General features: G+C 65.6%; 53 protein-coding genes (2 of these 53 running past the window's edge). 21 read left to right on the top strand and 32 right to left on the bottom strand.

The window, feature by feature from the left end:
- The 4 genes from BC1002_RS07890 to BC1002_RS07905 form a co-directional block, all read right to left on the bottom strand.
- Nucleotides 1-783 carry the 5' portion of an amine dehydrogenase large subunit gene (locus BC1002_RS07890; RefSeq protein WP_013089530.1) on the bottom strand. Its footprint begins 366 nt before the window's first position, so only the first 783 of its 1,149 coding nucleotides appear in the window; its start codon is at nt 781-783; its stop codon lies off the left edge, out of view.
- 214 nt (nt 784-997) lie between these two features.
- On the bottom strand, nt 998-1,420 hold the full coding sequence (locus BC1002_RS07895) for a hypothetical protein (protein WP_013089531.1): 423 nt from the start codon (nt 1,418-1,420) through the stop codon (nt 998-1,000).
- A gap of 74 nt (nt 1,421-1,494) precedes the next feature.
- Complete coding sequence (locus BC1002_RS07900; RefSeq protein WP_013089532.1) at nt 1,495-2,370, bottom strand: helix-turn-helix domain-containing protein; 876 nt, start codon at nt 2,368-2,370, stop codon at nt 1,495-1,497.
- A 37-nt stretch (nt 2,371-2,407) separates the two neighbouring features.
- Nucleotides 2,408-2,965 carry a carboxymuconolactone decarboxylase family protein gene (locus BC1002_RS07905; protein ID WP_013089533.1) on the bottom strand — a complete coding sequence of 186 codons (558 nt, stop codon included), beginning with the start codon at nt 2,963-2,965 and terminating at the stop codon, nt 2,408-2,410.
- A gap of 206 nt (nt 2,966-3,171) precedes the next feature.
- Here BC1002_RS07905 and BC1002_RS07910 point away from each other — a divergent pair, with 206 nt between their 5' ends.
- Nucleotides 3,172-4,188 carry an alcohol dehydrogenase gene (locus BC1002_RS07910; protein ID WP_013089534.1) on the top strand — a complete coding sequence of 339 codons (1,017 nt, stop codon included), beginning with the start codon at nt 3,172-3,174 and terminating at the stop codon, nt 4,186-4,188.
- 134 nt (nt 4,189-4,322) lie between these two features.
- Here BC1002_RS07910 and katG read toward each other — a convergent pair whose 3' ends face one another.
- On the bottom strand, nt 4,323-6,581 hold the full coding sequence (gene katG, locus BC1002_RS07915; RefSeq protein WP_013089535.1) for a catalase/peroxidase HPI: 2,259 nt from the start codon (nt 6,579-6,581) through the stop codon (nt 4,323-4,325).
- Between the two features lie 559 nt (nt 6,582-7,140).
- Here katG and BC1002_RS07920 point away from each other — a divergent pair.
- The 5 genes from BC1002_RS07920 to BC1002_RS07940 all read left to right on the top strand — a co-directional run bounded on the left by BC1002_RS07920 (nt 7,141) and on the right by BC1002_RS07940 (nt 14,974).
- A complete protein-coding gene (locus tag BC1002_RS07920; protein ID WP_013089536.1) occupies nt 7,141-8,385 on the top strand; it encodes a tyrosine-type recombinase/integrase in 1,245 nt (414 codons plus the stop codon).
- Between the two features lie 175 nt (nt 8,386-8,560).
- Complete coding sequence (locus tag BC1002_RS07925) at nt 8,561-9,208, top strand: hypothetical protein (protein ID WP_013089537.1); 648 nt, start codon at nt 8,561-8,563, stop codon at nt 9,206-9,208.
- A 440-nt stretch (nt 9,209-9,648) separates the two neighbouring features.
- On the top strand, nt 9,649-10,242 hold the full coding sequence (locus BC1002_RS07930) for a DUF2760 domain-containing protein (protein ID WP_013089538.1): 594 nt from the start codon (nt 9,649-9,651) through the stop codon (nt 10,240-10,242).
- Nucleotides 10,239-12,098 carry an Hsp70 family protein gene (locus BC1002_RS07935; RefSeq protein WP_013089539.1) on the top strand — a complete coding sequence of 620 codons (1,860 nt, stop codon included), beginning with the start codon at nt 10,239-10,241 and terminating at the stop codon, nt 12,096-12,098. Before BC1002_RS07930 ends, BC1002_RS07935 begins: the two co-directional genes overlap by 4 nt.
- 5 nt (nt 12,099-12,103) lie before the next feature.
- On the top strand, nt 12,104-14,974 hold the full coding sequence (locus tag BC1002_RS07940) for an Hsp70 family protein (RefSeq protein WP_013089540.1): 2,871 nt from the start codon (nt 12,104-12,106) through the stop codon (nt 14,972-14,974).
- On the opposite strand, the gene BC1002_RS07945 is transcribed toward BC1002_RS07940, so the two are convergent.
- A complete protein-coding gene (locus tag BC1002_RS07945) occupies nt 14,971-15,255 on the bottom strand; it encodes a hypothetical protein (protein ID WP_013089541.1) in 285 nt (94 codons plus the stop codon). The two genes, BC1002_RS07940 and BC1002_RS07945, sit on opposite strands and share 4 nt — an antisense overlap.
- Nucleotides 15,256-15,393: 138 nt before the next feature.
- Entirely contained in the window at nt 15,394-16,236 is an 843-nt protein-coding gene (locus tag BC1002_RS07950) for a DMT family transporter (RefSeq protein ID WP_013089542.1), read from the bottom strand.
- A gap of 119 nt (nt 16,237-16,355) precedes the next feature.
- Here BC1002_RS07950 and gcvA point away from each other — a divergent pair, with 119 nt between their 5' ends.
- Nucleotides 16,356-17,246, top strand: coding sequence for a transcriptional regulator GcvA (gcvA, locus tag BC1002_RS07955; protein WP_013089543.1), 891 nt, complete (start codon nt 16,356-16,358; stop codon nt 17,244-17,246).
- Between the two features lie 104 nt (nt 17,247-17,350).
- Here gcvA and BC1002_RS07960 read toward each other — a convergent pair whose 3' ends face one another.
- The 6 genes from BC1002_RS07960 to argG form a co-directional block, all read right to left on the bottom strand.
- On the bottom strand, nt 17,351-19,480 hold the full coding sequence (locus tag BC1002_RS07960; RefSeq protein ID WP_013089544.1) for a D-(-)-3-hydroxybutyrate oligomer hydrolase: 2,130 nt from the start codon (nt 19,478-19,480) through the stop codon (nt 17,351-17,353).
- Nucleotides 19,481-19,681: 201 nt separating this feature from the next.
- Nucleotides 19,682-19,987 (bottom strand): BBE domain-containing protein, encoded by a 306-nt coding sequence (locus BC1002_RS07965; RefSeq protein ID WP_238537883.1) that lies wholly within the window; start codon nt 19,985-19,987, stop codon nt 19,682-19,684.
- A gap of 322 nt (nt 19,988-20,309) precedes the next feature.
- Nucleotides 20,310-20,804: a RidA family protein gene (locus BC1002_RS07970; RefSeq protein WP_013089545.1), complete on the bottom strand. Its 495-nt coding sequence runs from the start codon at nt 20,802-20,804 to the stop codon at nt 20,310-20,312.
- Nucleotides 20,805-20,908: 104 nt separating this feature from the next.
- Complete coding sequence (locus BC1002_RS07975) at nt 20,909-22,450, bottom strand: MltF family protein (protein WP_013089546.1); 1,542 nt, start codon at nt 22,448-22,450, stop codon at nt 20,909-20,911.
- 158 nt (nt 22,451-22,608) lie between these two features.
- On the bottom strand, nt 22,609-23,640 hold the full coding sequence (locus BC1002_RS07980) for a diguanylate cyclase (RefSeq protein ID WP_013089547.1): 1,032 nt from the start codon (nt 23,638-23,640) through the stop codon (nt 22,609-22,611).
- A 182-nt stretch (nt 23,641-23,822) separates the two neighbouring features.
- Nucleotides 23,823-25,154 carry an argininosuccinate synthase gene (gene argG / locus BC1002_RS07985; RefSeq protein ID WP_013089548.1) on the bottom strand — a complete coding sequence of 444 codons (1,332 nt, stop codon included), beginning with the start codon at nt 25,152-25,154 and terminating at the stop codon, nt 23,823-23,825.
- Nucleotides 25,155-25,473: 319 nt separating this feature from the next.
- Between argG and BC1002_RS07990 the strand changes: the two genes are divergently transcribed.
- Complete coding sequence (locus tag BC1002_RS07990) at nt 25,474-26,691, top strand: amidohydrolase family protein (RefSeq protein ID WP_013089549.1); 1,218 nt, start codon at nt 25,474-25,476, stop codon at nt 26,689-26,691.
- Nucleotides 26,692-26,753: 62 nt separating this feature from the next.
- Nucleotides 26,754-27,683, top strand: coding sequence for a LysR family transcriptional regulator (locus BC1002_RS07995; RefSeq protein ID WP_013089550.1), 930 nt, complete (start codon nt 26,754-26,756; stop codon nt 27,681-27,683).
- 18 nt (nt 27,684-27,701) lie between these two features.
- Here the strand turns inward: BC1002_RS07995 and phnX are convergent, their stop codons facing one another.
- Both phnX and BC1002_RS08005 read right to left on the bottom strand, forming a co-directional pair.
- Nucleotides 27,702-28,505, bottom strand: coding sequence for a phosphonoacetaldehyde hydrolase (gene phnX, locus BC1002_RS08000; RefSeq protein WP_013089551.1), 804 nt, complete (start codon nt 28,503-28,505; stop codon nt 27,702-27,704).
- A gap of 48 nt (nt 28,506-28,553) precedes the next feature.
- Nucleotides 28,554-29,807 (bottom strand): 2-aminoethylphosphonate--pyruvate transaminase, encoded by a 1,254-nt coding sequence (locus BC1002_RS08005; RefSeq protein ID WP_013089552.1) that lies wholly within the window; start codon nt 29,805-29,807, stop codon nt 28,554-28,556.
- A gap of 116 nt (nt 29,808-29,923) precedes the next feature.
- Here BC1002_RS08005 and BC1002_RS08010 point away from each other — a divergent pair, with 116 nt between their 5' ends.
- Entirely contained in the window at nt 29,924-30,823 is a 900-nt protein-coding gene (locus tag BC1002_RS08010) for a LysR substrate-binding domain-containing protein (RefSeq protein WP_013089553.1), read from the top strand.
- A 114-nt stretch (nt 30,824-30,937) separates the two neighbouring features.
- Here the strand turns inward: BC1002_RS08010 and BC1002_RS08015 are convergent, their stop codons facing one another.
- A complete protein-coding gene (locus BC1002_RS08015; RefSeq protein WP_013089554.1) occupies nt 30,938-31,684 on the bottom strand; it encodes a glucose 1-dehydrogenase in 747 nt (248 codons plus the stop codon).
- 590 nt (nt 31,685-32,274) lie between these two features.
- On the opposite strand from BC1002_RS08015, the gene BC1002_RS08020 reads away from it, so the two are divergent.
- Entirely contained in the window at nt 32,275-32,493 is a 219-nt protein-coding gene (locus BC1002_RS08020; RefSeq protein ID WP_238537884.1) for a LysR substrate-binding domain-containing protein, read from the top strand.
- Nucleotides 32,494-32,623: 130 nt separating this feature from the next.
- A complete protein-coding gene (locus BC1002_RS08025) occupies nt 32,624-33,511 on the top strand; it encodes a LysR family transcriptional regulator (RefSeq protein ID WP_013089555.1) in 888 nt (295 codons plus the stop codon).
- 35 nt (nt 33,512-33,546) lie between these two features.
- Here the strand turns inward: BC1002_RS08025 and BC1002_RS08030 are convergent, their stop codons facing one another.
- The 3 genes from BC1002_RS08030 to BC1002_RS08040 form a co-directional block, all read right to left on the bottom strand.
- Nucleotides 33,547-33,918 (bottom strand): copper resistance CopC family protein, encoded by a 372-nt coding sequence (locus tag BC1002_RS08030; RefSeq protein ID WP_013089556.1) that lies wholly within the window; start codon nt 33,916-33,918, stop codon nt 33,547-33,549.
- A gap of 19 nt (nt 33,919-33,937) precedes the next feature.
- Nucleotides 33,938-34,870, bottom strand: a complete 933-nt coding sequence (locus BC1002_RS08035) for a hypothetical protein (protein WP_013089557.1) — start codon at nt 34,868-34,870, stop codon at nt 33,938-33,940.
- Between the two features lie 108 nt (nt 34,871-34,978).
- Complete coding sequence (locus BC1002_RS08040; protein WP_013089558.1) at nt 34,979-35,446, bottom strand: DUF2946 domain-containing protein; 468 nt, start codon at nt 35,444-35,446, stop codon at nt 34,979-34,981.
- 207 nt (nt 35,447-35,653) lie between these two features.
- Between BC1002_RS08040 and BC1002_RS08045 the strand changes: the two genes are divergently transcribed.
- Nucleotides 35,654-37,003 carry a TAXI family TRAP transporter solute-binding subunit gene (locus tag BC1002_RS08045; protein WP_013089559.1) on the top strand — a complete coding sequence of 450 codons (1,350 nt, stop codon included), beginning with the start codon at nt 35,654-35,656 and terminating at the stop codon, nt 37,001-37,003.
- Nucleotides 37,004-37,030: 27 nt separating this feature from the next.
- On the opposite strand, the gene BC1002_RS08050 is transcribed toward BC1002_RS08045, so the two are convergent.
- The 6 genes from BC1002_RS08050 to BC1002_RS08075 form a co-directional block, all read right to left on the bottom strand.
- A complete protein-coding gene (locus BC1002_RS08050; protein ID WP_013089560.1) occupies nt 37,031-37,930 on the bottom strand; it encodes a ProQ/FinO family protein in 900 nt (299 codons plus the stop codon).
- Between the two features lie 91 nt (nt 37,931-38,021).
- Entirely contained in the window at nt 38,022-39,383 is a 1,362-nt protein-coding gene (locus BC1002_RS08055; protein ID WP_013089561.1) for an ATP-binding protein, read from the bottom strand.
- Nucleotides 39,380-40,042, bottom strand: a complete 663-nt coding sequence (locus BC1002_RS08060) for a response regulator (protein ID WP_013089562.1) — start codon at nt 40,040-40,042, stop codon at nt 39,380-39,382. The genes BC1002_RS08055 and BC1002_RS08060 overlap by 4 nt, the downstream gene beginning before the upstream one ends.
- 126 nt (nt 40,043-40,168) lie before the next feature.
- Nucleotides 40,169-41,002: a hopanoid biosynthesis-associated protein HpnK gene (gene hpnK, locus BC1002_RS08065; protein ID WP_013089563.1), complete on the bottom strand. Its 834-nt coding sequence runs from the start codon at nt 41,000-41,002 to the stop codon at nt 40,169-40,171.
- Complete coding sequence (hpnI, locus tag BC1002_RS08070; RefSeq protein WP_013089564.1) at nt 40,999-42,264, bottom strand: bacteriohopanetetrol glucosamine biosynthesis glycosyltransferase HpnI; 1,266 nt, start codon at nt 42,262-42,264, stop codon at nt 40,999-41,001. The genes hpnK and hpnI (BC1002_RS08070) overlap by 4 nt, the downstream gene beginning before the upstream one ends.
- 19 nt (nt 42,265-42,283) lie before the next feature.
- On the bottom strand, nt 42,284-42,634 hold the full coding sequence (locus BC1002_RS08075; protein ID WP_013089565.1) for a hypothetical protein: 351 nt from the start codon (nt 42,632-42,634) through the stop codon (nt 42,284-42,286).
- A 384-nt stretch (nt 42,635-43,018) separates the two neighbouring features.
- Here BC1002_RS08075 and BC1002_RS08080 point away from each other — a divergent pair, with 384 nt between their 5' ends.
- Nucleotides 43,019-43,678, top strand: a complete 660-nt coding sequence (locus tag BC1002_RS08080) for a response regulator (protein WP_013089566.1) — start codon at nt 43,019-43,021, stop codon at nt 43,676-43,678.
- Nucleotides 43,675-45,081 (top strand): ATP-binding protein, encoded by a 1,407-nt coding sequence (locus BC1002_RS08085; protein ID WP_013089567.1) that lies wholly within the window; start codon nt 43,675-43,677, stop codon nt 45,079-45,081. The genes BC1002_RS08080 and BC1002_RS08085 overlap by 4 nt, the downstream gene beginning before the upstream one ends.
- Nucleotides 45,082-45,137: 56 nt before the next feature.
- Here BC1002_RS08085 and BC1002_RS08090 read toward each other — a convergent pair whose 3' ends face one another.
- From BC1002_RS08090 to BC1002_RS08115, 6 genes are all read right to left on the bottom strand, one after another.
- Nucleotides 45,138-46,199, bottom strand: a complete 1,062-nt coding sequence (locus tag BC1002_RS08090) for a lysylphosphatidylglycerol synthase domain-containing protein (protein WP_013089568.1) — start codon at nt 46,197-46,199, stop codon at nt 45,138-45,140.
- Nucleotides 46,196-46,381, bottom strand: a complete 186-nt coding sequence (locus BC1002_RS08095) for a hypothetical protein (protein ID WP_013089569.1) — start codon at nt 46,379-46,381, stop codon at nt 46,196-46,198. The genes BC1002_RS08090 and BC1002_RS08095 overlap by 4 nt, the downstream gene beginning before the upstream one ends.
- Nucleotides 46,378-47,538 (bottom strand): bacteriohopanetetrol glucosamine biosynthesis glycosyltransferase HpnI, encoded by a 1,161-nt coding sequence (gene hpnI, locus BC1002_RS08100; protein WP_013089570.1) that lies wholly within the window; start codon nt 47,536-47,538, stop codon nt 46,378-46,380. Before hpnI (BC1002_RS08100) ends, BC1002_RS08095 begins: the two co-directional genes overlap by 4 nt.
- The gene (gene hpnJ, locus BC1002_RS08105) at nt 47,535-48,956 is read right to left on the bottom strand and encodes a hopanoid biosynthesis associated radical SAM protein HpnJ (protein WP_013089571.1); all 1,422 of its coding nucleotides are present in this window, start codon (nt 48,954-48,956) and stop codon (nt 47,535-47,537) included. The genes hpnI (BC1002_RS08100) and hpnJ overlap by 4 nt, the downstream gene beginning before the upstream one ends.
- Before the next feature lie 380 nt (nt 48,957-49,336).
- Nucleotides 49,337-49,747, bottom strand: coding sequence for a hypothetical protein (locus tag BC1002_RS08110; RefSeq protein WP_013089572.1), 411 nt, complete (start codon nt 49,745-49,747; stop codon nt 49,337-49,339).
- 36 nt (nt 49,748-49,783) lie between these two features.
- On the bottom strand, nt 49,784-49,987 hold the full coding sequence (locus tag BC1002_RS08115) for a cold-shock protein (RefSeq protein WP_008922053.1): 204 nt from the start codon (nt 49,985-49,987) through the stop codon (nt 49,784-49,786).
- Nucleotides 49,988-50,257: 270 nt separating this feature from the next.
- On the opposite strand from BC1002_RS08115, the gene BC1002_RS08120 reads away from it, so the two are divergent.
- Together BC1002_RS08120 and BC1002_RS08125 are read left to right on the top strand one after the other, a co-directional pair.
- Nucleotides 50,258-51,703, top strand: coding sequence for an NAD-dependent succinate-semialdehyde dehydrogenase (locus tag BC1002_RS08120; RefSeq protein WP_013089573.1), 1,446 nt, complete (start codon nt 50,258-50,260; stop codon nt 51,701-51,703).
- 122 nt (nt 51,704-51,825) lie between these two features.
- A complete protein-coding gene (locus BC1002_RS08125; RefSeq protein ID WP_013089574.1) occupies nt 51,826-52,446 on the top strand; it encodes a GNAT family N-acetyltransferase in 621 nt (206 codons plus the stop codon).
- Nucleotides 52,447-52,477: 31 nt separating this feature from the next.
- Here the strand turns inward: BC1002_RS08125 and kdgT are convergent, their stop codons facing one another.
- The gene (gene kdgT, locus BC1002_RS08130) at nt 52,478-53,500 is read right to left on the bottom strand and encodes a 2-keto-3-deoxygluconate transporter (protein WP_013089575.1); all 1,023 of its coding nucleotides are present in this window, start codon (nt 53,498-53,500) and stop codon (nt 52,478-52,480) included.
- A 289-nt stretch (nt 53,501-53,789) separates the two neighbouring features.
- Here kdgT and kduI point away from each other — a divergent pair, with 289 nt between their 5' ends.
- The 4 genes from kduI to BC1002_RS08155 form a co-directional block, all read left to right on the top strand.
- A complete protein-coding gene (kduI, locus tag BC1002_RS08135) occupies nt 53,790-54,626 on the top strand; it encodes a 5-dehydro-4-deoxy-D-glucuronate isomerase (RefSeq protein ID WP_013089576.1) in 837 nt (278 codons plus the stop codon).
- A gap of 6 nt (nt 54,627-54,632) precedes the next feature.
- Nucleotides 54,633-55,403 carry a 2-dehydro-3-deoxy-D-gluconate 5-dehydrogenase KduD gene (gene kduD / locus BC1002_RS08140; protein WP_013089577.1) on the top strand — a complete coding sequence of 257 codons (771 nt, stop codon included), beginning with the start codon at nt 54,633-54,635 and terminating at the stop codon, nt 55,401-55,403.
- Nucleotides 55,404-55,434: 31 nt separating this feature from the next.
- Complete coding sequence (gene kdgR / locus BC1002_RS08145) at nt 55,435-56,325, top strand: DNA-binding transcriptional regulator KdgR (protein WP_041734629.1); 891 nt, start codon at nt 55,435-55,437, stop codon at nt 56,323-56,325.
- 719 nt (nt 56,326-57,044) lie between these two features.
- Nucleotides 57,045-57,125: the start of a hypothetical protein gene (locus BC1002_RS08155; RefSeq protein WP_013089580.1), read on the top strand. It continues 291 nt past the right edge of the window; the window shows 81 of its 372 coding nt (coding positions 1-81); it begins with the start codon at nt 57,045-57,047; the stop codon falls past the right edge of the window.

The raw sequence follows: 57,125 nt of genomic DNA on the forward strand, positions 1-57,125 counted from the left end.
CCACGACGCGCCGAACACCGGCGCGGCGCCACTGAAGTCGGCGCTGCGCACATTGCCGTTGAAGGTCGCGAACCAGTACGTATTACCGCTGCGCGACGCGTTGACGAAGGCCGGGTCTTTGGCGACATCGATGAACGCGTCGGATAACTTACGGCCTTTCTCCTTGCCGTTCGCGCCGAGCACGACGGTCAACGCCTTGCCGCTTTCGCACAGCGACGTGAAGCGGTCGTTACCCGACGGATAGGCGAGCACGCAGCCGTCCGTATCGATCTCGGTCGTGACCTGATGCGTGGCCGTGTTGACTACGGTGACGGAGGTCGCGGGCGTGATGTTCGACACGTAGAGCCACTTGCCGTCTTTGGACATCGAAGTGTTGTACGGCGACGGCACGCTTTGCGCGTGCTTCGGCGGGATCACGACTTCACCGGTGATCTGAAGCGTGGTGTTGTCGGTCGTTTCGACGACGTCGGTCCGCGTGCCGTGCGAGCCGCGCGCAAAGTAAGTCGTCGCGACGTAGCTCGTCTTGTGATCGGGGCTGATCGCGAGACCCGGCGCGAAGCCGGCGTCGATCTGGCCGAGCAGGCGGTTGTTGTCGGCGTCGATCACGTACGTGCGCGCGTCCGTCATCGAGCTGAAGTTCACGTCCATCACGTACAGCTGATGCGGGCTGTACGCCGGCATCTTCGCGATCGTCAGGTCTTCCGCTTTTTCAGTTGCGAGAACCTGGGTCGCCATCGCGATGCTGCTCAACATCAGCAGCCCCCATCTCCGTTTTCTTTGCATCTCTTCTCCGCAAGTGCATTCGTTATGGCATTGCGGAAAATTAACTGTAGATAATTGTGGAAACAGCTCCCAAATCGGCAAACGATAAGTAGATTTATTACGCCTTCATTACGAACCCGAATACGGGCTTACAAGGGCGCACAAGGCATTATTCCGTAGCGACCAATAGCGGGGATGACCCGTATGCGCGAGGCGTGATTCAGTGAACAGCGCTTCAGGCGCTCGGCCCGATTTCTTCGCACCCGATCTGTTCGAGACCAGGCACGCAGTCTTCGAAATGAGCGCGTGAGGCGAACAGACGGGTGGGCAGCAACACCGCTTCGGCGGCGTTGATCACCAGCAGCGCGACGTTGATACAGCGGTCCGTATGACGAATCACCGCGAAGTGATGACCAGAAAGCTCACCGTTGAAACGCGGGTCGGCGCTCGTGATGTCCTCGTCGTCGTGCAAGCCTTCGAGTTGCGCGCCCGGCACCACGCACCAGGATTCCGGTGCACGCGCGAGCACCTCGGTCACGTCGCCGAACTCGGAGATGACGGCCGCGTGCGAATTGGGCGCGCGGCGAAACCACAGTGGCTCGTCGGCTGCTTCGACGCGAAGCGCCGCGACCGGAAACAGTAAAAGCCCGTTGTCCATGGAGAGTGAGTGGCGTCGGATTGCTCAACCTGATCGGCTCGGATGATCGCCCAAAAACGGAACGCACTGCTATGTCACGGCGTACGGTTTGCCGATATTGGAGGTTGCGGCAACGCATGCGCCGCAAGCAACTGCTGATGACGTGCGTCGGTTTCGTCGTCGGCGGGGAACATGCATTCGATGCGCAGCTCCTGCGCGGCCACGTTTTGCGGTGTGCCGACGGTCGTGACCATCGAGAAATAACGCAGCACCACGCCTTCGCTGATGAAGCCCAGCGGAATCATCGGCAGCGTCGCGGGGGACGTGGAAGAGCCATGACGGGTCTTCCAGTCGCGTGGCACATCGGGATACGCAAGCAGTTCATCGAGTAGATGCTGCGTGTGGGCGCCGATCACATGACCCACCGATTCGCGATACACCCGTTGCAGCAGGCTTCGCGCGACCTCCTCCCAATCGGCGACGAACGGCCGCATGCCGAGCGGATCGAAGATCAGATGCAGCATGTTGCGCGGACCTTCGCGCGCGGCCATGTCGATGAAGCAGTTGAAAAAGCGCGGCGCCGCGTCGTTGCTCATCAGCACATTCCAGTCGCGGTCCATCACGAGCGCCGGAAACGGTTCATGCTGACGCACGACCCGTTCGAGCGCGCGAACCACGCCGTGCATTTCCTGCGCATTCCACGGTGCTTCCGAATAGACCGGTGCGTAACCGGCGGCGAGCAGCAGCGCGTTGCGCTCGCGCAGCGGCACGTCGAGTGTTTGCGCAAGCGTCAGCAGCGTGTCGCGGCCCGGCACGCTGCGCCCGCTTTCGATGAAGCTGATCTGCCGCTGCGAGAAGCCGGCCTCGAGCGACAGATCGAGCTGACTCACGCCACGAACGTCACGCCAATAGCGCAACAGACTACCGAGATCGCCCGGCTGCACTTTCGGATCGTGACTCGTGACGTTCATCGCATTGCCCTCCTTTTAATGGCTGAAACGAAACACTTCAGCGCGCCGGCGCGTGCCACACGAACTCCGCGAACTGCGGTTCGAGCGGCGGCTCGGTCACGCTGCCGGTGTAGTTCGTGATCGTCGATGCGGCGACCACCGCAACCACCTCGAGAATCTGCTCCGCGCTGAAGCCTGCCGCGAGGAAGCGTTGGCGGTCCTCATCATCGAGGCGGCCGCGCTTTTCGATCAGCGTGCGCGCGAGCGTCGACAGCGCCGCGAGCCTCGCGTCGTCGGGCACACCGCGCTGGCGGATCGCGTCGACATCGGCGCGACGCAAGCCCTCATGCAAGCCGAGCGCGGTATGAAACGCTACCGCCCATTCGCTCGCATTCGTCACGGCGTTGGTGAGCAGCAAAGTCTGGATTTCCGGCTCCGTCAGACTGCTCGCATGCACGCGCTCGAACAGGCCGATGAAGCCGTTGATCAGCACCGGTGAAGCCGCCATCCTGGCCGCGATGTTCGGAATCACGCCGAACGTCTGCTGCAATTTCTGCAGCACGGGTTTCGATTGCTCGGGAGCGGACTCGATCGTGTGAACGGGATAGCTGGACATGGTATCTCCTGGACGTGTGCGCCATCGGATTGACGGCGCGGTAGTCGAAGATTAGTGGCGGCCACGTGGCGCGCCAATTACATCGGATGTCATCGTCACCAGCTAATTGGACGGCGGCTTCTTTCTGGCGAGCCGCCTGGGCGCGGACTATGATGTTTGAGTTCGTTCCCCTCTTGTCCCGTTCACCACTGGAAAGGAAGAACATCATGCCCACGATGAAAGCAGTCGAAGTGAAGCAGGCCGGCGGCCCGCTCGAACTGGTCGAACGTGAAGTGCCCGAGGCGGGCGCCGGTCACGTGCGGATCAGGATTCAGGCTTGCGGCATCTGTCATAGCGATGTGATGACCAAGGACGGGCTGTGGCCGGGCCTCACCTATCCGCGCGTGCCGGGTCACGAGATCGCAGGCGTGATCGATTCGGTCGGTGCGGGTGTCGAGGGCTGGCAGGCCGGGCAGCGTGTCGGGGTCGGCTGGCACGGCGGGCATTGCGGCAAATGCGAACACTGCCGCCAGGGCGACTTCGTGCTGTGCAAGTTCGCGCTGATCCCCGGCATCAGCTACGACGGCGGCTACGCCGAATACATGGTGGCTCCGGTCGAAGCGCTGGCGCGCATTCCCGACGATCTGTCCGATGTCGATGCCGCGCCGCTGCTGTGCGCGGGCATCACGACCTTCAACGCGATTCGCAATAGCGGCGCGCGCGCCGGTGACGTGGTCGCGATTCTGGGCATCGGCGGCCTCGGGCATCTCGGCGTGCAGTTCGCGCGCAAGATGGGCTTTCGCACGGTGGCGATCGCGCGCGGTCAGGACAAGGCGCCGCTCGCGCAGCAGCTGGGCGCGCATCACTACATCGACAGCAAGACGGAAAACGTCGCCGAGAAGCTGCAGGCACTGGGCGGCGCGAAGCTGATACTTGCCACGGTGACGAGCGGCAAGGCGATGACCGCCACGCTCGGCGGTCTCGGCCTGAACGGCAAGCTCGTGATGGTCGGCGTTTCCGAAGAGCCGATCGAAGTGCCGATCGTGCAGTTCATCATGGGACGCAACTCGGTGCAAGGCTGGCCCTCCGGCACCTCGGCCGATTCGCAGGACACGCTCGCGTTCAGCGCGCTCACCGGCGTCAAGCCGATGATCGAGGAGTATCCGCTCGCCGAGGCGGCGCAGGCCTATGACCGGATGATCAGCGGTCACGCGCGTTTCAGGGTGGTATTGAAGATGGTCTGAGTGGATGTCTCGGACGCAGACGAAGAAAAAACGCGATTGCCGGCATCCCGGCAATCGCGCTCGATGACTACTCAAAGCTCCCTTCAAACACTGCGACGACGTGGCAAGGAACCACGCGCGCCGCAGTAGCTGGATCAAGCCAGATCGAAACGATCCAGATTCATCACCTTGACCCACGCGGCAATGAAGTCGCGCACGAACTTGTCCTTACCGTCCTCGCTCGCGTAGACCTCGCTCAGGGCGCGCAGCACCGAGTTCGAGCCGAACACCAGATCGACACGGGTACCCGTCCACTTGACCTCGCCGGTCTTCGCGTCGGCGCCTTCGAACGTTTCCGCGGCCTCCGACACCGGCGTCCATTCCGTACCCATATCGAGCAGGTTACGGAAGAAGTCGTTGGTCAGCGTTTCCGGTTTGTCCGTCAGCACGCCTTCCTTGCCACCGCCCACCTTCAGCACGCGCAGGCCGCCGATCAGCGCCGTCATCTCGGGCGCCGTCAACGTCAGCAGTTGCGCCTTGTCGATCAGCAGCTTCTCCGCCTCCACCGGGAACTTGCCGCCCAGATAGTTGCGGAAGCCGTCGTGGACCGGCTCGAGCGCGCCGACCGATTGAACGTCGGTCTGATCCTGCGACGCATCCATGCGACCCGGCGAGAACGGCACCGTCACCTGCTGCCCGGCGTTCTTCGCAGCCTGCTCGATGCCGGCACTCCCCGCCAGCACGATCAGGTCGGCGAGCGAAATCTTCTTGCCGCCGGACTGCGCACCGTTGAACTCGCTCTGGATGCCTTCGAGCACCTTCAGCACCTTCGCGAGCTCGGCAGGCTGGTTGACTGCCCAGTCCTTCTGCGGCGCGAGCCGGATGCGCGCGCCGTTGGCGCCGCCGCGCTTGTCCGAGCCGCGGAACGTCGAGGCCGAGGCCCACGCGGTCGTGACCAACTGCGACACCGATAGTCCGGACGCGAGGATCTTCTGCTTCAGCGCCGCGACGTCCTTGTCATCGACGAGCGGGTGATCGACGGCCGGAATCGGGTCCTGCCACAGCAGTTCTTCCGCCGGCACTTCCGGGCCCAGATAGCGGGCGCGCGGACCCATGTCGCGGTGCGTGAGCTTGAACCACGCGCGCGCGAACGCGTCGGCGAACTCGTCCGGATTGTCCATGAAGCGCCGCGAGATCTTTTCGTAGATCGGGTCGAGGCGGAGCGACAGGTCGGTCGTCAGCATCGTCGGCAGCAGTTTTTTCGACGGGTCGTGCGCGTGCGGGATCGTGGGCTCTGCGCCCTTCGCCACCCACTGATTCGCGCCCGCCGGGCTCTTGGTCAGCTCCCATTCGTGGCCGAACAGGTTGTGGAAGAAGCCCATGCCCCACTGCGTCGGCGTGGAAGACCACGTGACCTCGATCCCGCTCGTGATCGTGTCGGCGCCCTTGCCGGTGCCGAAGCTGTTGCGCCAGCCGAGCCCCATCGCCTCGAGACCGGCACCTTCCGGTTCCGGACCGACGTTCTCGGCCGGCCCTGCGCCGTGCGTCTTGCCGAATGTGTGGCCACCGGCGATCAGCGCGACGGTTTCCTCGTCGTTCATCGCCATGCGGGCGAACGTTTCGCGGATGTCGACCGCGGCCGCGAGCGGATCGGGATTGCCGTCCGGGCCTTCCGGGTTCACGTAGATCAGGCCCATCTGTACCGCGCCGAGCGGGTTTTCGAGGTTGCGTCCGGGCGGATCGGTGCGGCTCTTTTCGGTGCCGTGCAGTTCTTCATCGGCGACCAGCACACCTTCGTCGTCTTCCCTGCCGGCCGCGCCCTTGCCGTAGCGCACATCGCCGCCGAGCCAGGTCTTTTCATTGCCCCAATAAACGTCCTGATCCGGTTCCCACGTGTCCTCGCGCCCGCCGCCGAAACCGAATGTCTTGAAGCCCATCGTTTCGAGCGCGACGTTGCCGGTCAGGATCAGCAGATCGGCCCACGAAATTTTCTGGCCGTATTTCTGCTTGATCGGCCATAGCAGCCGGCGCGCCTTGTCGAGGCTCACGTTGTCCGGCCAGCTGTTGATCGGCGCGAAACGCTGCTGGCCGCGCCCTGCGCCGCCGCGGCCGTCGCCGATGCGATAGGTGCCGGCGCTGTGCCATGCCATACGGATAAACAGCGGTCCGTAGTGGCCAAAGTCAGCGGGCCACCACGGCTGCGAATCGGTCATCAGCGCGGCGAGGTCTTTCTTGATCGCGTCGTAGTCGAGGCTTTTGAATGCCTCGGCATAGTTGAAGTCCTTGTCTAGCGGATTGGAGCGGTTCGAATGCTGGTTCAGCAGGTCGACGCGCAATTGCTTCGGCCACCAGTCTCGAATGGTGGTCCCGCCGCCGGCGGTGTGGATGAACGGGCACTTTGCTTCGTTTGACATGCGTTCTCTCCTTTGGAGGATGTCTCCGTTGTCGATCGGAGTCGGTGCGAAGCACTTTCTCCAATCCCATGCAAGGTACTTGTTATGCGTTTGTCATCCTGTCAGGCTTCCGTGGCAAATCGACGATCGAGAAACCCGACAGTCAGCCGAACGATTCGGCAGTGCACTCATGAAATCCAGGGTTGAAGGAAACGTGGCCGGAGTCCCTGACGGATAACCCCGGGGGATGACTCCGGCCGACGCGCCACTCCTATTCGAATATAGGCGAGGGCAAACTTCAATAGAATTCGAATCCGGCAATGCCGGTAATAGATGGCGACTATAGCGGGCAACAATCGCACGGCGCGCTCCATTACTGTATGCCGATCGATCATCACTGCGTCGAAGCTTGAGCGCGCCCCCGCTGTTTTACGCCAGGCGCGCCCGACTGTGTGATAGGGTTTCGCGTTTCGTCCGCAACAAAATGGGCACTGTTTTCTTTTCGGGCAAGCGCTTCGCACATCGCCTGAGCGGAGCAGAATGACGCCAACCGGCGTGCGCCCGAGGAGTGTCCCGAACCGTGTCCAAAGCCGTGCCCAAAGCTGCCCCGAACGCTGAACTTGCCACCGTCCAGCCCGTCGAATCGCTCGTCGTGCCGGAACTGCTCGATGGCCGCGACGGCACCAATCGCGGCGCGGCGGAAAACTCCCAGCTATCAGCCCGCAACGACCTCGACGCGGTGCGCGCGTGGCTCTCCAATTACGCGGACACCAAGACCACCTTCGACAACTACCGCAAGGAAGCCGAGCGGCTGCTGCTGTGGGCCGTCGTGCAACTCGGCAAGCCGCTTTCGTCGCTGACGCATGAAGATCTGCTGCTGTTCAAGGCGTTCATCGCCGATCCGCAACCGGCCGCGCGTTGGGTGTCGGCGAACGGCGGCAAGTACGCGCGCGGCGACGCGCGCTGGCGCCCGTTCAACGGGCCGCTGTCGCCGGCCAGCCAGCGCCAGGCGCTGATCATCCTGAACGCGATGTTCACGTGGCTCGTCAACGCCGGCTATCTGCGCGGCAATCCGATGGCGCTGTTGCGACAGCGCGCGAAGCGCTCGGCGCCGCGCGTCACGCGCTATCTTTCGACGTCGCTGTGGGACGAAGTGAAGCTGTTCGTCGAGCAGCTGCCGCAAGATACCGATGCGCAGCGCGCGTACTACGCGCGCTGCCGCTGGCTGACCACGCTGTTCTATCTGCAAGGCATGCGCATTTCCGAGGTCGCCGGCGGGCAGATGGGCCAGTTCTTCAGAAGGCTCGGCGCCGACGGTCAGGACCAGTGGTGGCTCGAAACGCTCGGCAAGGGCGACAAGGAGCGGATCGTGCCGGTGTCGGCCGAACTGGTTCAAGAGCTGCGCAGCTACCGGACGCTGAATGGCCTCGCCGCGCTGCCGACCCGCGCCGAGGAAACGCCGCTCGTGCTGCCGTTCAAGGGTCGCAAACGCTGCCTGTCGCGCTCGGCGATTCACGACGCGATCAAGGGCATCTTCGCGGGCGCGGCGATGTGGTTGCGCGCGCGCGGCCCCGAATTCGCCGATCGTGCCGACGAACTCGAGCGCGCGTCGGCGCACTGGCTGCGGCACACGGCGGGTTCGCATCAGGCGGACGGCGGCGTCGATCTGCGCACGATTCGCGACAATCTCGGCCACGTGTCGCTGAATACGACCAGCCTTTATCTGCACACCGAGGACGACGCGCGGCATACGGAGACCGTCAATCGGCACCGGATGAACTGGCAGGACGCGAAGTCTGAAGAAGGCAATCCGGACGGCAATTAAGCGCGGATCGGAGCCCCGGCTGCGCACGCGCAATGGCGCATGCTTTTTTGCCAGGCGGTTTTCGCCTACGCATTGACCAACTAATTTTCCCGATCGGCGATTCATATCTCAAGAATGCAAAATGCCCGGCCGTTAAAAGGGCGTCGCTCGACAAATAAACAAGACAAACCGGGGAATGAAGTTGAAAGACATCACAAAGGCGCTGTTGGCGTCGGCTGCGTGCGCGACCTTTCTCGCGGGCTGCATGACCAGCGGGCAAGGCCAGCTCGTTAGCGCACCGAACCGCCCGACCGAAGTGACGGTGACCGCGTATCAGCCGTTGCCGACCGATGTGTACGTCGCCAATGTGGTCGATCGCGACGTGGTGTTCGTCGGCGGCGATACGTATATCTGGGTCGTCGGGCGGGATGGTGTCCGGCAACGCCAGTTCTATGCGCATGGCGATCGTCGCGCGGAGGTGTTCCATCGCCGTGAGGAGCTGCATCGCGTGATGGCGAGCCATGACGGTCATCTGCCGGGGCATCCGGGTGACGCGCGTCCGCCGCTCTCACGCCCTTCCGGCCCCGCGCCGGCGATGGCCGTGCACGGACAGCCGCCGCGAGCCCACCAGCACGCCACCGGGCCGCTCAGGCCCGCGCGCTTGACAGCCGCGCACCGACCGCCGCGCCACGCCGAAATACACGCCGCCGGGCCGCACAGGCCTGCGCGCGCGTTGGCCGCGCACAGACAACCGCAACGAGCCGACATGAAAGTCGCCGGGCCGGTCAGGCCCGCGCCGGCACCATCGGGCAAGCGGATGCCGAAAGAGCCGAGAAAGTCGTAACGTCGCCGCCATGCGCGTGATCGCGTAAGCGGCGAGACAGTGCGCGCAGAGGCTGGCAGGCTTGCCGGCCTCCGCTCGTTGCCGCCGCCGGCAAGCCAACCCCCGCTCCCAAAGCACCTCCCGACACCGCCCCTTCCCCCCAACTCCCCGCCAATCCCACCCCATTGCCCGCTAGAATTGCCGGCTTTGCCCGCGTCGGGCGCGCCGCAAGGCAAAATACGGGTTTTGCGCGCGCCGCACGCGCGGCCGACCCGGTCGCGAAGCGTCCCGGACCGTCTTTCGGCCCGGCGGTTGCATGATCATCGCCCACGGCTCGCGCCCCCGGCCGCGCGCCGACCCGCAACATCACAGCCCCGCCCGGCCCGTCAGCTTCGCTGCCCGGCGCACGCGGCGCGGCGAGGACCGCTCGTCCCCAACAGAGCAGATCAGGAGCCTTTTTTATGAGCGATTCGAACCCATCCTTCCTCGGCCGGATTTCGCTGGCCGTGGGCACGTTTTTCAGCATTCTCGGCAATGGCGAGTTCGCCGCCGACGTGCTGCGCCTGCGTAACGGCGAAAAGGTCGGCGCGGCCCCAGCGCCCGCCCCCGCCGCCGCGGCAACCCCGGCACCCGCCCCGCAACCGAAGCCGCAACCCGCGCCGGTGCTGAAGGAGGCCACCCCCGACGCCGCGCTGCAACTGCTCGGCCTGCTGCAACGCGACGCGCGCTTCATCGATTTCGTCGAGGAAGACATCAAGGCCTATAGCGACGCCGACATCGGCGCGGCCGCGCGCCTCGTGCACGAAGGCTGCCGCGCGACGCTGCGCGAGCACTTCACGATCCGCCCGGTGCGCGACGAAGCCGAAGGCAGCCGCGTGACGCTGCCCGCGGGCTTCGACGCGAGTTCGGTGCGCCTGACCGGCAACGTGGTCGGCAGCGCGCCGTTCAACGGCAGCATCAGCCATCGCGGTTGGCGCGTCGACGAGGTGCGTCTGCCGAAGCTCGCGGACGGCCATAACGCAAAGGTCATCGCACCGGCGGAGGTGGAGCTATGAGCGACGCCCGCTATTCCATCGGCATCGACCTCGGCACCACGCACTGCGCGCTGTCCTACGTGGACACGCACGCGAGCGACGGCGAGAAAACCACCCAGGAGGTGCTGTCGATCGCGCAGCTGACGGGCCCCGGCGCCATCGACAGCCTGCCGCTGCTGCCCTCGTTCCTGTACCTGCCGCATCCCGACGAGCTGGCCTCCGGCGACCTGTACCTGCCGTGGACCGGCCAGCGCGAATTCGCGGTCGGCGAATTCGCGCGCAATCGCGGCGCCGGCACGCCGATCCGGCTCGTGTCGAGCGCGAAAAGCTGGCTGTGCCATCCGGGCGTCGACCGCCGCGCGGGCATCCTGCCGAACGACGCGCCGCCCGAAGTGTCCCGCGTGTCGCCGCTCGAAAGCTCGGTGCGCTATCTGACGCACCTGCGCGAGGCGTGGGACCACGCGCATCCGGACGCGCCGTTCGTCGAGCAGGACGTCACGGTGACGATTCCCGCGTCGTTCGACCCGGCCGCGCGCGAACTGACCGCCGAAGCGGCCGAGGCCGCCGGCTTCACGCGCATGACGCTGCTCGAAGAGCCGCAGGCGGCGCTCTATAGCTGGATCCAGAAGAGCGGCGGCCAATGGCGCAAGCAGGTCAAGGTCGGCGACATCATCCTCGTCGTCGACGTCGGCGGCGGCACCACCGACCTGTCGCTGATCGCGGTGATCGAACGCGACGGCAATCTCGAATTGCATCGCGTCGCGGTCGGCGATCACATCCTGCTCGGCGGCGACAACATGGACCTCGCGCTCGCGCACGTGGTCGCGCGCAAGCTCGCCGCGCAGGGTACCCAGGCCGACGCATGGCAGCTGCGCGCGCTGACCTACGCTTGCCGCGCGGCGAAAGAAACACTGCTCAGCGACCCCGCCACCGACACCGTGCCGCTCGTCGTGCCGAGCCGCGGCTCGAAGCTGATCGGCGGCTCGATCCGCACCGAGCTGACGCGCGCCGAACTGACTCAGACGATCCTCGACGGCTTCTTCCCGCAGGTCGACAGCGCCGCGCGTCCGGTGAGCCGCGCGCGGGTCGGTCTGACGCAGCTCGGCCTGCCGTATGCGCAGGACGCGGGCATCACGCGGCATCTGGCGGCGTTCCTCGGCCGTCAGGTCGGCGCGCTCGCCGAACTGCAAGGGCTCGACGAAGCCGCAGCGAACGCGGCCGCGCAAAACGCGAGCTTCCTGCATCCGACCGCGGTGCTGTTCAACGGCGGCGTGTTCAAGTCGCCGCTGCTGGTCGAGCGCATCATGAGCACGCTGAACGGCTGGCTCGCGGCCGAAGGCGCGGCGAGCGCGCGTCTGCTCGAAGGCGCGGACCTCGATCTGGCGGTCGCGCGCGGCGCGGCCTACTACGGCTACGTGCGACGCGGCCGCGGCGTGCGGATTCGCGGCGGCACCGCGCGCGCGTACTACATCGCGATCGAATCGGCGATGCCGGCCGTGCCCGGCCTCGAGCCACCGGTGCAGGCGCTGTGCGTCGCGCCGTTCGGCATGGAAGAAGGCACCGACGCCGAGCTGCCCGCGCAGGAGTTCGGGCTGGTAGTCGGCGAGCCGGTGCATTTCCGCTTCTTCGGCTCGTCGGTGCGTCGTCAGGATCAGGTCGGCACGCTGCTCGAATACTGGGGCCCCGAGGAGTTGCAGGAGCTCGAGGAAATTCAGGCGACGCTGCCGGCGGCCGGCCGCACCGCCGGTGAAGTCGTGCCGGTGAAGCTGCACGCGCGCGTGACCGAAGCGGGCACGCTCGAACTCGAGGCGATCCCGCGCGGCTCCGACGAGCGCTGGAAAGTCGAATTCGACGTGCGCGGCAACCCGAATGCGTGATTGACATGAAGCGGTACAGCGTCGGCATCGATCTCGGCACCAGCAACACGGTGCTCGCGTACGCGGAAGCAGGATCGCAGCAGATCCGCGTGTTCGAGATCGAGCAGCTGGTGAGCCCCGGCGAGGTCGCCGCGCGACCGCTGTTGCCGTCGGTGCGCTATCAGGCGGCAGACGGCGAGCTGAGCGCGGCCGATCTGCAGTTGCCGTGGTCCTCCGGTGCTCGGGCAGCGTCGGGCCAGGGCAAGGACGCGGGGCAGCCGATCGTGGTCGGCCGGCTGGCGCGGCTGCTCGGTGCGCAGGTGCCGGGGCGACTGGTCGCGAGCGCGAAAAGCTGGTTGTCGCATGCGTCGGTCGATCGCGTCGCGCCCATCCTGCCGTGGGGCGCGCCCGACGACGTCCGCAAGATTTCGCCGCTCGACGCGAGCGCGAGCTATCTCGCGCACGTGCGCGCCGCGTGGAACCAGCACTTTCCGAAGGCACCGCTCGAACAGCAGGACGTCGTGCTGACGGTGCCCGCATCGTTCGACGAAGACGCACGCGCGTTGACCGTCGAAGCGGCGCGGCTCGCGGGGCTGCCATCGCTGCGGCTGCTCGAGGAGCCGCAGGCCGCGTTCTATGACTGGCTGTTCCGGCATCGCGACACGCTCGCCGACGAGTTGGCGAACACCCGGCTCGTGCTGATTTGCGACGTCGGCGGCGGCACCACCGATCTGACGCTGATCGAAGTGGGCCTGACCGACGACGGCGAGCCGCGCCTGACGCGCGTCGGTGTCGGCAATCACCTGATGCTCGGCGGCGACAACATGGACCTCGCGCTCGCGCATCTGGTCGAGGCGCGGCTGTTGGGTGGTGCCGGTAGCGGTGCGCAGGCGCCGCAGCGGCTGTCGGCGGCGAGCCTGTCGCAGTTGGTCGAGCGCTGCCGCGTCGCGAAGGAGCAGTTGCTTGGCGCGCAAGCGCCCGAGTCGGCGCCGGTTACGTTGCTCGGCGCGGGCTCGAAGCTGATCGGCGGCGCGCGCACCACGCAGATCACGCGCGACGAGGTCGAGAAGATCATCGTCGATGGATTCTTTCCGCGGGTGGCCTCCGATCAGCGACCGGGCCGCCCGCGCGGCGCGATCGTCGAATTCGGCCTGCCGTACGCGACCGATGCGGCGATCACGCGGCATATCGCGGCCTTTCTCGAACGCTTCGCCGCGCAGTCGCGCAAGGCCCTTGGCGCGGATTCCAGCATGCCGGACGCATCCGGCACAGCCGCCCTGCCCGTTCCCGACACACTGCTGCTCAACGGCGGCGTGTTCCGCGCCGACGCGCTGTCGGGGCGTCTCGCCGACACGCTCGGCGGCTGGCGCGGCGCGCCGCTCCACGTGCTGCACAACGACAACCCCGACGTCGCGGTCGCGCGCGGCGCGGTCGCCTATACGCTCGCGCGCGCCGGCTTCGCGCCCAAAATCGGCGGCGGTTCGCCGCGCAGCTATTTTCTGGTGCTGGACGAAACGCCTGCCGGCAAGGACGACGCCGAGCCGGACGCCTCGCCCGCGCAACGCGGCATCTGCCTGCTGCCGCGCGGCACCGAGGAGGGTCACGAGATTCTGATCGAGGATCGCACGTTCGCGTTGCGGCTCGGGCATCCGGTGCGCTTCCATCTGGTGTCGTCGAGCGCGGACACTGCGTATCAGTCTGGCGAGCTGGTCGACCTCGCGGGCGGCGACTTCGTGCGCCTGCCGCCGATCGCGACGATCGTCCAGCCTCGCGACGGCCAGCGCGCGCGCGAAACCGCGGTGCGCATCGCGACGTCGCTGACCGAGGTCGGCACGCTCGACGTCCATTGCATCGAGCTCGACGATCCGTCGCAACGCTGGCTGCTCGAATTCCAGCTGCGTCACGGCGACGCGCAAGTGGACCTATCCGCCGATGGCGCGCCGCAACGCCATCCGGCGCTCGATCGCGCGATCGAACTGATCGACCGTTGCTTCGGCGCCCGCGCGCATAACGTCGACCCGAAGGAAATCAAACGACTGCGCGCGCAGCTCGAACATCTGCTCGGCCCGCGCGATAGCTGGAATAGCGCATTGCTGCGCGAACTGTTCGGCGCGCTGTGGGAACGCGCGCGACGCCGGCGCCGCTCGGCCGATCACGAGCGGCTGTGGCTGAATCTGGCCGGCTATTGCGTGCGGCCCGGCTTCGGCTATCCGCTCGACGAATGGCGCGTCGAGCAACTGTGGACGCTATTCGACGACGGCATTCAATACGTGACCGACAGCCAGGTATGGTCCGAATGGTGGACGCTATGGCGCCGCGCGGCCGGCGGGCTCGGCGAAGACGCGCAGCTGCGCGTGCTCGACGCGATGGACTATCTGCAGAAGGCCGCGCAATCGCGTCACAAGCTGCCGTTCGATGTCGCGAAGACCGGCTTCGCCGACATGGTGCGGCTGTCCGCATCGCTCGAACGGATTCCGGCGCAACGCAAGATCGAACTCGGCGAGGCGGTGCTCACGCGCCTGAAAAAGCCCGCGGAAAACCATCAAAGCTGGTGGGCGGTCGGACGGATCGGCGCGCGCCAGCCGTTCTACGGCAGCGCGCACAGCGTCGTGCCGTCCGACGTCGCCGCGCAATGGCTCGACGCGATCCTCGCGCTCGACTGGAAGAAGGTCGACCCCGCCGCGTTCGCCGCGGTGCAGATCGCTCGCATGACCGGCGATCGCTCGCGCGACCTGCCCGACGAGTTGCGCGCGAGCGTCGTGCGACGCCTCGAAGCGGCGAGCGCGCCGCGCGCCTGGATCACGATGGTCAGCGAAGCCGTCGCGCTCGATAACGCCGACGAAGGCCGCGTGTTCGGCGAATCGCTGCCGGTGGGGTTGAAGCTGATCGGCGGCTAGAGCGTTTGGCACTGCGCGAAGCTCAGCACCGCTCGCGCCGCGTCCGGATTGTCGCGATCCTCGAGGCTTTCCGCGAGCAGAGCGCGAAACACCGGCAGCTTGTCCTTGCCGTGTTTGAGGCCAAATTCGCACAGCACTTCGGCGATCGCCGCTCGCTGACTGTCGGCGCCCAGCGTGCTCGAAATGTGCGAGCTGCCGCGCGCCAATTCGAGCAGATAGGTCGAGCGGTAACGGTTCTTGTCGGCCTGTCGGCCAGAGCTGGGTCCACGGGGCATCGTCATTTTTGTCTGCCATTGTCGAACCCGCTATCTATCAGTCGAAGCTTAAGGAAATCTTACGGACGAATGGCGCATGGCTTACTTGCCACCCGTCACATCCAGCCAGGCGCGGGAGGCGAGCGACCCGCATCCTCTGTCACGTCAAAGCCCCAGACATGCCGCTCCAGCCGCAACGACGAGGCAGGCGAGCCAGCGCCCGCCATTGACCGTTTCCCCAAGAAACACCCGCCCGATCAGCACCGCGAACACCACGCTGGTCTCGCGCAACGCCGACACCGCACCCATCGCGCCCGACTGTAGCGCCCAGATCACGATGCCATACGCCGCGATCGACACCAGGCCGCCGACGAGCGACGAGCCCACCGACAGCGGCTCGGCAAGTACCGGTGTCCAAAGCGGCGTGAAGCCGCGCATTGCGACGAACAGCAACGGCATCAGCCAATAGAACATGAACATCCACGCGGTGTAGGCCAGCGGCTGACCGTCGGACAGCCTCACGCCGATGCCGTCGATCACGGTATAGAGCGCAATCGTCGCACCGGTCGTCAGCGCGCTCAGCACACCCGCGCGCGACACATGCCGCCCCTGCAACGCGATCGCGATGATGCCGCCCGAGATCATCAAGATCCCGAGCGCGTGCAATGGGCCGATCGCTTCACGCGCGAACAGCGCCGCGCCGAGCGTGACGAGCAGCGGCGACGAGCCACGCGCGATCGGATACGCGAGCGCCAGGTCGTTGCGTCGATACGACCGCACGAGGCTCACGTTGTAGAAGATATGCACGAGCCCCGATGCGACGAGGTAGGGCCAGCAGGCGCTGGCTGGCAACGGGTTGACCAGGACGACGAGCGTGGAGACCGCCGCGATGGCGATGCTCATCCACGTCATGGACAGGAACCGGTCGCGGTTGCCGTGCAGCATCGCGTTCCAGCTCGCGTGAAGCATCGCGGCAAAAAGCACGATGCCACCGGTATAACTAAGCATGGGGTGTTGGGCCGAGAGTGAGCGGGAATGGCATTGGGGTACCACAGGAAGGATATCTATCTTGTTGTCGCCCCTCAAACCAGATAAATTGGCCATTTGCGTTAGAAAAACTCCTGCAAATGAAACGGGTATTGCCTCCGCTCAATGCGTTACGGGCCTTCGAGGCTGCGGGCCGGCTCGGCAGCTTCAAGGAAGCCGCCGCGGAACTGCACGTGACTCACGGTGCGGTGAGCCAGCAGGTGCGCTTGCTCGAGGAATGGCTCGGCGCCTCGTTGTTCGAACGGCATCATCGGCGGGTGACGCTGACGGCGGCGGCGAAGGCCTATCTGGAGGAAATCGGCCCACTGTTCGAACAGCTGTCGCAGGCAACCGCGCGATACGGTGTGCCCGAAACGCTGTCGCGGACGCTGTCCGTCAACGCGCCCGCGACATTCACGTTGCGCTGGCTGGTGCCGAGACTGGCGACATTCCGCGCCGAGCATCCCGACGTCGAGGTCAAGGTGGAGACGTCGAACGGACCGCTGGAGAGTCTGAAAGAGAGTTATGACATCGTCATCCGGGGCGGCCCGGACACGTTCTACGGCTATTCGATGCGGCCATTCCTGTCGGAGGAGAGGCTTCCAGTCTGCAGTCCGGCGCTGTTGCAGCGAGTGCCGCTTCGATCGCCGGGCGACTTGCGGCAACACACGTTGCTGCACACCTCGAGTCTTCCGCGGCTTTGGCCCGACTGGCTGGCGAACACGCAGCTTGCCGCGCTGAGGCCGGCCGCCACGTTGACCTTCGATCACTTCTATCTGACCTTGCAGGCCGCCATCGACGGAATCGGCATCGCGATGGGACCGACCGCGCTGGTCTCGGACGATCTCGCCGCTGGCCGGCTGGTCGCCCCATTCGACGGTCCGCGTCTGCGGTCTCGCAGCTACTGTACTTACATTGCGGATGAGAAGTCTGGCGATGAACTGGTCGTGCAGTTCCGTTCGTGGCTCGAGCGCGAGGGGATGGGTTCTTGAGCGGAGACGCTGGTCATCTCACAGCAACGCGCACACAGGCGAGCGCCTGTGTGCGCGCCTTGCTTCAGCACGCGCCGCTCAGTCCGGCACGTTCACGGCGCCGCTCAGTCCGGCACGTTCACGGCACCGTTCGATGCGGAAATCGCATTGACACCGGGGGTCGCCGCGATCGCCGGCAGGTTGGCCGTGGTCAGCGCCGGTGCGGCTCCCGGCACGCCGCCGCGCGGTATCGTGTGGATCACCTGCGACGGCGGCAGTGGCGTGCCGTTCTTCAGATGAGCCCACATCAGGTTCAGCGCCTGAAGATTGTAGTAATGCAACGGCACGAAACGCGTATCGAAACCGGCGACGCTGAGGAACGCGTCAAAGTGCTGACCGTTCGTGACTTCGTAAAGCGCCAGCTTGCTCGCGCCACCCTCGGCCACCTGGTTCAAGCCGAGATACGGCCGCGATGCGTGGTTGATCGGCACCAGAGCATCCGCGCGTCCTTGCACGATGATCGTCGGCTTGCCATGCAGGTTCGCATTCACGCGGATCGCATCGACGCTGGCATTCAACGAACCGCTCGTCCACCGGGCGCGCAGGCATGCCGCACCTGCGTAGCTAGCATCGGCGGTCGCGAGCCGATGATCGACCGCGCCCGAGGTGCCCGCGTTGTAGACGAGGTTGATGCCATTGGTCGGCGGCACGCCGTTGCCGTTGCCGAACACCGTCAGCATCGGCGACACTGCCGGCGTCACGCCGGCTGCGCCCGTCGCGCTGGTGGTGCCGAAGCTGAAGTCGCACAGGTTGTCGGCCACAGTTGCGCGCGCATACGCATTCGCATAGGTCACGGCGACGGCCGGCACTGCCTGCGAGTCCCACATCGGTGCTTGCAGCAGGTCCGAGTCGGTCTGATAGCCGTTCTGATGCAGCAGCGCGAGCGCATTGGTGGCCTGTGTGACCGTATCCGCTCCCGCGATCACGCCGGCCGCCGCGAGCGACGCGCATCGCGCGGTGCGCAGCGCGGTGGTAGTTGCTGTCGGCAGCGCGGTCAGATACGGCGAGCCGGTCGCGGCGGGCGCGAGCGCGGCGCACGGCTCCAGCAGGTTCGCGAGCGTCATGTAGTCGGCGAGTGGTTTGCCGAACGCGCCGACCGGCACGCCGCCCTGCGCGACCGACACCTGCGGCGTGAGCCGCATGTTGATCTGCGGTTCGCCGACCACCACTGCCGTGATGAGCCCCGACGTGTCCTGCTCGGCCGCCGCAAGCGACGCGCCGCCGCCATTGCTGACCGACGCGGCGATCGTCGTGATGCTGCCGCTCGCATAGCGAACCGTGCGCGTCGTGCCATTCAACGCGCCGTACGAATCGTTGAGCGCCCAATATGCGAACTGGATCGCCTGCAACGTGTTCTTGCCCCAGTCCTGCTCGGGGTTCTGCTGCGAGTGCGCGTGCTTGAACGCATAGCGGTTCGGGAACTGCGCGTTGAACGTTGCCAGCGTGCTGCTGCCGAGCTTCGCGGTGAAGAGGCTCGCCTTGCCCGCTGTGCTCGCATCCTGCAACGTGCCGTCGATCAGCGTCACGCGATTCGTCGACAGCTCATGCGCGCCGTTGCCGCTGCCCTTGTCGGTGTAGGCCACCGCGCAGCCGCGCTTGAGGCCCCACTCGCCGGCCGCCGAAATCGCGCCGTACACGCCGCGCGAACCGGACGACGTCGCGGTGACGATGCACGGTTGGTCCGGATTGAAGCTGGTGGGAATCTGCACGAGCAGGCTCACGTTCTGCGTGCCGCTGCCGTCGTCGGCATAGGCGAGGTATTCCTTGCCCGCAATCTTGCCTTCGCCCAGCGTGTCGTTGCCGTTCAGATCGACGTTGGGGCCCCAGAAGCGTCCGTAGCCGCCGTTCGCCGTCATGTCGACGAGCGCCCGATAGTTCGACCAGATCGCGAGGCGCCGCAATTCGGCGGCCGTAGGTTGCGCGGCACTCGCGATGGCCGGCGCCGTCGCCGATGCGAGGCCCGTCTTACCGAGGCCCGCGGTCAGCAGATCGTCGCTGTTGCCGTCATAAGATTTCGTCGTCACCGCGCTTTTGATGAAGCCTGGCAGCACGTTGCTCGGCGGCGGTGGTTGCAGCCCGTCGTCGTTGCCGCTGCCGCAGCCGGCCAGCACGATCGCGGACGCCATCAGGGTCGCCGCAGTAGTGAGCCTCCAAGGGTTGTGCATGGCCGCCGGGATCTTTTTCGGTGTTGTCATCTTTTCTGTCTCCGTCATTTATACGACGTTGTATTGGCAACGGCACCGAACTTATTACCGACCCCGCTTCATCAGGTTCGCTAGAAAGAGATGCTTCGGATGCCGATGCATCGCTAGCGTGCATTGAGCTCTCGCCGGAGTCAATACACGGTCATACCGACACACGACGAGCATCACGATTCGCGCGAAACAGCCGGCCGGCTAGTCGGAATCGGCCATGCGGGTGAACCCGTCGTCGCTCCAGTCTTCGGAGCCGACACCGTGACGAACGAGGAAAAGTCCGTGCGGGTCGTAACGTTTCTTGATCGACAGCAGACGCGCATAGTTGGCCCCCCAATACGCGGCTTGCCAGTCCTGCTGGAAATAGCTGCTCTCGGCAATGTATGCGCCGTCCGCCGGTGCAAGCTTCCTGAGTTCGTCGATGGCCAGACCGATCAGCTTCGTATCTCGCCGTGCCTTCGAAACATCGGGCTCGTGACCTGTCAGTCCCTTCGAGCGTTGACTCACCGTCCGCGGTGACGACTTCCGCCTGGAGCAGCGGAAGAGCGCAAGGCACTCGGCGTTGTCGGGAGATACACGGCAGCGCTCGTGTGGTGACTCCGGTCGGATCAGGTGGCCATCCACCTGCTGTTTCAGTCGCGCCCAGTCCGAAGGCGTGGGCCATCCGGGTTCGCCCGGACGTACACGTCGCGGGGTCTGCGCAGCGTGAGCGGCATCGAGCCGAAGCAACGGCCAGATAGAGGGAAACAGCGGGACAGCCGCAAGCCACCTGATCAGATCACGGCGCTTCACCGTGGCGCTCCTTCACCGCCTCGCGCGACGCAAGCGATTAGGCGCCTGGTGGAACCAGTTCAACTTCACCCTCGATCTCCACGGGAATGTTGAAGGGAAGTTCGGCCATTCCCACCGCGCTGCGAGCGTGAGCGCCGCGCTCCTCGCCAAAGACGGCGAGTATCAGTTCCGAGAAGCCGTTGATCACCGCAGGCTGCCGGTTGAACCCGGATGCCGAATTGACCATGCCGAACACCTTCGTCCAACACGCGATGCGCTCCAGACTCCCGAGTTCGCGCTTGAGGCTGCCGAGAATAGCGAGCGCGGTGAGGCGAGCCGCCACGATCGCTTGCTCCTGCGAGACCTGACTACCCACCTTGCCAAGTGGCTGGGCCAGCGAGCCGTCCGTGTTGGTCGGTCCATGGCCCGAGATGCAAGCCCTGTTGCCAACCACCCGCACCCATGGAAACGGAAGCGCCAACCCCGGAGGAAGCTGCAATGGCTCCGGTAGAACGTAGCCAAGCGCGTGCAAACGATCTTCAATGGGCGACATGTTCAGACTCCACGTGAATGCCCAACGGTTTTGTCCGGTCGCGCGCCTTGACGATCACGCAACAGCGTCGCTGCGGTGACACCGCTTTCAGACGAGCACTTCCGCTACGTTCCGCCCTGCTTGCGCATCTGTCCGATAGCGCGAGCCCGTGCAGCCTCGGCCTCCCGGACGAGCCGGTACGCAACATAATATTTGAAGACATTGCGCACGTACGTTGTGGGTTCGATGCCGATTTTCTCGGCGACTACGATTTCGACATTGTTGAACCACTTGTTCGGATCGAGACCGCGCGCCGCCGCCTCCTTGCGCATTTTGGCGATGTTTGCGGGTCCTGCGTTGTAGCTCGCGAATGCGAACAGCGAGCGGTCCCTTTCCGAGAAGTGGGCATCGGGAAAGTAACGGGCCATCAGCACATCGAGATATTTCGCTCCCGCATGGACGTTGGACTCCGCCACCCTGATGTCGCCGACCGCAAGTTCCTTCCCCGTGGCCGGCATCAGCTGCATGATGCCGATGGCTCCCACCTGACTGCGCGCACTCTGGTTCAACTGCGATTCCTGATAGCCCTGAGCCGCAAGCAGGAGCGGATCGAAGCCGTATTGCGCGCCGTATTTTTCGAAAAGGCCGACCGTCTGTTTGAATCGCTTCAGCTCCGCTGACTCCGTATTGTTGGAGATCTGCTTGATGCGCTTCATTTCCTGCTGCAGACGGACTTCCGCGACACTCTGCTTCTGCACGTAATTCAGGTAGAAGTCGTTGATCGCCTCCTGCAGCTTGGGGCTCTTGAAGCGCACCGCCCAGCCGATGTAGCCTGCGTCGCGCACCGCAATGTCGTTGTGCACGACGATTCCCGGCAGTATCGGCGCCCATACCTTTGCCTTCCAGTCGTCCACGACGAGAATCTGTACCAGCCCGGCATTGAGCATCTCCATCGCGTCCTCGTCTTCGAGCGCGTCGGGCAGCGGCACCAGCTTGACGGGGGGCTTGCCCTCCTTGCCAAATCGCGCGTTCAGCGCGTTCAGGCTCTCGTAATAGCTGCTGCTCGGTCGCACATGGACGGTCTTGCCGCACAGGTCATCGAGCTTCGCGAGGGCTGGCGACTTCGGCCCGGTGACGACCACTTCGCGTACTGCTGTCCGGTCACGCGGCGCCACGAAGTCGACCTGCTTCAGGCGGGCCTCCGTGACCGTCAGATTGCCCGCGGCGATGTCGCCCCGGCCTGCTATCAGCCCTGGGAGCAACTGGTCGCGGGTCGTCGGAATGATGACCAGCGTGAGTGGACGTTTGCCGAGCGTCGCCTGGTACTTCCTGTTCAGATAGCGCTCGAAGTCCCGCATCAGGCCGGCGGTCAGCCCGCGCTCGTGGCCTTGCTCATTGACATAGAGCGTTCGACTGTAGGGAACCAGTACGCGGATCAGACGCCGGTCGAGCATGGCGTCGAAATCGCCCTTGAACGGTTGATTGGTGAGATCGATACGGCGCGCTGCGGGAGCTGAGGCGGGGGCAGCTGGGGCTGCCGGAACGGGAACGGCCGACGAGGCGGCTGGCTGCGCGGCGGCAGTTCCGGCGGCGACGCACGTCGCAGCGCCGACGGTCATGCCTGAGCAGAACGCCGCGATGAACAGCAACGTTTGAATGATGCGCATCGTAAAAAGCCCTGCTGCCGCACCCGGCGACTGCGTCGACGTTCGCTACGCGCCTCGATATTGCCACGATGGCAACGGTTGGAAATGGGACGTTGGTCCTATAGGCCATGCCGCTATGACTGACGATCGAGCCGTACCGGCGCCATCCCGAACGTCCACTACGCCATCGTCACGCGATTTCGCCCGTTATGCTTCGAGCGATACAACGCCCGGTCGGCGCTCGCGAAACCGTCCCGATGCGCGGGCCGCGACAACTCGCTGATACGTGTAAGCGATGCGCCAATGCTGACCGTCACCACCCCGAGCGGCGACGCGCGATGTTCGATCGCGAGGTCCGCCACGCCCTGGCGCAGCGTTTCGAGCGTGTCTTCGAGCATCGACCTTTGCGCGTCGAGCACCACCAGCCCGAACTCCTCGCCGCCCATGCGCCCGACCACGAAGTGCTCGCTGTCGGCGGCGGCCTGCATCACCGAGGCGACCAGCCGCAGACAATGATCGCCGGCCTGATGACCGTAGGTGTCGTTGTACTGCTTGAACCAGTCGACGTCGACGACTACCGAGCCCATCACGTCACCGTCGCGCGCCTCCTTCCAGCGTCGCGCGATGGTTTCGAGCAGAAAGCGCCGGTTGTACAACTGCGTGAGCGGATCGATCGCGGTGGCCGTGCGCATCTTCAGATCGTTTTCGATCATCGCGCGCAAGTGGTAGAACACGCCACGCTGGCCCGCGTCGAGCCGGCCCGGTGCCGGGTCCATCGCGCACAGCGCGCCAACGATCTCGCCGTTCGGCGCGCGCAACGCGATCGCCGCGTAAAAGCGCACGAACGGATGACGCTTGACCAGCATGCATTCGCCGAAGCGGCTGTCGTTGTGCGCATCCTCGATCACGAACAGGTCGGCGTCGCGCACCGCGTAGTCGGCGAGCGAACGCGCGCGCGTGACGAGCGGCATCGCCATGCCGACCTCGGCGCGATAGTGCTGATACTCCTCGTCGAGCAGCACGATCGCGGTAATCGCCGCGCCGGTCACGCTCTTCAGAATCTCCGCCGCGTGCGTGAAGCACTCGCGCATCACCTGGTCGTCGTGCAACAGCCACTCGATGACCGAAGACTCCACCTCGGGTTCGCCGCCGGCGGTCGAGTCGACTGGCATCCGGCTGGCGAGGCGGTCGTTACTGTGAGCGAGTTGCACGGAAGGGTTCCAGAATGGGATTAGCTTATGTCAACGGCATAGGCATGCCAAACTTGAGCACAGAATGTGGGATCGCGCGCACGCGCCGGAGCGCATCCGCCGGCCCCAAAGAAAATGGGCCGGCTCTCGCGAGCCGGCCCATCGATCGATGCGACGTTCAGATAATCAGACGCGCCGCTTTACTACTTGTCGCCCTTCACCTGCGGCAGCGCCGACGTCTCGTTCGACGACAGCAGACCCGCCTGCGAGTAAATCCGCAGCTTGTCGCGCGTATCCTTGATGTCGAGGTTGCGCATCGTCAGCTGGCCGATGCGGTCGCGCGGCGAGAACGTCGATGCGACCTTCTCCATCGACAGACGCTCGGGCTGATACGTGAGGTTCGGCGACTTCGTGCTGAGGATCGAGTAGTCGTTGCCGCGGCGCAGTTCGACGGTCACTTCGCCGGTGATAGCACGCGCGACCCAGCGCTGCGCGGTTTCGCGCAGCATGATCGCTTGCGGATCGAACCAGCGGCCCTGGTACAACAGACGGCCGAGGCGGCGGCCGTTCTCGCGGAACTGCTCGATCGTGTCTTCGTTATGAATGCCGGTGACGAGACGCTCGTAAGCGATATTGAGCAGCGCGAGACCCGGCGCTTCATAGATGCCGCGGCTCTTCGCCTCGATGATGCGGTTCTCGATCTGGTCGCTCATGCCGAGACCATGACGGCCGCCGATACGGTTCGCTTCGAGCAGCAGCTCGACCGCGTTCGGGAACGTCTGGCCGTTCAGCGCGACCGGCTGGCCTTCTTCGAAGCGGATCGTCACTTCTTCCCTGGCGATCTGCACGTCGTCGCGCCAGAACGCGACGCCCATGATCGGGTTCACGATCTTGATGCCGGACTCGAGGCTTTCGAGATCTTTCGCTTCATGCGTCGCGCCGAGCAGGTTCGAGTCGGTCGAATAGGCCTTTTCAGCCGACATCTTGTAGTCGAAGCCAGACTGGCGCATGAACTCGGACATTTCGGCGCGGCCGCCGAGTTCGTCGATGAACAGCTGGTCGAGCCACGGCTTGTAGATCTGCAGGTCCGGATTGACGAGCAGACCGTAGCGGTAGAAACGCTCGATGTCGTTGCCCTTGTACGTGCTGCCGTCACCCCAGATGTTGACGCCGTCTTCCTTCATCGCGGCAACCAGCATCGTGCCGGTCACGGCGCGGCCGATCGGCGTCGTGTTGAAGTACGTGACGCCCGCCGTCGAGATATGGAACGCGCCGCACTGCAGCGCTGCGATGCCTTCCGCGACCAGCTGCGCGCGGCAGTCGATCAGGCGCGCGCCTTCGGCGCCATATTCCGTGGCGCGACGCGGGATCGAATTGTAATCGTCTTCGTCGGGCTGACCGAGGTTGGCCGTATAGGCGTACGGCACGGCGCCCTTCTTGCGCATCCAGTGCAGCGCGGCGCTGGTGTCGAGGCCGCCGGAAAACGCGATACCGACCTTCTGGCCGATCGGAAGACTTTCAAGGATTGTACTCATAAGCAGTAGCGTTAAACTCGACGTACGGGGAGATTTGGGGAGATTTGGGGGTAACAGCTGAGTATCGTGCAAGCCTGGCGATCAGGCAAGTTACGCGGGAGTATACCGCGAACCGCCGTCCGGCCTTGGATTTTGCCGGTTGGCGCGGCCCTCCGCCGCCATTCCGGTGTGTCGAATTCCCGGATTAATTCACGCTTTATCTGTCCTGACGGGGAACGATTTACTATCGTCTCAGGGTAGCATCGCGGGTTGCGCCAATGCACCGGCCGCGTGTCCCATGCACCCCGTTCGCCCCGTTTTCTCCCGTTGCCCGCCGCCCATGACCACGACCACCCCGCGCCCCACGACGAACGCCTCGCTGATCACCAACGTGCGTCTCGCCGACGGCCGGCGCGTCGAGGTGTCGATTATCGATGGCCGGATCGCCGCGCTCGGCGCCGCTCTGCCGCGCGAGCCCGGTGTGCCCGTCGAGGACGGCGGCGACGCGCTGCTGCTGCCCGGTTTCGTCGAAGGGCATACGCATCTGGACAAGACCAACTGGGGCTTGCGCTGGTATCGCAACGAAGTCGGGCCGAAGCTGACCGACCGCATCGAAAACGAGCGCCGCTGGCGCGCCGAAAGCGGTCACGACGCGGGGGCGCAATCGCTCGCGCTCGCGCGCGCGTTTCTGGCGGCCGGCACGACGCGTCTGCGCACGCACGTCGATATCGACACCGACGCGGGCCTGCGCCATCTCGACGGCGTGCTGGCCACGCGCGACACGCTGCGCGACGTGCTCGACCTGCAGATCGTCGCGTTTCCGCAATCGGGGCTGCTCGGCCGGCACGGCACCGACACGCTGCTCGATCGGGCGCTGGCCGCGGGCGCCGACGTGCTCGGCGCGCTCGATCCCGCGCTGATCGACGGCGATCCGGTGAAGTCGCTCGATCTGACGTTCGCGCTCGCCGAGCGTCACCGCAGACCGATCGACATTCATCTGCACGAGCCCGGCGAGATCGGCGCGTTCACGCTCGGTTTGCTGCTCGATCGCGTCGCCGCGCACGGCATGCAGGGGCAAGTGGTGGTCAGTCACGCGTTCTGTCTCGGCGCGCTGCCCGAGCGCGAACGCGATGCGCTGCTCGCGCGTATCGCCGAGATGCGCGTCGCGCTGTTGACCACCGCGCCGCCGTCGGTGCCGGTGCCGCCGCTCACGGCTTGTCTCGCGCACCGCGTCGCGCTATTCGGTGGCAACGACGGGATTCGCGACACGTGGACGCCGTACGGCTCGCCCGACATGCTGGAAAGGGCGATGCTGATCGCGATGCGCTACGGCCTGCGCCGCGACGACGATCTCGCGCTCGCATTCGATTGCGTCAGCGGCGTCGCCGCGCGCGCCTGCGGATTCGACGCTTACGGATTGCAGCCGGGCGCGCGCGCCGATCTCGTGCTGGTCGACGCCGACACGCTCGCGCATGCGCTCGTCGCGCGGCCGGTGCGCAAGCTGGTGGTCGCGAACGGCCGTGTCGTCGCGCGCGATGGCGCGCTGCTCGCGCGGTAGTTCGGCATGGGCGCGAACACGGCCCCGCCGCCCGCTACAACAAAGACGTTTCTTGCATTCAGATGATCAATCTTTTTCAGGCCATGCAGGCCTTCGTCAAGGTCGCCGATGTCGGCAGCTTCGCGCAGGCCGCCGCGCAACTGAACGTGTCGACGTCGGTCGTCACCCGTCATGTGTCGAGCCTCGAACAGCATCTCGGCATTCGGCTGTTTCAACGCACCACGCGCAAGGTCGTGCTGACCGAGGCCGGTGCGCAATACGCGGACGGTTGCCGCGTGCTGCTCGCCGAACTGGAGGAAGTGGAGTCGCGCGCGACCACGGCGTCGCGCGAGGTGGCCGGTGATCTGCGCATCGTCGCGCTCGGCAGTTTTTCGCTGTTTCGGCTGACGCCGCTGTTCGCCGAATATCAGGCGCGCTTTCCGCAGGTGAACCTGCGCGTCACGCTGACGGAAAAACGGGTCGATCTGCTCGAAGGCGGTTTCGACGTCGGCATCGTGACCGAGCATATGATCCGCTCGGAGTCGCTGGTGGTGCGGCGTCTGATCAACTCGCACGCGGTGCCGGTGGCCGCGGCCGCGTATCTGGCGCAGGCCGGTCATCCGCGAACGCCAGCGGATCTGGACAGGCATCGGCTGATCGCCGCGCCGTTCGACACGACCGGCCCGATGTGGATCTTCCGCAAGGGGGACGGCGACGCCGACAGCGCGAGCGGGGGCGGCGACGACAGTGGCGAGAGCATCGCGATCGATGCCTCGTTCACGGTCAACAGCATGATCATGCAGAAGCAGGCCGCGCTCGGCGCGATGGGCATCGCGCTGTTGCCGCTCGAAATGGTCGAGGACGAGTTGCGCGCCGGCACGCTGGTGCGCGTGCTCGACCGCTATGCGGTGCTCAATGGCGATGTGGCGGTGTCGCTGGTGTACCCGAGCCGCGAGTTCGTGCCGCGCAAGGTGCGCGAGTTCATCGATCTCGCGGTCGGTTTCTTCAAGTGACGTTATCGGGCTGACGCTTCAGGGCCGCTCGCCGCGCGCGAGCCGCGCGTCGATGTCGTACACGACCGGCATCAGATCCGCGACGCTGTCGATCACGTAGTGCGCGCCAGCCGCCTTCAGCCTGGCCGTCGCGACATTGCGGCGCGCGGCGAATTCGTCGGCCGGCAACGCCTTCACCTCGGCCTCGCTCATGCCGAAGGCGTTGCCGCTGACCGCGACGCCGACCGTCCACGTGCCGCCGTTGATGCCTTCTTCGATGCCCACCTCGGTGTCGTCGACCTTGATCGCCTCTTTCGCGCGCCACACGCCGAGTTGCGGCAGCGTCCGGTAAATCATGTACGGCGACGGACGTCCTTCCGGCGTATCGCCGGTGCACACGATGCTGTCCGGCGAGAAACCCTGCGCGGCCGCGCCCGGTACGATTTCGTCGATGATCTCGCGGGTATAGCCGGTCGTCGTGCCGATGCGGATATCGTCGTGACGCAGTGCGCTCGCGACTTCGGCGACACCCGGGATCACCGCGCTATAACTCGCCGCAACCGCGATGTTCTTCGGCACGAACACGTCGTACACGGCGTCGATATCGGCGTCGGTCGGCGTGTGGCCGTGACGCTCGGCCCAAGCCTGCGCGACCCGCGGCAGCGCCATCAGCGCCGCGATATGCGGTCGCTTGGCCATGCCCATCGGACCGCGTGCTTCGTCGATCGTGATCGGCACGCCGAACTGCTCGAAGGTCTCGACGAAGGCGCCCATCGGCGCGCGTGAACCGTAGTCGACCACCGTGCCGGCCCAATCGAAAATCACTGCCTTCACGTATTTCATCCGCTTGAATCCCCGGGAATCCGAAAGTATTGGGTTTGCTGTCGCGGCTCAGGCCGCCTGGGCGAGCGCCTTGCGTTCGTCGAGCGCGGCGGGTGGCGGCGCCGCGTGCGTGACGCCCATCGCGCGCAGCGCTTGAGCGCAGGCCTCGATCACGCGACGCATCACGTGCCCGTCGACCAGACCGATGCAGCCGATGCGGAAACTGTCGACCACCGTCAGCTTGCCCGGATAGATGATGAAGCCCTGCTCCTTCATCAGCTCGTAGAAGCGCGCGAATTCGAACGACGGATGCGCGGGCGAGAAAAACGTCACGATGATCGGCGAGCGCCAATGCGCGCTGAGCAGCGGCTCGAAGCCGAGCTCGTGCATGCCGGCCACCAGCACGTCGCGATTGTTCGCGTAGCGCGCGAGCCGCGCGGGCTGGCCGCCTTCGAGCTTGAAAAGCCGCAGCGCCTCGAGGAACGCCGCCACCGTATGCGTGGGCGGCGTGAAGCGCCACTGGCCCGTGCGATTCATCACATCCCATTGATCGTGGAGATCGAGCGCGAGCGAATGGCTGCGGCCCTTCGCCTCGGAGAGCGCGCTCTTGCGCGCGATCACGAAGCCGAAACCCGGCACGCCCTCGATGCACTTGTTCGCTGACGACACGAACGCCTCGCACGCGATCTGCCGCACGTCGAGCGGCACCGCGCCGAAGGCGCTCATCGAATCGATCAGCAGCTTGCGGCCGTGCTTCGCGACGGCGGCGGCAATCTCTTCGAGCGGATTGAGGATGCCGGAGCTCGTTTCGCAGTGGATCGCGACCACGTGCGTGATCGACGGATCGGCGGCCAGCATGCGCTCGACTTCGACACCGCGCGGCGGCAGATAGTCGCCCTTGTCGAGCAGCGTGCAGGCGCGGCCGAGATAGCCGAGCGTGGTCGCCGCGCGCTTGCCGTACGCGCCGTTCGCGAGCACGAGCGCATGGCCGTCGCGCGGAATCAGGCTGCCGAGCATCGCTTCGACGCAGTAGCTGCCGCTGCCCTGCAGCGGCACGCAGTCATAGTCACCGGCGGTGTCGCCGGCGATTTCGAGCAGGCTCGCGCGCAACTGAGCGGTCATCGCGCGGAAGTCGCCGTCCCACGAGCCCCAGTCGCGCAGCATCGCCTGTTTCGTCGATAGTGCCGTGGTCAGCGGACCCGGTGTCAACAGGTAAGGCTCGCCGCCAGCCGGCGCGGCGCAGGAGGTGGTGCCACGGGTGATCGATGTTGCCGCGGCCGCAACGCTCAATGCCGCCGCTGAACCGCCGATCGCGCTTTCCATGTCGGGTGCTCCGATATCGCTATGTCGATACCTCACACGATACCGAAACGCTATCCATCGGTAAAATCGATATAATCGATGATGGTATCGTAAAAACTTATCCCGGCGAGGCACACGTGCAATACGCGCAATTGCGGGCGTTTCATGCGGTCGCCGAACATGGCGGCTTTTCGAAAGCGGCACAGGCGTTGTCGTTGACGCAGCCGGCGGTGTCGGACCATGTGCGGCGGCTCGAACAGGATTACGGCGTCAAGCTGTTCGAGCGCGGGCCGCGCGGCGTGGCGACGACCGAACTCGGGCTGCGCCTGTTCAGCGTGACGCGGCATATGCTCAGCTGCGAGCGCGACGCGCGGCAGTTGCTCGAATCGGCGGGCGGGCTGGAGTCGGGTTCGCTATCGCTCGCGGCCGATGCGCCCGATCTCGCCGTCGCGCTGATCGGCGCGTTTCGCCGGCGGCATCCGGGGATCGTCGTCACGCTGTCGATCGCCAATGCGGCCGAGTGCATGCAGCGCGTGCTGTCGAGCGCGGTCGATGCGGCGATCACGGCCGCGCCGCAGGTGCATAGCCGTTTGCAGTCGCGCGTGTTGCGGCGCGATCCGCTGGTCGCGATGGTGCCGGCCAGCTATCCGGCCGCGAAGAAGCGCCGCCTCAGCTACGCGGAGCTCGTCGAACAGCCGATGATCTTCCGCGAGCCGCAATCGGTCACCCAACAACTGCTCGAAATCGAGCTCGTGCGCGAGTCGTTGCAGGTCGAGCCGGTCATGTACGTCGATGGCCGCGAGGCGCTGGAGGAAGCGGTCGCGCAGGGAATCGGGGTCGGCGTGATTGCGCGCGCAGAGTTCAACGAGTCGCGGCGCATCCGGATGGTGCCGCTGGTCGATTGCCGCGTGCAGATGATCGAATCGCTGACGCGGCTCGCCGAGCGGCCGGGTTCGAATCTGCTCGACGCGTTTTTTGCGGTGGAATTGCCGGGAGCGGAAACCGAGGTCCGGGTCGGCGAGGTTCAACGCGCGTAGCTCGCGCGCCGCCGCTACAACAAGCGGCGCGGCCGTCGTGCTACCGGCCGCGCCATCCGTTATCGCGCTCGATCTGAAGAGCGGGTTGCCAGAAATGTTGGCAACCCGTCGCACTCAACGCGAGCCGCCGCTCGCGATCAGGCTCTCGCCCGTCAACCAGCGCGAGTCGTCCGAAGCCAGGAACGTGACGACATCGGCGATATCGTCGGGTTGACCGATACGGCCGAGCGGCGTCGTGCTGATCGCCCACGTTTCGAACTCCGAGCCCATCACGCCGGCGGTGTGCGCGCCTTCGGTTTCGACCACGCCCGGATTCACCGAATTCACGCGGATCTTGCGCGGACCGAGTTCCTTCGCGAGCACGCCGGTGATCGCATCGACCGCTCCCTTGGTCGCCGTGTAGACCGCGGTGGTCGCCGGTGTGATGCGGGTCACGACCGAGCTTACGTTGACGATGCTGCCGCCTTCGCCCAGATGCTTGGCCGCCGCCTGCGTCACCAGCAGCAGACCCAGCACGTTCACATCGAAGTGCTTATGAAAATGCGCTTCGGTGATCTCTTCGAGCGTCGCGAATTCATAGACACCCGAGTTGTTGACGAGAACGTCGAGCCGGCCATAGGTTTCGATCGCCGTATCGATGATGCCCTTCGCGTCCGCGGCCTTCGACACGTCGCCGCCGACCGCGACCGCCTTGCCCCCCGCCGCGGTGATATCGGCGACCACCTTGTCCGCGCCCGCGCGGCTCGACGCATAGTTCACCACGACCGACGCGCCTTGCGCCGCCAATGCCTTCGCAATCGCCGCACCGATGCCTTTCGATGCACCCGTTACAACCGCTACCTTGCCTGTGAGCTTGCTCATCATCGTGTCCTTTCAATGGTTCGCGCCGGCATGCCTCGCGAGAAGTCGCGAGGTCCACGCCGCTAAAAGCTGGAAATGCAGTGGCGCTGTCACAGGTCGTAAATTTAGGCATCGCGTGAGCTCGGATAAAGCGGCTCGAGGCGAATTGACACGCCGCTTCCGACGAACAATCGATTCGAAGCGGATTTCGTTGGATCTGTTTACGAGGGGCTTACGAAAATTTCGGGCAATACGCGCTGATCTGGTACGCGATGTATCGCGACCCTGATCAACGCGTTAGCCTGCTACGGGTGGACGCCACGATCAGGCGCTACACACTAAAAGCGCCCTTGTTCACCGCACTTTGATTCACCGCTTGTGCAACAGCGCGATCTGCGCCGCCACGCTCGCGAGCACCGCGAGCGCACCTAGCGTATCGAGAATAATGGGCCACATGATCTCCCTCCTCCGCTATCCGCTGCCCTGACGTCAGTTGAACGAACACGCGCGCCATTGATTGAACGCCGAAGCCAAGCAGACAGATAAAGAACCAGCGACTAAAACTCGTCGGGCCCCACAGATAGGGTACTGCCGGCACGACGAACGCGAATGTGCGCACCTTCGACGGCGTCTGCCGCATGGTCGAACAGGGCGCGGGCATCGGCATCGTGCCGGCCACCGCGGCGAGGCGCTATCGGGGCACATCGGGTCTGCGCACGATCGAGCTCAGCGATCCGTGGGCGACACGCCGCCTGCTGATCTGCATGCGCGAGCTGAATGCGCTGCCGCGCGCGGAAAAGGCGCTCGTGCGCCATCTGGCCGGAATTTGACGGCGCTGTTGCTATCATTCGTTGCCTTCGCGGAGCGCTCCGGCGGGAGCATGGAGCAGTAAACGGACACTCAGCGCGCGGCATTCCAACACCAACCTGATAGCCGACGCATCACACCTCTGAGGCATGCATGGAATTTCGCCAACTTCGCTACTTCATCGCGGTCGCCGAAGAGATGAACATCACGCGGGCGGCCAATCGTCTGCATATGACACAGCCGCCGCTGTCACGGCAGATCCAGCAGATCGAGGAAGACGTCGGCCTGCCGCTGTTCGAGCGCGGCTCGCGGCCGTTGCGGCTCACCGAAGCCGGCCGCATTTTCTACACCCAGGCGAAACGTCTGATCGATGAAGCCGATGAGCTCGCGCCGCTCACGCGCCGGCTCGCACAACTCGCGGAGCGCATCGTGATCGGCTTCGTGCCGTCGACGCTGTATGGCGCGCTGCCCGCGGTGATCCGCTCGTTTCGCGAGGCCGCGCCGCATATCGAGCTATCGCTGATCGAGATGTTCACGATCGAGCAGTTGGCCGCGCTCAAAGGCGGCCGCATCGACGTCGGCTTCGGCCGCCTGCGCTTCGACGATGCGCAACTCGCGCGCGAAGTGCTGGTCGAGGAACGGATGATCGCCGCGTTGCCGCAGGACCATCCGCTCGCGCGGCAGAAGAAGCCGCTGACGCTCGCTGCGCTCGCCGAGGAAACGCTGATCGTCTATCCGAGCACGCCGCGGCCGAGCTATGCCGACCAACAGATCTCGGCGATGCACGATCAGGCGCTGGAGCCGAAAGCGATTCACGAAGTGCGGGAGTTGCAAACCGCGCTCGGTCTGGTCGCCGCGCAGGTCGGCGTGTGTCTGGTGCCGGAGAGCGTCGAGGGCTTGCGCGCGCATGGCGTCGCGTACCGGCCGATTCCGTCGGCAAGCGCCGCGTCGCCGATCATCATGAGCCGGCGCCTGCAGGACGAATCGCCCGCGACGATGCTGATGTGCTCGCTCGCACGGCAGCTGTTCAAGCGAGTTTGAGCGCCGCTTGCGCGAGCACCGCGCATCGTGTCGCCCTACTTCACATCGAACCCATAGTCCCCATGCGTTCGATGCCCGTCCGACGCCACCGCGACCCAATGCACGGTGTAGTGCCCGGCCGCGAGCGTCGGCAGCGGCAGGGTCATCACCGCGGGCTGCTGCGCATCCACCGATGACTTCTGCGTGCCAACCTGCCTGCCGCTCGCATCGGTGACGCTCAGCGAGCTGAACGCCGGTTCGAGCGGCCCGTCGAAGGTCACCTTGACCTGCGCGGGCGCGGCCACCGATGTGCCCGCGCCCGGCTCCTGCTTCTGCGGAAACACATGCGCGAGTGCCGCGCTCGCGAGCGTCACGCCGGCGATCAGTGCCGCCACGCGCATCGCGAGACGTTTGAAGCTGTCGTTCATCTTCTTTCTCCTGCGCTACTCATGGGAACAGCGGCTTGCCGAGCGTGCTCGGCGCAATGTCGTCGAAGAACAGATGTGCCTGCACCAGGATGCCGACGTGCGAGCCGCTCGCGCGGTTGATCGGAATCTGCGCCTCGACGCCGAACTGTCCATAGCGATTGATCCAGATGAAGCCCGGATTGATCGTGCCGGTCGTCTGCCCCTGGCTGCGCGACAGCGGAATCTCGACGAGCGGGATCAGGTTCGCGAACGGCTGCGGCAGACCGGTGTCGTGCACGTGCTGCTGCAGATACGGCAGGCTGTACTGCACGGTGAAGCCGTAGTTGAACGCGTTCGGCTGACCCGCGCCGGTGGTGAGCGCGGGGCCCGCCTCTGCCGTGATCGCGACCGGACGCAGATACACGAGCGAATCGGGCAAATCGCCCATGCCTTTGCCGATGTAGACGGTCGGCGAGATCGTCGAGAAGTTGTCGGCGATCGCGCGGCTGCCGGTGCCGCCGAGCTCCGCAGTGACGCCGATCGACGTCATCAGCTCGTGCGGCTCGTTCACGTACAGCAGGTACTTGAGGCCGACGCCGAAGTTATCGAAGCCCACCGCGCGCGGGTTGTTCTGCATTGCGTACGCGCCGTCGATCGACACGGCCAGACGCGGCGTGATCAGCTTGTCGTACTCGAAGCTGAACGTGTTGATGCTCTGGTCGCCGTTGTCGCCGGGCACGCGCTGATGGCCGTATTCGAAGTTGGCTTCGTCCCCGACGCCGGGGTCGTCGACGGCGAGCGTCGCGGGGAAGACGCGGTTGCCCGCGATCGCGTGCGCCTGCGCGATCGACGGCGCGGCGATGATGCCTACGACGCCGCACGCGGAGTAAGCGGTGTAGGCGACATAGGCCGCGGCCGCGGCGAGCGGCGCCGCGCGCCGGGAACGGCTACCGCGCATTGCTGATGTGTGCATGAGTGAATCCTGTTTGATCGATGATGACGAGGCCGGCGCGCGCCGTCGAGCGGACGCGCGCGAACAAGCGCGATGCGGGTCGGCGCATCGCGTCGTATGTGATTCGGATCAGCAGGCGGAAGGCGGGGCGCGGGGCTGCGCGAAAGTCAGCGGTTCGACACGGCGCACGCTGTTAAAGCGCGTCGCGGCCGTGTGCTGGCACGCGCGGACCACGGCGACGAACAGCATGCCGACGCTCGGCATCAACGGTAGATGCGCGAGCAGGCTGCAATAGCCGCAGGCGTCGCCGGACATCTGCGCGTGCTGGTCGGTGGGATTGCCGGCGTCGGCGCTGTCGTCGGAATTGTCGGGCGGGTTGGCGGTGGCCTGGGTGGGTTCGGGCGTGTCGTCCTGCATTCGCATGCCCGGCATCGACGCGATGTCGTCCACTGACGCCCTCTGGCAATGCTCGCCCATCATCGCGTCGGCGTGGCGATATGCGGCTAGCGTGTGGGAGATCGTCGGGGCGAGCGTCGTCAGCAGGATCGCGAGCAATCCGAGCCAGCTGCCGATCTTCCGATGCCGACGATTCAACATGCGCCCAGCGCCACGCCGCGAGTTGTGTTGTCCACTACTGCCAGACCACGATTTGCGGCAAATTATGCCATGTACGCCATTATTCTCCGGCCGCGGCCGGCGGGCTCCGTCGAGCGCCGCGCGCCCGGTCAATAGAGCGAACCGCCAACGGCAAAGCCGCCCAGCACGGGCGACAATGCCTGCTCCCGGCTTCAGCACGGAGTCTTCATGAAAGCGCAGCGTCCGCGTCCTCCGCACTTTCCCGCCGAACCTACGCGCGCCGAATGGCGCGAGCACCTGCTGCCCTACTTCATCACGGCGCTGCTGATCGCGTTCGCGATCGTGCTGATCGTCTGGATCGCCAATCCGGCGCCGCCGCGCACGATCACGATCAGCGCCGGCCCGGGCGACAGCTCGTTCGTCGTCACCGCGAACCAGTACCGCAAGATCCTCGCGCGCAACGGCATCCGCCTGAACGTGCTCGAATCCGATGGTTCCGTGCAGAACCTGCAACGGCTGCTGGACCCTAAGCAGCAAGTCGATATCGCGTTCGTGCAAGGCGGCGTGGCCCAAGGGCTGGATACGTCGTCGCTGGTGTCGCTCGGCAGCGTGTTCTATGTGCCGATCGTCGTGTTCTATCGCGGCGCAGCGCTCACACAACTGGCGCAGCTCGAAGGCAAGCGGATCGCAATAGGCCGCGAAGGCAGCGGCACGCGGCTGCTCGCGCTGCAACTGCTCGCGGCGAACGGCATCGAGCCCGGCGGCGCGACGACGCTGGTGCCGAGCGACGGCCTGCAGGCCGCTACGCAGTTGGTCGCCGGCGAGGTCGACGCGGCGCTTTTGAGCGGCGATTCGGCGACGCGCGGCCTGATGCTGCGGCTGTTGCGGGTACCCGGCATTTCGGTGATGAATTTCGACGAAGCGAGCGCCTATACGCGTGTGTTTCCGTTTCTCGATCAGATCGACCTGCCGCCCGGCGTGCTCGATCTGAAGCGGCGCATTCCGCCAGAAACCGTCCATCTGATCAGTCCGACGGTCGAACTCGTCGCGCGCAGCACGCTGCATCCGGCGATCTCGGATCTGCTGATCGAGGCGGCGCAGGAAGTGCATGGCGCCGCGGGCCTGTTGCAGCACGCCGGCCAGTTCCCGACCCCGGTCGAGCACGAATACCCGATCAGGGAGGACGCGCAGCGCTACTACCGGACCGGCAAGGGCTTTTTGTATCGGACGCTGCCGTTCTGGCTCGCGAGCATCGGCGATCGCACGCTGGTCCTGCTGTTGCCGGTCGCCGTGCTGCTATTGCCCGCGATGCGGGTGATTCCGGCGTTGTACCGGTGGCGGGTGCGCTCGCGCATCTATCGCTATTACGGTTCGCTAATCGCGATCGAGCGGCACGCGCTCGCCGGCGCAACCGACGAGGAGCGCACGCAGCTACTGGGGCAACTGGACGAGATCGAGGCGGCGCTGAACCACCTGCGCATGCCGCTAGCGTATGCGGACGCGTTTTATGTGTTGCGGGAGCATGTGGGATTCGTGCGCAGCCGGCTGACGGCTGCGCCGCCCGTCATGGCCTCTTGAGCGAGGCCGCGACGGGTTATGCCAGAGTTAGGCTTGGGATGAAGTGGAGGCTTGCGGTTCGTGTTGCGCGCTGGTTTGCGCCTGGGTGTCCGCGCTGCCGGCGGGATTCGCCGCTACGGTCTCCGGCGTTGCGGCAGCGGCATCCGCCTGAGCGACCGCCTGTTCCGCGGCTGCCGCTGCTTCGGCCTGCGGCTTGTCGGCGGCCGCGTCCCCGGACGGGGTACCGGCATCGGTCGGCGCATGCGCGCTTGCGGTCGCCGCGGCGGCCTTCTGCGCGCCCTTCGCCGCGCGATGCGCGAGCAGGCGCTGCGCACCGGCCGCTTCCTGCGCCGTGACCTTGCCAGCTTCGACGCCCGCCAGATCGACGCGCGCCGCGCCTTCGACGAGACTCTTCCAGTAGCGCCCGCCACGGCACCACGTCTTGATCGCGTCGCGCAGCTCGGCTTCGGTCAGCGACAGCTCCTTCGCATGCACGACGAGGTCTTCGAAAACGCCGATCTTCAGCGGCAGCTTCGGAGCCGGATTCTTCGGGAAAGCCACCGGGAAGCGTTTTTGCAGACGACCGATGGAGCGCACCACCGGGTCCACCGGCTTGGCGTCCGCCGCCGGCCTCGCGGGCGCGGCGCCCTCGGGTGCGGCGTGGCGTGCCGGCTGCGGGCGGCCGGGTCGCGAACCCGGCTTGCCGTCCGGCCGACCACCGGCTTTCGCGGCCGGCTTACCACCGGGCCGGCCGCCGGGCTTCGCACCCGGATTGGCGCCACGCTCGGCGTTAGAGCCAGGATGTGCCCCAGGATTTGAAGCGGGCTTGCCAGCGGACTTCGAAGCGGGGCGCGCGGCCGATTTGCGATCGGGCTTGCCGGCCGACTCGGCGGCGGCACGCGCCGCGGCCAGTTGCTTCTTCAGTTCAGCGAGTTGTTCGAAACCCATAGTGCACAACCAATCTGTCGATCTGTAAAAATGAGATTGTAGCAGCGTGCGCCTATCTGCTTGTGACAACCCCTAGCCGCGGTGACGGTCGTCAATTGGCCGTGACGGGTGCGTCGGCAGCGGGCGCGCGCAGCCCCGTGACCGACACCCGCAAACCGGGCGCGCCGACATTGTTGCGCAGCGACAGCCCGAGCTGATGCCGCTCGGCGATCCGCGCGACGATCGCGAGTCCGAGCCCGCTGCCCTCGCCCTTCGACTCCTCGCCGCGATAGAAACGGTCGAACACGCGCTCGAGCTCCGCCTCCGGAATCCCCGAGCCGCTATCGACGACCTCGAAGCCAACCCGTTCGCCCGTGCGCCGCAGCACCACGTCGACACGGCCGCCCCGCGGCGTATGACGAATCGCGTTATTGATCAGATTCCCTAACAACACGCTGATACTGTGCGGCTCGGCGAGCACCGTATAGGCGTCGTTCGGCGTGCGCCCCTGTTCGCATTCGAGGCCGAGATCGATGTCGCGCAGCTCCGCGAGCACGGAACAATCGCTGACCGCCTGCTCGCCGATGCGGCGCAGGCTGACCGGCACCGTCGACGTGACCGGCTGCGCATCTTCGCGCGCGAGCGTCAGCAGTTGCTGCACAAGGTGAATGATCCGGTTCACCCGGCTTGCGACGCGCTCGAGCGTCTGCCCCTCGCCCTTCAGCGAGCCATCGCGCGACGCCGCCTGCAGTTGCAGCTTTAGCGCCGCGAGCGGCGAGCGCAGTTCGTGCGCGGCATCGGCGATGAACGTGCGCTGCGCCTGCGACGCCGTATGCAGCCGTTGCAGCAGATCGTTCAGCGCTTCGACGAGCGGACGGATTTCGACCGGCACGTTGCCGTCGAGCCGCAGCGGTTCGAGCGAATCGATCGAACGCGTCGCGAGCGCGCGCGACAGCGCGCCGATCGGCGCGAGCCCGCGCGCGACCAGCAGCAGCATCAGCGCGATCGTCACCGGCAGCAGCACGCCGAGCGGCCACAGCGTGTGCAGCGCGAGATGCAACGCGAGGTCCTCGCGCACCGAGACGGGCTGCGCGACCTGCACGTAGCGGTCTGGCTGCGCGACGCCGAAGATGCGCCAGTGGTACTCGCCGCGCGGCACCGTGTGAAACCCCGGCGCCAGACGGTCGAACATCGGCGCCTGCGAGGAGTGATAGACGAGCGTGCCGCTCTTGTCCCAGATCTCGATGACGATGCGGTCGTCGGCGAGATCGCCGAGGTCGGGGTCCCGACGCTCGAGCAGGCCCGCACCGCTCAACGACGACGGCAGCGACAGCGCGACGGTGCGCAGTTCGTAGTCGAACAGCTCGCTCGCCTCGCGCCGCGCGGTATGGAAGATCGCGAAAGCCGCGACCATCGACGCCACCGCCATGCCGAAGATCAGCCAGCCGAGCAGCCAGCGGCGAATCGACGTCATCCGCACCTCTTCAGGCGGTAGCCGACCCCGCGCACGGTCACGACCTGGTCCGCGCCGATCTTGCGCCGCAGACTGTGCACGTGCACTTCGATCGTGTTGCTGCCGACTTCCTCGCCCCAGCCGTACAGCTTTTCTTCGAGCTCGGCCTTCGTGAACACGCGGGTCGGCTCCTCGATCAGCGCCTGCAGCAACGCGAATTCGCGCGGCACCAGCGGCAGCGGCACGCCGTCCTTGGTGACTTCATGCGCGGCGGGGTCGAGCGTCAGTTCGCCGTGGCTGTAGACCGGCTGCTTCTGGCCGGTGCGCCGGCGCAGCAGCGCGCGAATGCGGGCGGCCAGTTCGTCGAGATCGAACGGCTTGACCAGGTAGTCGTCGGCGCCGGCGTCGAGACCGCGGATGCGTTCGTCGATCGCGTCGCGTGCGGTCAGGATGATTACCGGCGCCGCGCCGCCGTTGCGGCGATACGCGTTCAGCACGGCGACGCCGTCTTTTTTCGGCAGCCCGAGGTCGAGCAGCACGAGGTCGTATACGCCGTTATCGAGCGACAGTTCCGCCGCGCGGCCGTCCTCGGCCCAGTCGATCGCGTAGCCGGCGCGCCGCATCGCGCCCAGCACCGATTCCGCGATCATGTCGTCGTCTTCGACCAATAGCAGGCGCATGGCCTCTCCCCCCGTTCGTGCGGTTTTGGCCTCTATTATCGGCCGCGGCAGCTTAACGAACGCTTACGGGTTCTGATGCCGCATCGAGCGGTTTTCCGGGCCTTGTGCATTTCGCGAAGCATGGCGCTAAGCAAGCACATCCGCGAACCCGCCGACTCGCGCGCCGAGCGAGCGGACCGCGGCGGCCACCTTGGGTGACAACAGCGCCTGCAACTCGTCGGCATGCCGGTAGTCGTGCATGCCCTCGCTCAGCGCGTCACCGGCCAGCGCCGGATGACAGTAGATCTCGCCGACGCCTTGCGGCAGATTCGCGAGCGCGGCGAGCCAGGTCGCCTCGTCCATGCGTCCGCTCGCGGCGATGCCGACCACGTAGTCGTTGTGCGCGATGCCCGCGCGCTCGAGCCGCGTCTTCACGTGCGCAATCCACGGCCGCAGCCACAGCGGCGCGTTCGCTTCGAACGGCAGACGCATCGCCTTCATGCCGTAGTCGCGGCCGATGTCGAGGATCAGGCTCAGCACCGTCGGATGCAGATGAAAATGCTTGTGCGTGTTCACGTGGTCAAGCGTGAGGCCGGTCGCGGCGAACGCTTCGAATTGCGCGCGGACTTCGAATGCGAGTTGCCGACGCACGTGCGGCAGAAAGAAGAAGCGCACGCCGTCGCGCACCATGTTGCTGCCGAAGCGGCCGTTCTCGTCGAGCAGCGCGGCGACCTGCTCGCGCGGCGCCAGCGCGGCGCCGTCGGCCAGCACCAGATGCAGGCCCACGCGTAGTTCCGGCAGCGTATGCGCGCGGGCGACCGCGTCTTTGGCGGCCGGCGCGCCGACCATCAGACTCGCGGCGCGCAGCACGCCGTTGCGATGCGCGCGCTCGACCGCGAAATTGACGCGCTGATGCAGGCCGAAATCGTCGGCGGTGATGATCAGTCCGCGCGGCTGGGCCGGCTTGCCGCGCGCTATCACGTGAGGCTGTCCAGCCGGCCGCTGCGCTCGGCGGACGGCGTGCCGAGCTGCATGCGCTCGCCACGCCACACGACGTGCGAACCGAACGCACTGACGAGCCACTGGAGCGCGAGCAGCGTATCGCGCAACGGCACGAGCGGCAGATCGCGCCAGAACGTGCGCGCGCGGCGCGACGCGCGCAGATGCAGCAGCAGGCGCGCGCCGACGCAGACCGAGGTCGCCGACGCGCTCGCGACCACCGCCGCGAACGGTGCGTGAGCACACGTCACGAGCGACACGGTCAGCCCGGCGCTGGTCAACAGCCACGGTGTGGGGAAGGTGATCAGCAGCGACACGAAACCCGGGGGATTGACCGAGCGGATCGTGCGCAGCCAGCGCGTTTCGCGCTGCCACAGCGCCGCAAAGGTCGGCTCGATCACGTCGGTGGCGACCATCACGCGCGACAGCACCGTTTGCAGACCGAGCTCGCGGACGTGCTCGGCGAGCCAGTAGTCGTCGGCGAGGCAGTTTTTCAGGGCCTCGAAGCCGCCGATGCGCTCCAGCGTCGCGCGCCGCAACGCGAGTGTCGCGCCGAAACCGAAGCGGCGCGAGCCCATCGCATGAGCAACCCGCACCGACGGCGCGAACCACTCGTTGATGAACAGCGCACCGACGCGCGGCCAGAAGCCGCCGACGCCGCGCGCGACGTACAGACACGTGACCACGCCGACGCTCGGGTCCGCGAGCGGCGCGGCGACGCTGTCGAGATAGTCGGAGTCGACCGCGATGTCGCTGTCGGCGATCACGATCACGTCGTGGCGCGCGCGTGCCGCCATGTTGATCAGGTTGCTGACTTTCAGATTGCTGCCGTGTACGCGCGTGTCGATGGCGAGCTCGATGTCGCACTTCGGATAGGCGGCCTGCAAACGGCGCACCACCGCGATGGCGGGATCGTGCGGCGACGACACGCCCAGCACCAGCTGAAAATGCTGATGCCGCTGCTCGCAGAAGGTCCGCAGATTTTCGTACAGACGCGGCTCGGCGCCACACAGCGGCTTCAGCACGCTGACGCCGACCTGGGCAAACGGCCCGCTTGGGCCATCGGGCGAACCCATTAGCGAACCGCTGAGCGCGCGACTGACTGCCCTGCCGCCATGATGGTTCGATTTATGCCGCGCCGTGAAAAACGGCATGGCGAGCGCGGCGGCTACCGTGTAGATCGAAGCGCTAACGCAGCCGGCTAACAGAAGCCATTGACATGCAATCAACGCGTGGGCCGCCATCGTGTGTCGTCCGTATCCGTCAGTGCTCGGCCAGCACGAACGGTTGCCCCGTTAGCCGGAGATGAAGCACGACGAGCCACCGGCGCGGACAGTTCGCTGAGATCACGGCGAGCCGTGCGCCGCGCGCAGCGCGAATCGCGTAGCCGCGCCGCACCGCGAGCTCGAAGGCGACCTCGGAAAATTCGCGCGCGATCACCACGCCGCCGATGATCAGCGCGAGCGCGAACAACCTGAAAGATGCCGAAGCGAAAAAAGCGTCTGAGACCGGCACTACAGGCAGCGCGATGCACAGCAGCGCTTCGGTGCCTGCGGCGGTTAGAGACGCGACTAGCAAATGGGCTCGTAGCATGTCGATGGTGACTCGCTTCATTAACGTGCCTCGTGCGCGGCCTTGCAGCCTGAGCGAATGCTGGCCATGGACGGGACTCGTCGATACCGTCCATTGACGCTATTGGCCAGCATAAAGAATGCCTCGCGCGTCGCTCCATCGAAGTCCTTACGATCAGGTTGCGATGGGCTGACGACAACCTGGTCTCGCACATGCATCACGATCTGCGACGACCATTTTATAGCGCGTCGATGGTATCGATTCAAGCTGAAGGAAACCTTAAGCATCCGCGTGGCATAAAGCGGCTAATGAACGGCGTGGTTACACTTCGGAACACTGCAGATTGTTCGTATAGACGCATCGATGTCGCTTGCATAAAAATGCAGGACCTTATGCAATAAATCTCCACATTGGAATGTTTGCCTCATGCGCTTACTCCTCGTAGAAGACGACGAGCTCATCGGCTGCGGTGTCGAAGCGGGCCTTCGTCAGGCCGGCTTCACGGTCGACTGGGCACGCGACGGCCACAAGGCCAGCCTCGCGCTCGACACGACTCAATATGCATTGGTGGTACTCGACCTCGGCCTGCCGCGCGTGAGCGGCACCGAGCTGCTCAAACGCATGCGCGACGCCGGCAATGACGTGCCGGTGCTGGTGTTGACCGCGAAAGGCACGGTCGTCGATCGGGTCGGCGGTCTCGAAGCGGGCGCCGACGACTATCTCGGCAAGCCGTTCGATCTCACCGAACTGGTGGCGCGGTGCCGCGCGCTGTTGCGCCGCGCACAAGGTCGCAGTATCGATCTGATTCGTTACCAGAATCTGACAGTGAATCCGGCCGCGCAAACGGTGCAGATCGACGAGGCGCGCGTGCCGCTCACATCGCGCGAATGGGCGATTCTGCTGCAACTGCTGACCAATCTCGGCATTCCGCAGTCGCGCTCGCGGCTCGAGGAAAGCCTGTACGGCTGGCAGGAAGAAATCGAAAGCAATGCGATCGAGGTGCATGTGTCGAACCTGCGCAAGAAGCTCGGCGCAAACCTGATCAAGACCGTGCGCAATATCGGCTATGTGATGGAGAAAGAATGATCGGTCCGTCGATCCGGCGGCGCCTCGTGCTGCTCGTGCTCGCGAGCATCGCGCTCGTCTGGGGCGGCGCGCTCGTGTCGAGCTACCGGCAGGCGACGCGCGAAGTCGGCCTATGGGAGGAAGCGCGCCTCGCCGAACTCGCGCAGATGCTCGCGCTGCTCGATGCGACCAATCTGATGACGCTCGCGAATGCGCGCATCGACGTGCGCGAAGAAGAGAAAAGCGGCGAAGCCGGCGCGAGCAACTTCGATGACGACGACACGCTGCCGCGCGATGCGTTTTTTCAGGTGCGCGCGGCCGACGGCGTCGTGCTGGCAGGCAGCCCGCAACTGCACGCGCTCGGCGCATGGGATTTGCCATTGCCGCCCGCGAGCGGCGCGCAAGACGTGACGCTGGTCGGCGAGCTCTATCACTCGTTCACATTGCGCGAGACCGCGCTCGGTCACAGCGTACGTGTGTTCGAGCCGGCCAATACCCGCAGCGACCTGGTGAGCGAAATCGCCAGCCGCATCGCGCGGCCCACGCTGATCGCGCTGCCGGTGCTCGCGGTGCTGGTGTGGTTCAGCATTGGCTGGAGCCTCGCGCCGCTGAAGGTGCTGTCGGCCGCGCTCAGTTCGCGCGACATCAACCGCATGGAGCCGGTCGGCATCGGCCGCACACCGCTCGAGGTGCGCCCGCTCGTCGATGCGATCAACCAGATGCTGGCGCGTCTGCAGCATGCGCTCGAACTCGAGCGCGCCTTCACCGCCGATGCCGCGCACGAACTGAAGACACCGCTCGCCGCGATCAAGGTGCAGGCGCAGGTCGCGCTCGCGGAGCCCGACATCGGGCTGCAGCGGCTCGCGATGGAGCGCGTCGTGCAAGGCGTCGATCGCAGCGCGCGGCTCGCCGAGCAGTTGCTGCTGCTCGCACGGCTCGATGTGCAGGAGAAACTCCCCACCGAGCCGCTGAAGCCCGCGGCGATCGCGAAAGATACGCTGCTCGCGAACCGGCGCAATGCGCAGCAGAAGCACATCAACGTGATGCTGGTCGGCGACATGCTCGCCGAGATCGATGCGGAGCCGGTGCTGATCGGCATCCTGCTCGACAATCTGCTCGACAACGCGATCAAATATGGACGTACGGGCGGCAATATCGAAGTGGCGGTGCGCCGTGCCGACGAGCACGTGCAGCTGAGCGTGCGCGACGACGGCCCCGGCGTCGAGCCGGATGACCTCGCGCGGCTCACGAACCGCTTTTTCCGCGCGACCGGCAATCAGGCGACCGGCAGCGGGCTCGGTTTGTCGATCGTTGCGCGGATCGCCGAGCATTTCGGCGCGAGTTTGCAGCTAGGCGCCGGAATCGGGGGCCAGGGGCTTGCGGTGCGGGTGTCGTTTCCGGCCGCCTATCGTGCGTCGCGCTGACGGCGTGCGTGCGTCTCGAGACGCGAGCGGGAACAGGGAAACCGCGCGCCGATCGTTCAGCGCCGATCTCCGCCGCGGTTCGCGTCAGCGACGCTCGACCGCTGCTTGGCCAGCCGGGCGCCCACGCCGTGCGGCGCGGCCTGCCGCCGCGCGCTGCCAGACGCCTCGAACAGCTGCCACGCGATCAGGCCCGGCACGAACATCAGCAGATCGCGAATGCGCCGCGCGGCCGCGAGCGCGAGACAGGTCGCGGGATCGAGCCCGAGTGCGCCGCCGATCAGCACGAAAGCGCCCTCCTGCACGCCGAGACCGCCCGGCACGAAGAACGCAGCGCTGCTGACCGCCTGGATCAGCGATTCGACCACGATCGCCTCGACGAGCGTCACCCGCGCGCCGAGGAAATACAGCGCGAGCCAGATTTCGAGCGAAGTCAGTACGCATTGCAGCGGCTGCCAGAAGAACAGATAACGCAGCACGACCGCGCGGCGTCGCCAGATCACCTTGATCGATTGATCGATCTGCGCGGACTGGCCGACCAGTGCGGTCAGCTTGCCGCTCGTCATACGGTTCGCGACGCGCGTGAGGCGCTCGAACGGATTCGCATGCTGCACGAGCCCGAACAGCAATAGCAGCGGCGTCAACGCGACCACGCCCCACGCGAGCTGCCCGGCGAGCCGCAGCGCACCCGATTGCGCATTGGCGAACAGAAAGCCGATCCCTACCATCGTGAACATCAGCTGACTGATCAAGGTCAGTTGCATGTCGACGATGGTGCTGGCTACCGCTGTCGATGGCCGGACGCCCCAGCGCTTGAACATGCGGAACGCCACGAGTTCGCCGCCGATTCGCGCAACCGGCAGCATCGAGTTGACCGATTCGCGCACCCATACCAGGTGCATCATTTTGCCGAAGCTGGGGCGATTCGCGCCGCGAATCAGCGAGCGCCAGTCGCAGGCGTTGGCGATCATTGGCAGCACGTGCGCCAACGCGGCCAGCACGAGGCCCGCACCGGCCGCGCGCAACGCGCTGAGCACCGCGCGCGGATCTTCGCGCCAGACCAGCCACAAAGAGATCAGCAAACCCGCGAGCGCAGCCGCGCGGCCCAGATGCTTCATCATGCGGGCACCTCGCACACGATCTCGATAGATCTGATGCGCCGCACGCCGCGTGCCGCGGCATCGGTTGTCGTTTGCGCCGCCTGTGCCGCCGGGCCGCTGCCGCGCGTCTCCAGGGCGCTCCTGTTGCGTCCGCTCGAAACTTCTTCGCTCATTGCCCGCCCAATCTGCCGTTCGTTCGTCATTCGTCCTGTGCCGCCGACAGCAGCCCGTCGCCGTCGACCTTGAAGCTGAAGCCCCGCCAGATCACCCGCGACGAGCGGAAGCTCGCGACGAAAATCGCAAACGATACGATATCCCATAACGGCAGTAGCCACAGATCGCGGCAGCGCTGACGCAACGCCCGATCCGCGCGCCACTTCAACGCGACACGCGCGAGCACCGCCACTGCCGCGAGCAGCCACGCCCACGGCGCGCCGCCCGAGCACGCGAGCGCCAGCAGCGCGAACGGCAACGGATGCACGAGCGCGGTGCCGAAGTGTCCGAGCGGATCGATGCGCCGGATCGTGCGGCTCCAGCGCAGTTCGTGCGTCACCAGTTGCGCGGCGCTCGCTTCGACACAGGCATGCGCGATCGCGAACGGCGGAATCGTGACCTGCTCGCCCGCCGCGCGCACCGCCGCGCCGATCTCGTAGTCCTCGGCCAGATGCCGCACGAACGGCTTGAAGCCGCCGATCCGCTCGTAGGTGTCGCGCCGCATCGCGATGGTCTGGCCGAAGCACGGCCGCGCGAGCCCGAGCGCGAGTCCGGTGACGACGCCCGGCAGGAACTGGTAGTTGGTGGCGATAGCCGACAACCGCGGCCAGAAACCCGGATCGGGCTGGCCGCGATACGCGCAGGTGACGAGCCCGACGCCCGGCTTCTGCAATTCGCCGACCAGGTTGCGCAGATAGTCGGGGCTAACGCACACGTCGCTGTCGGCGAATACGAGCACGTCGTGGCGCGCCTGCGGCAGCATGTTGAGGATGTTGCTGATCTTGCGGTTCGGTCCGTACAGACGCGCGTCGGCGACCACGGCGATGTCCGCCTGCGGATGCAGGCCCCGCAGTTCGTCGACGGTTTGCAGCGCGGGGTCGGCGGAGTCGTGCACGCCGAACAGGAATTGCACGGGTCCCGGATAATCCTGGGCGCAGAAGCTCGACAGATTACCGAGCAACGCCCACTCGTTGCCGTGCAACGGTTTGATCACCGTAATGGGTGGAAAGCTGGAGGGAACGGCCACCGCCCTCGCGAAGAAACGCCCTATCAGCGCGCTCGCGAGCACGGTGTAGCCGATGCCGACAACAGCCGCCGCCGCCCACGCGTAGGCGAGCGTGACGGCGGCGATGTGTACGGCGCTCACGCCTCGTGCGCGCGCAGGAAGCGGAAAAATTCGACGCCTTCGCGCAGGCGCCGTTTCATCATGTCCCAGCTCGTCAGCATTTCGCGCAGGATCTCCCAGATCTTCGACGGCCGGAAATAAAAGCGTTTATAGAAGTTCTCGAGCTGGTGGTACATCTCGTCGCGCGACAGATGCGGGTAGCCGATCGCCGCCAGCTGCACGCCCTGCTTGCTGACGAGATTGATCACCTTGTTCTCAGCGAGCCAGCCGCTCTCGACCGCCTGGTTATAGAGCCGGGTGCCCGGATACGGCGCGGCGAGCGACACCTGGATGGTCAGCGGATTGATCTCTTTCGCGTACTCGATAGTCTTCTGGATGGTTTCCTGCGTCTCGCCCGGCAAGCCGATAATGAAGGTGCCGTGCACCTTGATGCCGAGCGTGCGGCAGTCCTGCGCGAAGCGCCGCGCGATGTCCGTACGCAGGCCCTTCTTGACGTTCAGCAGGATCTGGTCGTCGCCGGACTCGTAGCCGACCAGCAGCAGGCGCAGGCCGTTTTCCTTCATGATCTTCAGCGTCGAGTAAGGCACGTTGGCCTTCGCGTTGCACGACCACGTGACGCCCAGCTTGCCCATGCCGCGCGCAATTTCTTCGGCGCGCGGCTTGAAGTCGGTGAAGGTGTCGTCGTCGAACATGATCTCCTTCACTTCGGGCATGTTGTCGCGAATCCATTTCACTTCCTCGAGCACGTTCTCGACCGAACGCACACGATAGCGATGGCCGCCGACCGTTTGCGGCCACAGGCAGAACGTGCACTTCGAGCGGCAGCCGCGGCCGGTGTACAGCGACACGTACGGATGCTTCAGGTAGCCGTTGAAGTAGTTCTTGATGGTCAGATCACGCTTGTAGATCGGCGCGACGAACGGCAGCTCGTCCATGTTCTCGAGGATCGGGCGCGCTTCGTTGTGTTCGATCGAGCCGTCGGGGGCGCGATAGCTCAGGCCCAGGATCTGCGAGAACGGCTTGCCCTCGGAGATTTCCTTGCAGGTGTAGTCGAATTCCTCGCGGCAAACGAAGTCGATGGCCTCGGTCGCGATCAGCGAATTATGCGGATCGACCGCGACCTTCGCGCCGACCATGCCGATCAGCAGCGACGGCTTGCGCTTCTTGAGGTCCTGGGCAAACAGGGCATCGGTCGGGAAGGATGGCGTGCTGGTGTGGATCACCACCAGCTCGTATTGCGATGCGATGTCGAGCGCGGCTTCGACGGACAGTCCGTCTGCCGTTGCGTCGAGCACGCGGCTGTCGGGGACGAGTGCGGCGGGTTGTGCGAGCCACGTCGGATACCAGAACGAGCGAACTTCACGCTTGGCCTGATAGCGCGAACCCGCGCCACCATCGAAGCCGTCGTACGACGGCGCCTGCAAGAACAGAGTTTTCATGGATGCTCCAGCAAGCCTTTATAGGCGCTTTCAGTTTTCAGTCGGGAATCTATCTGTTCCATTGCCCGAATGCAGGTCGTGAAAGCCTGTGCTCGACCCGCGCGTAGCGGCGGCCGCGGTCCGGAAAGGCCAAGGGCAGTGGCGCAAATAGTACGGAGCAAAGCTGAAGGAAACCTGAAGAATAATACTGCGTTCAGACCGCCCGCGGCATGCTCCGATGAGTCGATTTGTGCGATCGACGCGCTCGTGTAACCGTGTCGCATCGATGTCGTATCGGTGTGGTAAATGCATAGGTTGTCGCGTGGTTTGCAGGCTAGCCCCGCCGGTGTCTCCGACTCACGTCACACTCGCGGGCGCCAACGCGTGGCCCGACGCGTCGCTTATCGAGCAAGATGTCTCGCCCACTCGAGCCAGCCGAGATTGAGGGCCGCGTTTACCACTACGCCCGTCGCCGACGCGAGCGCGGCGATCATGGTCCAGAAGGCCGAGCGGCGCGCCGCGCGGGCCGACGTGTGGGCGGCGGCCGCCGCGTCGCGCGACGCGCTCGCCGCCGCCTGCGCGATATGCGACGACGCCTCCATGCGCGCGAGCGACCTCAGCGCGAAACCGCGCTCGTCGTCGTGCGTGGCCGCGGCCGCGTCGTGCTCCGCTTCGTCGCGCTGCGCCCGCTCGAACAGATAGCGATGACAGAACGGTGTCAGCGGTTCGTCGGGATAGCGGGCAGCGAAGGTTTTTGCATAAGTGGCGCCGCCATTGCGCTCGATCTCCGCATACGCGGCGTCCTTATCCATCGTTACCTCGCCTGCGGATGAGCCGCCATGCCGGCGTCACACCGGCTTGATATCGGCCGCCTGCTTGCCTTTCGGCCCCTGCTTGATTTCGAAGCTGACCTTCTGATTTTCTTGCAACGACTTGAAACCTTCGGTGCGAATCTCCGAAAAATGGGCGAACAGATCTTCGCCGCCATCATCGGGGGTGATGAAGCCGAAGCCCTTCGCGTCGTTGAACCATTTCACTGTTCCGGTTGGCATGGCGATGTCCTCGTGATGCGCTGTAGTAGCGGTTGAATGGATTTCACGCAGCGCTGACGCGGCGCCCCGGCGTGACCCGCAAAGTCGCTCCGGTGCCAAGCCTCAGCAAGCCGCATGCCACGAGCGAGCGCCGGCGGTCCGCGGCCGGTGCGATTGCCCGCAATCAGATAAGATAATTGGTATCGGCAATTTATTCATGGCCGCGCAGGTGTGTCGCCTCGTGCCGCACGACCGCGCGGCCAGTTGTTTTCCCTCTCACAGGAACCCAGCATGGCCATCTCGAGCTATACCGATACCCGTCTTCTGATCAACGGCGAATGGTGTGACGCCGCCAGCGGCAAGACCCTCGACGTGATCAACCCCGCGACCGGCCAGGCCATCGGCAAGGTCGCGCATGCCGGCATCCCCGACCTGGACCGCGCGCTCGAAGCCGCGCAGCGTGGCTTCGAAGCCTGGCGCAAGGTGCCGGCCAACGAGCGAGCCACCATCATGCGCAAGGCAGCCGCCCTCGTGCGCGAGCGCGCCTCCGACATCGGCCGCCTGATGACGCAGGAACAGGGCAAGCCGTTCGCCGAGGCGCGTGTCGAAGTGCTGGCCGCCGCGGACATCATCGAATGGTTCGCGGACGAAGGCCGCCGCGTGTATGGCCGCATCGTGCCGTCGCGCAACCTCGCCGCGCAATCGCAGGTGCTGAAGGAGCCGATTGGCCCGGTCGCCGCGTTCACACCGTGGAACTTCCCGGTCAACCAGGTCGTGCGCAAGCTGTCGGCGTCGCTCGCCTGCGGCTGCTCGTTCCTCGTGAAGGCACCGGAAGAAACCCCGGCGTCGCCGGCGGCGTTGCTGCAAGCGTTCGTCGAAGCCGGCGTGCCGCCCGGCACGGTCGGCCTCGTATTCGGCGATCCGGCCGAAATCTCGAGCTACCTGATCCCGCATCCGGTGATCCGCAAGGTCACGTTCACGGGCTCGACGCCGGTCGGCAAGCAGCTCGCGGCGCTGGCCGGCTCGCACATGAAGCGCGCGACGATGGAACTCGGCGGCCACGCGCCGGTGATCGTCGCGGAAGACGCCGACGTCGCGCTCGCGGTCAAGGCAGCCGGCGCCGCGAAGTTCCGCAACGCGGGCCAGGTCTGCATCTCGCCCACGCGTTTTCTCGTGCACAACAGCATCCGCGAAGAGTTCGCCGCGGCGCTCGTCAAGCATGCTGAAAGCCTGAAGCTCGGCGACGGTCTCGCCGAAGGCACGACGCTCGGGCCGCTCGCCAACGCGCGCCGTCTGAGCGCGATGGCCAGGGTCGTCGACGACGCCCGCAAGACCGGCGCGAAGGTCGCGACGGGCGGCGAGCGCGTCGGCACCGAAGGCAACTTCTTCGCGGCCACCGTGCTGACCGACGTGCCGCTCGAAGCCGACGTGTTCAACAACGAGCCGTTCGGCCCGGTCGCCGCGATCCGCGGCTTCGACAAGCTCGAAGAAGCGATCGCCGAAGCGAACCGTCTGCCGTACGGCCTTGCCGGCTACGCGTATACGAAGTCGTTCGCCAACGTGCATCTGCTGTCGCAACGCATGGAAGTCGGCATGCTGTGGATCAACCAGCCTGCCACGCCGACGCCGGAAATGCCGTTCGGCGGTGTCAAGGATTCCGGCTACGGCTCGGAAGGCGGCCCGGAGGCGATGGAAGCCTACCTCGTCACCAAGGCTGTCACGGTGATGTCGGTTTAATCACGCTGATCACGCGCTTCGGGGAACGGCGCGGCGAGTTTGCCGCCCGCGTCGTTCCACAGCACGGATCGACTGATCTGCCTGGTCCACGAGTTTTCCGCTCGCGGACCTTTTTTATTGCCATGAACGATATCTCCGCCGAATCGATGCAGCCCACGCTGAGCGGCTCGTTCGTCGAGCTGCGGCCGCTGCGCGAGGAACACGCGCAGGCGCTCGTCGACGCCGCCGCCGACGGGCAACTGTGGGACCTGAAGCTGACCGTCGTGCCGGGCCCGGCGACGATCGATGCGTATATTGCCAGGGCGCTCGCCGGCCGCGCGGACGGCAGGATGATGCCGTTCGTGATCGTGCGGCGTGACGAGGATGACGGGAATGACGGCGCTGACCGCATCGTCGGCAGCACGCGGTTCTGGAAGATCGATCGGGCGAACCGCAAGCTCGAAATCGGCCATACCTGGCTTGCCGCATCGGCGCAGCGCTCGGTCGTGAACACCGAGGCGAAGTATCTGCTGCTGTGCCACGCGTTCGACGTGATGCACTGCGTGCGCGTGCAGTTCACGACCGACGAGCTCAACGACAGATCGCGCGCGGCGATCCTGCGCATCGGTGCGAAACAGGAAGGTATCGTGCGGCACGAGCGGATCATGCCCGATGGACGCAAGCGCAACTCGGTGCGCTTTAGCATCATCGACGACGAATGGCCCGCCGTGAAGACGATGCTCGAAGCGAAGCTGGCGCGCTGAGCGGCGCGCCAGCTTCTTGCTACCGACTCATTCAAACATGTGCATCGCGCTGCTCATTGAGCGGCGCCGCCTGGGTCGCGGTGGCGAACTCCTCGCGCAGTGTGCCGCGCGCCTGATGCCGGCGCACCCACAGCGCCGTGAGGATCGGCACCAGAATCGCGGTCACGAGGCAAGCGGTGGCGACCATCGCGGTCGCAGCCGGCACCAGCGGTTTGAAGCTCGGAATCATGTCGGCGATGATCGCCGGATTCGCGACCGCGGCCCCCGCCGTCGACGACGCCGCGAGCCCCGCCGCACCATTGCCGCCGGCGATCCAGCGATCGGCCAGAATCAGCGGCACGCCGGTCACGACGATCACGCCGAGCCCCAGCACGATGCCAGGCAAGCCGCTCGTGACGATCACGTTCAGATCGATGCCGTTGCCGAGCGCAAAGCCGAAAAACGGAATCAGCGGATGCACGCAGCGGCCGAACAGCTCGCGCAGTTCGCTATCGAAGTTGCCGAGCGCAAAGCCGATCAGAAACGGCAGCACCGCGCCGACGAACAGCCGCGGCTCGAAGAACGCGACACCCGTGGCACCCAGAATGATCATGCTGATCAGCGGCCCCGATTCGACCGACATCAGCACGAACGCGCCCGCCTCTTCCTTCGTGCCGTACTGTTGCATCACGGCCGCGTACAGACCGCCGTTGGTCATGTCCATCGAGGTGGTGATCGCGAGCAACGACAGCCCCGCGAAGAGCCCGGTCTTGATGCCGTCGATCGGAATGAAGCGCGCCGCAATCAGCGTGACGATCCACGCGACCAGCATCTTGGTGGCGAGCAGCGTGCCCGACTTGCGCAGCACGGTGCCGGTTGCGCGCAGGTCGATCGTCGCGCCCATGCAGAAGAACCATACCGCGAGAATCGGCACGGTGCCGGTGATCAGGCCGTTGGTGAACGAGCCCAAATATTTGCCCGCGCCGGGCGCGAACGTGTGCACACAGGCGCCGAGCAGCAGCGGCACCAGCATCAGGCCGCCTGGAATGCGGTCGATGGCCTTCTTGATCTTCATGCCTCCTCCATGGACGGTGACGTCCCGTTATCGGGTTAATGACCCGCGTTGGTGTCCCGGTCTACGCCGGGCTCTCCCTGTCCGGCGCAATATAGCATCGTGAAAGGAACGCCGTTCCGTTTTATTTCTTAAACCTGGCTATCGTTTACCCGGCCGTTCGCATGACGCGTTGCCAGCAGCAATCGTTCGCCGAAAAATTTTCGGACCAGTGTTCCGAAATCACGATTCTGCGTTACAGTCTCGCGCACAAGGCGGCGCCGCGCCCCGCATACCGACAGGAGAACGATCAATGGACGTGAGACAGGCCATCAACAGCGAATACGCGAAGACGCTCGACACCACCGGGCTGCGTCGCGAGTTTCTGGTCGAGCAGATCTTCGAGCGCGATGCGTTGAAACTCACGTATAGCCATACCGACCGGATCATCGTCGGTGGCGTGTGGCCGGTCGAGCGGGCGGTCGAAGTACCGGGCTCGCTCGGCCAGGCGATCGGCGTCAACTATCTGCTCGAGCGGCGTGAACTCGGCGCCATCAACATCGGCGGCGACGGCTGGGTCGATGTCGACGGCACGCGTTACACGGTGCGCCGCGAAGAGGCGATTTATATCGGCAAGGGCGTGCAAGCGGTCGCGTTCGGCAGCGCCGACGCCAACCAGCCGGCGAAGTTCTATCTGAACTGCGCGCCCGCGCACACCAGCTATCCGACCCGCACGATCTCGCTCGACCAGGCCTCGCCCGAAACCCTCGGCGATCCGGCCACGAGCAACCGCCGCACGATCTACAAGTTCATCGTCCCCGACGTGCTGCCGACCTGCCAGCTGTCGATGGGCATGACCAAGCTCGAACCGGGCAGCCTGTGGAACACGATGCCCTGCCACACGCACGAGCGCCGCATGGAGGTGTATTTCTACTTCAACGTCGCCGACGACGCCGCCGTCTTCCACATGATGGGCGAGCCGCGCGAAACACGGCATATCGTCGTGCGCAACGAGCAGGCGGTGATCTCGCCGAGCTGGTCGATTCATTCGGGTGTCGGCACGCGCGCGTACACGTTCATCTGGGGCATGGTCGGCGAGAACCAGGTGTTCGGCGACATGGACCATCTCGCGGTTCGCGAACTGCGCTGAGCGAACATGAACCCGACCACAATGAACACTTTCGATCTGACCGGCAAGGTCGCTATCGTGACCGGCAGCAACACTGGCCTCGGCGCCGGCATGGCCGTCGCGCTCGCCGCGGCCGGCTGCGACATCGTCGGCGTCAGTCGCGCGGACGCGGGCACGACCGCCGCGCGCGTCGAGGCGCTCGGACGCCGCTTCGCCGACGTGCGCGCCGATCTCGCGTCGACCTCATCGGTCGACGACATCGTGCGAGCCGCGGTGGAAGCGTTCGGCCGCATCGACGTGCTCGTCAACAACGCGGGCATCATCCGCCGCGAAGATGCGCTTGAGTTCGGCGCAGACGACTGGGACGCGGTCATGGACGTGAACCTGAAGAGCCTGTTCTTCCTGTCGCAGGCCGCGGCGCGTCAGTTCGTGCGGCAGCAAGGCGGCGGCAAGATCATCAACGTCGCGTCGATGCTGTCGTTCCAGGGAGGCATTCGCGTCGCGTCGTACACCGCGTCGAAAAGCGGTGTGCTCGGTCTCACGCGACTGCTCGCAAACGAATGGGCCGCGCGGCGCATCAACGTAAACGCGATCGCGCCCGGCTATATGGCGACCGCGAACACCGCCGCGTTGCGTGACGACGCACAGCGCAACGAAGAAATTCTCGGGCGTATTCCGGCCGGCCGCTGGGGCGTGCCGGACGATCTCGCGGGGCCGGTGGTTTTCCTCGCCTCGTCGGCGTCGGACTACGTGCATGGGCATACACTGGCGGTGGATGGCGGCTGGCTCGCGCGCTAGCGACAGCTTGGCACAGACAGGGATGACGGACATGGCGGCAACCGGAACAGACAGGAACACGGCGAGGAATAGGCGCGGCAAAGCCCGCAAGGAACCCGCCGACGCAGCGTCGCTCGACGCGGACAGCGGTGAGCGAGGCGAATCGGCGTCGTCGATCGGGCGCGTGTTCGCGATTCTCGGCGCGATCGGCGACACCGGGCAGATCGGCATCAGCGAGCTATCGCAACGGCTCGGCATGTCCAAGACCACCGTGCATCGAGTGATCCAAACGCTGAAGGCGCTCGGCTACGTGACCCAGGAAGTCGAAACCGAGCGCTATCGGCTGACGATCCGTCTGTTCGAGCTCGGCGCGAAAGCGCTCGAGAGTGTCGATCTGGTGCGCGAGGCCGACGTCGACATGCGCCGCATCGGCCAGATGACGCGCGAAGCGGTGCACCTCGGCGCATTCGACGACGACGCGATCATCTACATCCACAAGATCGATGCCGACTACGGGCTGCGCATGCAGTCGCGGATCGGCCGGCGCAATCCGCTGCATAGCACGGCGATCGGCAAGGTGCTGCTCGCATGGATGGACCCGGCCGACGCGCGTGACGTGCTCTCGCACATCGAATTCCGCAAGTCGACGCAAAAAACCTTGACCTGCGCGGAAGCGGTGTTGAGCATCCTGCCGCACGTACGCGAGCAGGGCTACGGCGAGGACAACGAGGAGCAGGAAGAAGGCCTGCAATGTATCGCGGTGCCGGTATTCGACCGCTTCGGCCGCGTGATCGCCGGTCTGTCGATTTCGTTTCCGACGATGCGCTGCGGCGCCGATACGAAGCAGCATTACGTCGCGCTGCTCAAAGAAGCCGGCCTCGCGATTTCGACGCGGCTCGGCTATCGCGAGGCGACCGTCCAGGAGCCCGCGGCCGCGCAGTAGCCGCGCAGCAAGTTGCGCACGCGCGCCGCGTGCGCGATGCGTTTCTACCCACTCCACCGCAGCTCGAGACAGCCTGATGACGCTACAGGTGTGCGCGTCTTTTCATCGTGCTCGCACGAGCGCACGGCGAGCCCGATAACCCAGTCTGCAACCGAATGTATCTGCGCGGGATGGATCAGGCGAAATTCGATTCGCTTCTTTTTTCAGCAATCGATGCGCCGAATCTTCGCTCCACATCCATCCCTCGTCTGCCATCGAATGCAGTTCTTTTCATAACCCCTTCAAGGGTTTGCCCGCATATCTGAGCATTGCCCGGCATTTCGACAGCTAACCCCGGGCACGTCCCCTCCTCATTCATCGCACTCGCATGACCATATCGATGCGACCTCCAGTCGACACGTCCTGTTACACACAAACACATCGGTAATCGCGCCGCTCAGTAGAGTTCGGTTCAAACGGAAGCGGTTCAGATGAAACGCTTCACACGACAGGCACGCGCATCACAGATTTCAGGGAGCAACGTCATGAAAAAAATCCTCGCATTGGTCATTCTTGCCGCCACGCTCGGCGGCGCGTTGAGCGGCTGCATCGTCGTCCCTGGCGGCGATCATCCGCATCACGACCACTACTACGGACGTTATTGATCGGGCCATCACGCGCAGTAGGTGCGCGTCCGGCTCGCCACTCCATCACAGACATCCACACAACAGAGAACAATCATGAGTCTTTCACGCAACCGCTGGGTATCGTTGAGCGTCGTCGCGGGTCTCGCGATCGGCGCATCAACGGCCGCTTTCGCG

The sequence above is a fragment of the Paraburkholderia atlantica genome (assembly GCF_000092885.1).
In the GTDB taxonomy this organism is placed as follows: domain Bacteria; phylum Pseudomonadota; class Gammaproteobacteria; order Burkholderiales; family Burkholderiaceae; genus Paraburkholderia; species Paraburkholderia atlantica.

Coding starts and splice junctions, on each gene's coding strand:
- BC1002_RS08110 (WP_013089572.1), bottom strand. CDS start 49,747: ATGGATAAGGACGCCGCGTATGCGGAGATCGAGCGCAATGGCGGCGCC.
- BC1002_RS07905 (WP_013089533.1), bottom strand. CDS start 2,965: ATGTCCAGCTATCCCGTTCACACGATCGAGTCCGCTCCCGAGCAATCG.
- BC1002_RS08050 (WP_013089560.1), bottom strand. CDS start 37,930: ATGGGTTTCGAACAACTCGCTGAACTGAAGAAGCAACTGGCCGCGGCG.
- kduD (WP_013089577.1), top strand. CDS start 54,633: ATGAACCCGACCACAATGAACACTTTCGATCTGACCGGCAAGGTCGCT.
- katG (WP_013089535.1), bottom strand. CDS start 6,581: ATGTCAAACGAAGCAAAGTGCCCGTTCATCCACACCGCCGGCGGCGGG.
- BC1002_RS08015 (WP_013089554.1), bottom strand. CDS start 31,684: ATGAGCAAGCTCACAGGCAAGGTAGCGGTTGTAACGGGTGCATCGAAA.
- BC1002_RS08085 (WP_013089567.1), top strand. CDS start 43,675: ATGATCGGTCCGTCGATCCGGCGGCGCCTCGTGCTGCTCGTGCTCGCG.
- BC1002_RS08005 (WP_013089552.1), bottom strand. CDS start 29,807: ATGGAAAGCGCGATCGGCGGTTCAGCGGCGGCATTGAGCGTTGCGGCC.
- BC1002_RS07995 (WP_013089550.1), top strand. CDS start 26,754: ATGATCAATCTTTTTCAGGCCATGCAGGCCTTCGTCAAGGTCGCCGAT.
- kdgT (WP_013089575.1), bottom strand. CDS start 53,500: ATGAAGATCAAGAAGGCCATCGACCGCATTCCAGGCGGCCTGATGCTG.
- BC1002_RS07940 (WP_013089540.1), top strand. CDS start 12,104: ATGAAGCGGTACAGCGTCGGCATCGATCTCGGCACCAGCAACACGGTG.
- BC1002_RS07950 (WP_013089542.1), bottom strand. CDS start 16,236: ATGCTTAGTTATACCGGTGGCATCGTGCTTTTTGCCGCGATGCTTCAC.
- BC1002_RS08090 (WP_013089568.1), bottom strand. CDS start 46,199: ATGATGAAGCATCTGGGCCGCGCGGCTGCGCTCGCGGGTTTGCTGATC.
- argG (WP_013089548.1), bottom strand. CDS start 25,154: ATGAGTACAATCCTTGAAAGTCTTCCGATCGGCCAGAAGGTCGGTATC.
- BC1002_RS07925 (WP_013089537.1), top strand. CDS start 8,561: ATGAAGTTGAAAGACATCACAAAGGCGCTGTTGGCGTCGGCTGCGTGC.
- BC1002_RS08060 (WP_013089562.1), bottom strand. CDS start 40,042: ATGCGCCTGCTATTGGTCGAAGACGACGACATGATCGCGGAATCGGTG.
- BC1002_RS07895 (WP_013089531.1), bottom strand. CDS start 1,420: ATGGACAACGGGCTTTTACTGTTTCCGGTCGCGGCGCTTCGCGTCGAA.
- BC1002_RS07945 (WP_013089541.1), bottom strand. CDS start 15,255: ATGACGATGCCCCGTGGACCCAGCTCTGGCCGACAGGCCGACAAGAAC.
- gcvA (WP_013089543.1), top strand. CDS start 16,356: ATGAAACGGGTATTGCCTCCGCTCAATGCGTTACGGGCCTTCGAGGCT.
- BC1002_RS08025 (WP_013089555.1), top strand. CDS start 32,624: ATGGAATTTCGCCAACTTCGCTACTTCATCGCGGTCGCCGAAGAGATG.
- hpnJ (WP_013089571.1), bottom strand. CDS start 48,956: ATGAAAACTCTGTTCTTGCAGGCGCCGTCGTACGACGGCTTCGATGGT.
- BC1002_RS07910 (WP_013089534.1), top strand. CDS start 3,172: ATGCCCACGATGAAAGCAGTCGAAGTGAAGCAGGCCGGCGGCCCGCTC.
- hpnI (WP_013089564.1), bottom strand. CDS start 42,264: ATGGCGGCCCACGCGTTGATTGCATGTCAATGGCTTCTGTTAGCCGGC.
- BC1002_RS08095 (WP_013089569.1), bottom strand. CDS start 46,381: ATGACGAACGAACGGCAGATTGGGCGGGCAATGAGCGAAGAAGTTTCG.
- BC1002_RS07970 (WP_013089545.1), bottom strand. CDS start 20,804: ATGTCGCCCATTGAAGATCGTTTGCACGCGCTTGGCTACGTTCTACCG.
- BC1002_RS08115 (WP_008922053.1), bottom strand. CDS start 49,987: ATGCCAACCGGAACAGTGAAATGGTTCAACGACGCGAAGGGCTTCGGC.
- BC1002_RS07900 (WP_013089532.1), bottom strand. CDS start 2,370: ATGAACGTCACGAGTCACGATCCGAAAGTGCAGCCGGGCGATCTCGGT.
- BC1002_RS07935 (WP_013089539.1), top strand. CDS start 10,239: ATGAGCGACGCCCGCTATTCCATCGGCATCGACCTCGGCACCACGCAC.
- BC1002_RS08120 (WP_013089573.1), top strand. CDS start 50,258: ATGGCCATCTCGAGCTATACCGATACCCGTCTTCTGATCAACGGCGAA.
- BC1002_RS08030 (WP_013089556.1), bottom strand. CDS start 33,918: ATGAACGACAGCTTCAAACGTCTCGCGATGCGCGTGGCGGCACTGATC.
- BC1002_RS08080 (WP_013089566.1), top strand. CDS start 43,019: ATGCGCTTACTCCTCGTAGAAGACGACGAGCTCATCGGCTGCGGTGTC.
- BC1002_RS07975 (WP_013089546.1), bottom strand. CDS start 22,450: ATGCGCATCATTCAAACGTTGCTGTTCATCGCGGCGTTCTGCTCAGGC.
- BC1002_RS08055 (WP_013089561.1), bottom strand. CDS start 39,383: ATGACGTCGATTCGCCGCTGGCTGCTCGGCTGGCTGATCTTCGGCATG.
- BC1002_RS08035 (WP_013089557.1), bottom strand. CDS start 34,870: ATGCACACATCAGCAATGCGCGGTAGCCGTTCCCGGCGCGCGGCGCCG.
- BC1002_RS08040 (WP_013089558.1), bottom strand. CDS start 35,446: ATGTTGAATCGTCGGCATCGGAAGATCGGCAGCTGGCTCGGATTGCTC.
- BC1002_RS07930 (WP_013089538.1), top strand. CDS start 9,649: ATGAGCGATTCGAACCCATCCTTCCTCGGCCGGATTTCGCTGGCCGTG.
- BC1002_RS08045 (WP_013089559.1), top strand. CDS start 35,654: ATGAAAGCGCAGCGTCCGCGTCCTCCGCACTTTCCCGCCGAACCTACG.
- BC1002_RS08075 (WP_013089565.1), bottom strand. CDS start 42,634: ATGAAGCGAGTCACCATCGACATGCTACGAGCCCATTTGCTAGTCGCG.
- kdgR (WP_041734629.1), top strand. CDS start 55,435: ATGGCGGCAACCGGAACAGACAGGAACACGGCGAGGAATAGGCGCGGC.
- BC1002_RS08125 (WP_013089574.1), top strand. CDS start 51,826: ATGAACGATATCTCCGCCGAATCGATGCAGCCCACGCTGAGCGGCTCG.
- kduI (WP_013089576.1), top strand. CDS start 53,790: ATGGACGTGAGACAGGCCATCAACAGCGAATACGCGAAGACGCTCGAC.
- BC1002_RS07960 (WP_013089544.1), bottom strand. CDS start 19,480: ATGACAACACCGAAAAAGATCCCGGCGGCCATGCACAACCCTTGGAGG.
- phnX (WP_013089551.1), bottom strand. CDS start 28,505: ATGAAATACGTGAAGGCAGTGATTTTCGATTGGGCCGGCACGGTGGTC.
- BC1002_RS07990 (WP_013089549.1), top strand. CDS start 25,474: ATGACCACGACCACCCCGCGCCCCACGACGAACGCCTCGCTGATCACC.